Origin of the sequence: Croceicoccus gelatinilyticus (assembly GCF_018398395.1) — a bacterium.
GTDB lineage: Bacteria > Pseudomonadota > Alphaproteobacteria > Sphingomonadales > Sphingomonadaceae > Croceicoccus > Croceicoccus gelatinilyticus.
Window position 1 is genome coordinate 54,842 of sequence record NZ_JAHCBF010000006.1, and the last position, 54,634, is coordinate 109,475.

59 protein-coding genes and 1 tRNA gene (2 of these 60 cut by a window edge) are annotated in these 54,634 nt (G+C 62.8%); 31 read left to right on the plus strand and 29 right to left on the minus strand.

Annotated elements, in window-relative coordinates:
- The 4 genes in view from KIH45_RS13405 to KIH45_RS13420 are tightly spaced (at most 29 nt apart) and all read left to right on the plus strand, a layout consistent with a single transcriptional unit that may run on beyond the window.
- Positions 1-260, plus strand: partial view of a type II secretion system F family protein gene (locus tag KIH45_RS13405; RefSeq protein WP_213176548.1) — the final stretch only. The gene continues 742 nt to the left of window position 1, outside the view; 260 of the gene's 1,002 nt are visible here — the last part of the coding sequence; its start codon lies beyond the left edge, outside the window; its stop codon occupies positions 258-260.
- A 3-nt stretch (positions 261-263) separates the two neighbouring features.
- Positions 264-1,244 carry a type II secretion system F family protein gene (locus KIH45_RS13410; protein ID WP_213176549.1) on the plus strand — a complete coding sequence of 327 codons (981 nt, stop codon included), beginning with the start codon at positions 264-266 and terminating at the stop codon, positions 1,242-1,244.
- Positions 1,245-1,273: 29 nt separating this feature from the next.
- On the plus strand, positions 1,274-2,011 hold the full coding sequence (locus KIH45_RS13415; RefSeq protein WP_213176550.1) for a tetratricopeptide repeat protein: 738 nt from the start codon (positions 1,274-1,276) through the stop codon (positions 2,009-2,011).
- A 28-nt stretch (positions 2,012-2,039) separates the two neighbouring features.
- Complete coding sequence (locus KIH45_RS13420) at positions 2,040-2,516, plus strand: A24 family peptidase (RefSeq protein WP_213176551.1); 477 nt, start codon at positions 2,040-2,042, stop codon at positions 2,514-2,516.
- Positions 2,517-2,520: 4 nt separating this feature from the next.
- Here KIH45_RS13420 and KIH45_RS13425 read toward each other — a convergent pair whose 3' ends face one another.
- Positions 2,521-2,931: a response regulator transcription factor gene (locus tag KIH45_RS13425; protein ID WP_225899915.1), complete on the minus strand. Its 411-nt coding sequence runs from the start codon at positions 2,929-2,931 to the stop codon at positions 2,521-2,523.
- Positions 2,932-3,092: 161 nt separating this feature from the next.
- On the opposite strand from KIH45_RS13425, the gene KIH45_RS13430 reads away from it, so the two are divergent.
- The 6 genes from KIH45_RS13430 to KIH45_RS13455 all read left to right on the plus strand — a co-directional run bounded on the left by KIH45_RS13430 (position 3,093) and on the right by KIH45_RS13455 (position 9,919).
- Positions 3,093-3,782 (plus strand): TonB family protein, encoded by a 690-nt coding sequence (locus KIH45_RS13430; protein WP_213176553.1) that lies wholly within the window; start codon positions 3,093-3,095, stop codon positions 3,780-3,782.
- A gap of 188 nt (positions 3,783-3,970) precedes the next feature.
- A complete protein-coding gene (locus KIH45_RS13435) occupies positions 3,971-6,334 on the plus strand; it encodes a glycosyltransferase family 4 protein (RefSeq protein ID WP_213176554.1) in 2,364 nt (787 codons plus the stop codon).
- The gene (locus KIH45_RS13440; RefSeq protein ID WP_225899916.1) at positions 6,288-7,592 is read left to right on the plus strand and encodes a glycoside hydrolase family 130 protein; all 1,305 of its coding nucleotides are present in this window, start codon (positions 6,288-6,290) and stop codon (positions 7,590-7,592) included. The genes KIH45_RS13435 and KIH45_RS13440 overlap by 47 nt, the downstream gene beginning before the upstream one ends.
- Before the next feature lie 4 nt (positions 7,593-7,596).
- Positions 7,597-8,634 carry a mannose-1-phosphate guanylyltransferase gene (locus tag KIH45_RS13445; protein ID WP_213176556.1) on the plus strand — a complete coding sequence of 346 codons (1,038 nt, stop codon included), beginning with the start codon at positions 7,597-7,599 and terminating at the stop codon, positions 8,632-8,634.
- On the plus strand, positions 8,631-9,437 hold the full coding sequence (locus KIH45_RS13450; protein WP_213176557.1) for a class I mannose-6-phosphate isomerase: 807 nt from the start codon (positions 8,631-8,633) through the stop codon (positions 9,435-9,437). Before KIH45_RS13445 ends, KIH45_RS13450 begins: the two co-directional genes overlap by 4 nt.
- A 41-nt stretch (positions 9,438-9,478) precedes the next feature.
- Complete coding sequence (locus KIH45_RS13455) at positions 9,479-9,919, plus strand: DUF2721 domain-containing protein (protein WP_213176558.1); 441 nt, start codon at positions 9,479-9,481, stop codon at positions 9,917-9,919.
- Here the strand turns inward: KIH45_RS13455 and KIH45_RS13460 are convergent.
- From KIH45_RS13460 to KIH45_RS13475, 4 genes are all read right to left on the minus strand, one after another.
- On the minus strand, positions 9,916-10,212 hold the full coding sequence (locus tag KIH45_RS13460; RefSeq protein WP_213176559.1) for a polyhydroxyalkanoic acid system family protein: 297 nt from the start codon (positions 10,210-10,212) through the stop codon (positions 9,916-9,918). The two genes, KIH45_RS13455 and KIH45_RS13460, sit on opposite strands and share 4 nt — an antisense overlap.
- A gap of 1 nt (position 10,213) precedes the next feature.
- On the minus strand, positions 10,214-11,059 hold the full coding sequence (locus KIH45_RS13465) for a hypothetical protein (RefSeq protein ID WP_213176560.1): 846 nt from the start codon (positions 11,057-11,059) through the stop codon (positions 10,214-10,216).
- A gap of 11 nt (positions 11,060-11,070) precedes the next feature.
- A complete protein-coding gene (locus tag KIH45_RS13470) occupies positions 11,071-12,300 on the minus strand; it encodes a toxic anion resistance protein (protein ID WP_420481940.1) in 1,230 nt (409 codons plus the stop codon).
- A 72-nt stretch (positions 12,301-12,372) separates the two neighbouring features.
- Complete coding sequence (locus KIH45_RS13475; RefSeq protein WP_213176561.1) at positions 12,373-13,473, minus strand: transporter substrate-binding domain-containing protein; 1,101 nt, start codon at positions 13,471-13,473, stop codon at positions 12,373-12,375.
- 124 nt (positions 13,474-13,597) lie between these two features.
- Between KIH45_RS13475 and KIH45_RS13480 the strand changes: the two genes are divergently transcribed.
- A complete protein-coding gene (locus KIH45_RS13480; protein WP_213176562.1) occupies positions 13,598-13,729 on the plus strand; it encodes an Entericidin EcnA/B family protein in 132 nt (43 codons plus the stop codon).
- Positions 13,730-13,763: 34 nt separating this feature from the next.
- Here KIH45_RS13480 and KIH45_RS13485 read toward each other — a convergent pair whose 3' ends face one another.
- Together KIH45_RS13485 and KIH45_RS13490 are read right to left on the minus strand one after the other, a co-directional pair.
- A complete protein-coding gene (locus KIH45_RS13485) occupies positions 13,764-15,380 on the minus strand; it encodes a peptide ABC transporter substrate-binding protein (RefSeq protein WP_213176563.1) in 1,617 nt (538 codons plus the stop codon).
- Positions 15,381-15,425: 45 nt separating this feature from the next.
- A complete protein-coding gene (locus tag KIH45_RS13490) occupies positions 15,426-17,291 on the minus strand; it encodes a glycoside hydrolase family 15 protein (protein ID WP_213176564.1) in 1,866 nt (621 codons plus the stop codon).
- A 153-nt stretch (positions 17,292-17,444) separates the two neighbouring features.
- Here KIH45_RS13490 and KIH45_RS13495 point away from each other — a divergent pair, with 153 nt between their 5' ends.
- Positions 17,445-19,016, plus strand: a complete 1,572-nt coding sequence (locus tag KIH45_RS13495; RefSeq protein ID WP_225899917.1) for a DUF389 domain-containing protein — start codon at positions 17,445-17,447, stop codon at positions 19,014-19,016.
- Between the two features lie 16 nt (positions 19,017-19,032).
- The gene (locus tag KIH45_RS13500; RefSeq protein WP_213176566.1) at positions 19,033-19,428 is read left to right on the plus strand and encodes an MAPEG family protein; all 396 of its coding nucleotides are present in this window, start codon (positions 19,033-19,035) and stop codon (positions 19,426-19,428) included.
- A gap of 75 nt (positions 19,429-19,503) precedes the next feature.
- Here KIH45_RS13500 and KIH45_RS13505 read toward each other — a convergent pair whose 3' ends face one another.
- Positions 19,504-21,255 (minus strand): fatty acyl-AMP ligase, encoded by a 1,752-nt coding sequence (locus KIH45_RS13505; protein ID WP_213176567.1) that lies wholly within the window; start codon positions 21,253-21,255, stop codon positions 19,504-19,506.
- A 235-nt stretch (positions 21,256-21,490) separates the two neighbouring features.
- On the opposite strand from KIH45_RS13505, the gene KIH45_RS13510 reads away from it, so the two are divergent.
- From KIH45_RS13510 to KIH45_RS13525, 4 genes are all read left to right on the plus strand, one after another.
- Entirely contained in the window at positions 21,491-22,030 is a 540-nt protein-coding gene (locus KIH45_RS13510; RefSeq protein WP_225899918.1) for a regulatory protein RecX, read from the plus strand.
- Positions 22,030-22,545, plus strand: coding sequence for a DUF192 domain-containing protein (locus KIH45_RS13515; protein ID WP_213176568.1), 516 nt, complete (start codon positions 22,030-22,032; stop codon positions 22,543-22,545). Before KIH45_RS13510 ends, KIH45_RS13515 begins: the two co-directional genes overlap by 1 nt.
- A 96-nt stretch (positions 22,546-22,641) precedes the next feature.
- The gene (locus tag KIH45_RS13520) at positions 22,642-23,040 is read left to right on the plus strand and encodes an NADH:ubiquinone oxidoreductase subunit NDUFA12 (protein WP_213176569.1); all 399 of its coding nucleotides are present in this window, start codon (positions 22,642-22,644) and stop codon (positions 23,038-23,040) included.
- Positions 23,037-23,588: a DUF2155 domain-containing protein gene (locus KIH45_RS13525; protein WP_337925490.1), complete on the plus strand. Its 552-nt coding sequence runs from the start codon at positions 23,037-23,039 to the stop codon at positions 23,586-23,588. The genes KIH45_RS13520 and KIH45_RS13525 overlap by 4 nt, the downstream gene beginning before the upstream one ends.
- Here KIH45_RS13525 and aat read toward each other — a convergent pair.
- Entirely contained in the window at positions 23,519-24,244 is a 726-nt protein-coding gene (gene aat, locus KIH45_RS13530) for a leucyl/phenylalanyl-tRNA--protein transferase (RefSeq protein ID WP_213176570.1), read from the minus strand. The genes KIH45_RS13525 and aat overlap by 70 nt on opposite strands.
- 110 nt (positions 24,245-24,354) lie before the next feature.
- Between aat and KIH45_RS13535 the strand changes: the two genes are divergently transcribed.
- Positions 24,355-24,430: transfer RNA gene (locus KIH45_RS13535), tRNA-Trp, on the plus strand.
- 105 nt (positions 24,431-24,535) lie between these two features.
- Here KIH45_RS13535 and KIH45_RS13540 read toward each other — a convergent pair.
- Together KIH45_RS13540 and KIH45_RS13545 are read right to left on the minus strand one after the other, a co-directional pair.
- Positions 24,536-24,904, minus strand: a complete 369-nt coding sequence (locus KIH45_RS13540) for a hypothetical protein (RefSeq protein WP_213176571.1) — start codon at positions 24,902-24,904, stop codon at positions 24,536-24,538.
- 326 nt (positions 24,905-25,230) lie between these two features.
- On the minus strand, positions 25,231-26,763 hold the full coding sequence (locus KIH45_RS13545) for an alanine/glycine:cation symporter family protein (protein WP_213176572.1): 1,533 nt from the start codon (positions 26,761-26,763) through the stop codon (positions 25,231-25,233).
- A gap of 299 nt (positions 26,764-27,062) precedes the next feature.
- Between KIH45_RS13545 and secE the strand changes: the two genes are divergently transcribed.
- Entirely contained in the window at positions 27,063-27,257 is a 195-nt protein-coding gene (gene secE, locus KIH45_RS13550) for a preprotein translocase subunit SecE (RefSeq protein ID WP_213176573.1), read from the plus strand.
- 25 nt (positions 27,258-27,282) lie between these two features.
- The gene (gene nusG / locus KIH45_RS13555; protein WP_213176574.1) at positions 27,283-27,819 is read left to right on the plus strand and encodes a transcription termination/antitermination protein NusG; all 537 of its coding nucleotides are present in this window, start codon (positions 27,283-27,285) and stop codon (positions 27,817-27,819) included.
- 62 nt (positions 27,820-27,881) lie between these two features.
- On the opposite strand, the gene KIH45_RS13560 is transcribed toward nusG, so the two are convergent.
- On the minus strand, positions 27,882-28,052 hold the full coding sequence (locus KIH45_RS13560; protein WP_213176575.1) for a hypothetical protein: 171 nt from the start codon (positions 28,050-28,052) through the stop codon (positions 27,882-27,884).
- Between the two features lie 322 nt (positions 28,053-28,374).
- Here KIH45_RS13560 and KIH45_RS13565 point away from each other — a divergent pair, with 322 nt between their 5' ends.
- Both KIH45_RS13565 and KIH45_RS13570 read left to right on the plus strand, forming a co-directional pair.
- Entirely contained in the window at positions 28,375-30,015 is a 1,641-nt protein-coding gene (locus KIH45_RS13565; protein ID WP_213176576.1) for a hypothetical protein, read from the plus strand.
- Positions 30,016-31,053 (plus strand): glycosyltransferase family 2 protein, encoded by a 1,038-nt coding sequence (locus KIH45_RS13570; protein WP_213176577.1) that lies wholly within the window; start codon positions 30,016-30,018, stop codon positions 31,051-31,053.
- A 1-nt stretch (position 31,054) separates the two neighbouring features.
- Here the strand turns inward: KIH45_RS13570 and KIH45_RS13575 are convergent, their stop codons facing one another.
- From KIH45_RS13575 to KIH45_RS13585, 3 genes are all read right to left on the minus strand, one after another.
- The gene (locus tag KIH45_RS13575) at positions 31,055-31,990 is read right to left on the minus strand and encodes a lysylphosphatidylglycerol synthase domain-containing protein (protein ID WP_213176578.1); all 936 of its coding nucleotides are present in this window, start codon (positions 31,988-31,990) and stop codon (positions 31,055-31,057) included.
- 96 nt (positions 31,991-32,086) lie between these two features.
- Positions 32,087-32,599 carry a hypothetical protein gene (locus KIH45_RS13580; RefSeq protein WP_213176579.1) on the minus strand — a complete coding sequence of 171 codons (513 nt, stop codon included), beginning with the start codon at positions 32,597-32,599 and terminating at the stop codon, positions 32,087-32,089.
- Between the two features lie 147 nt (positions 32,600-32,746).
- A complete protein-coding gene (locus tag KIH45_RS13585; protein WP_213176580.1) occupies positions 32,747-33,433 on the minus strand; it encodes a class I SAM-dependent methyltransferase in 687 nt (228 codons plus the stop codon).
- Positions 33,434-33,918: 485 nt separating this feature from the next.
- Between KIH45_RS13585 and rplK the strand changes: the two genes are divergently transcribed.
- The gene (gene rplK, locus KIH45_RS13590; protein ID WP_213176581.1) at positions 33,919-34,350 is read left to right on the plus strand and encodes a 50S ribosomal protein L11; all 432 of its coding nucleotides are present in this window, start codon (positions 33,919-33,921) and stop codon (positions 34,348-34,350) included.
- 4 nt (positions 34,351-34,354) lie between these two features.
- The gene (rplA, locus tag KIH45_RS13595) at positions 34,355-35,053 is read left to right on the plus strand and encodes a 50S ribosomal protein L1 (protein WP_213176582.1); all 699 of its coding nucleotides are present in this window, start codon (positions 34,355-34,357) and stop codon (positions 35,051-35,053) included.
- Positions 35,054-35,325: 272 nt separating this feature from the next.
- On the opposite strand, the gene KIH45_RS13600 is transcribed toward rplA, so the two are convergent.
- Positions 35,326-36,087 carry a competence/damage-inducible protein A gene (locus tag KIH45_RS13600; RefSeq protein WP_213176583.1) on the minus strand — a complete coding sequence of 254 codons (762 nt, stop codon included), beginning with the start codon at positions 36,085-36,087 and terminating at the stop codon, positions 35,326-35,328.
- Positions 36,088-36,239: 152 nt separating this feature from the next.
- Between KIH45_RS13600 and KIH45_RS13605 the strand changes: the two genes are divergently transcribed.
- Positions 36,240-37,841, plus strand: a complete 1,602-nt coding sequence (locus tag KIH45_RS13605) for a M20/M25/M40 family metallo-hydrolase (RefSeq protein WP_213176584.1) — start codon at positions 36,240-36,242, stop codon at positions 37,839-37,841.
- A 40-nt stretch (positions 37,842-37,881) separates the two neighbouring features.
- Here the strand turns inward: KIH45_RS13605 and rimO are convergent, their stop codons facing one another.
- On the minus strand, positions 37,882-39,249 hold the full coding sequence (rimO, locus tag KIH45_RS13610; RefSeq protein WP_213176585.1) for a 30S ribosomal protein S12 methylthiotransferase RimO: 1,368 nt from the start codon (positions 39,247-39,249) through the stop codon (positions 37,882-37,884).
- Between the two features lie 157 nt (positions 39,250-39,406).
- Here rimO and KIH45_RS13615 point away from each other — a divergent pair, with 157 nt between their 5' ends.
- Positions 39,407-39,805 (plus strand): DUF1761 domain-containing protein, encoded by a 399-nt coding sequence (locus KIH45_RS13615; RefSeq protein WP_225899919.1) that lies wholly within the window; start codon positions 39,407-39,409, stop codon positions 39,803-39,805.
- A 6-nt stretch (positions 39,806-39,811) separates the two neighbouring features.
- Here KIH45_RS13615 and KIH45_RS13620 read toward each other — a convergent pair whose 3' ends face one another.
- Genes KIH45_RS13620 through bfr form a run of 3 tightly spaced genes read right to left on the minus strand, consistent with a single transcriptional unit; the run spans position 39,812 to position 41,167 of the window.
- The gene (locus tag KIH45_RS13620; protein ID WP_213176586.1) at positions 39,812-40,195 is read right to left on the minus strand and encodes a hypothetical protein; all 384 of its coding nucleotides are present in this window, start codon (positions 40,193-40,195) and stop codon (positions 39,812-39,814) included.
- Between the two features lie 48 nt (positions 40,196-40,243).
- Entirely contained in the window at positions 40,244-40,681 is a 438-nt protein-coding gene (locus KIH45_RS13625) for a cytidine deaminase (protein WP_213176587.1), read from the minus strand.
- A gap of 3 nt (positions 40,682-40,684) precedes the next feature.
- The gene (bfr, locus tag KIH45_RS13630; RefSeq protein ID WP_213176588.1) at positions 40,685-41,167 is read right to left on the minus strand and encodes a bacterioferritin; all 483 of its coding nucleotides are present in this window, start codon (positions 41,165-41,167) and stop codon (positions 40,685-40,687) included.
- 36 nt (positions 41,168-41,203) lie between these two features.
- On the opposite strand from bfr, the gene KIH45_RS19480 reads away from it, so the two are divergent.
- Positions 41,204-41,494: a hypothetical protein gene (locus KIH45_RS19480; RefSeq protein WP_213176589.1), complete on the plus strand. Its 291-nt coding sequence runs from the start codon at positions 41,204-41,206 to the stop codon at positions 41,492-41,494.
- A 31-nt stretch (positions 41,495-41,525) separates the two neighbouring features.
- Here KIH45_RS19480 and KIH45_RS13640 read toward each other — a convergent pair whose 3' ends face one another.
- Positions 41,526-42,782, minus strand: coding sequence for a DUF418 domain-containing protein (locus tag KIH45_RS13640; protein ID WP_213176590.1), 1,257 nt, complete (start codon positions 42,780-42,782; stop codon positions 41,526-41,528).
- Positions 42,783-42,891: 109 nt separating this feature from the next.
- Here KIH45_RS13640 and KIH45_RS13645 point away from each other — a divergent pair, with 109 nt between their 5' ends.
- From KIH45_RS13645 to KIH45_RS13655, 3 genes are read left to right on the plus strand one after another with little or no spacing between them, the layout of a single operon-like run.
- Complete coding sequence (locus tag KIH45_RS13645; RefSeq protein WP_213176591.1) at positions 42,892-43,611, plus strand: AAA family ATPase; 720 nt, start codon at positions 42,892-42,894, stop codon at positions 43,609-43,611.
- A 15-nt stretch (positions 43,612-43,626) separates the two neighbouring features.
- Positions 43,627-44,346: a hypothetical protein gene (locus tag KIH45_RS13650; protein WP_213176592.1), complete on the plus strand. Its 720-nt coding sequence runs from the start codon at positions 43,627-43,629 to the stop codon at positions 44,344-44,346.
- A 40-nt stretch (positions 44,347-44,386) separates the two neighbouring features.
- Positions 44,387-45,865, plus strand: a complete 1,479-nt coding sequence (locus tag KIH45_RS13655) for an SPOR domain-containing protein (protein WP_213176593.1) — start codon at positions 44,387-44,389, stop codon at positions 45,863-45,865.
- A gap of 89 nt (positions 45,866-45,954) precedes the next feature.
- Here the strand turns inward: KIH45_RS13655 and KIH45_RS13660 are convergent, their stop codons facing one another.
- The 8 genes from KIH45_RS13660 to KIH45_RS13695 all read right to left on the minus strand — a co-directional run bounded on the left by KIH45_RS13660 (position 45,955) and on the right by KIH45_RS13695 (position 54,020).
- Positions 45,955-46,857 (minus strand): acyl-CoA thioesterase, encoded by a 903-nt coding sequence (locus KIH45_RS13660; RefSeq protein ID WP_213176594.1) that lies wholly within the window; start codon positions 46,855-46,857, stop codon positions 45,955-45,957.
- Between the two features lie 101 nt (positions 46,858-46,958).
- Positions 46,959-49,124: a sodium-translocating pyrophosphatase gene (locus KIH45_RS13665; protein WP_213176595.1), complete on the minus strand. Its 2,166-nt coding sequence runs from the start codon at positions 49,122-49,124 to the stop codon at positions 46,959-46,961.
- Between the two features lie 111 nt (positions 49,125-49,235).
- Positions 49,236-50,138 (minus strand): thiamine-phosphate kinase, encoded by a 903-nt coding sequence (gene thiL / locus KIH45_RS13670; RefSeq protein WP_213176596.1) that lies wholly within the window; start codon positions 50,136-50,138, stop codon positions 49,236-49,238.
- Position 50,139: 1 nt separating this feature from the next.
- Entirely contained in the window at positions 50,140-50,583 is a 444-nt protein-coding gene (nusB, locus tag KIH45_RS13675) for a transcription antitermination factor NusB (protein ID WP_213176597.1), read from the minus strand.
- Complete coding sequence (locus KIH45_RS13680) at positions 50,580-51,107, minus strand: DUF1993 domain-containing protein (RefSeq protein ID WP_213176598.1); 528 nt, start codon at positions 51,105-51,107, stop codon at positions 50,580-50,582. The genes nusB and KIH45_RS13680 overlap by 4 nt, the downstream gene beginning before the upstream one ends.
- Before the next feature lie 4 nt (positions 51,108-51,111).
- Positions 51,112-52,416, minus strand: a complete 1,305-nt coding sequence (gene hisD, locus KIH45_RS13685) for a histidinol dehydrogenase (protein ID WP_213176599.1) — start codon at positions 52,414-52,416, stop codon at positions 51,112-51,114.
- Positions 52,416-53,078: an ATP phosphoribosyltransferase gene (gene hisG, locus KIH45_RS13690; protein ID WP_213176600.1), complete on the minus strand. Its 663-nt coding sequence runs from the start codon at positions 53,076-53,078 to the stop codon at positions 52,416-52,418. The genes hisD and hisG overlap by 1 nt, the downstream gene beginning before the upstream one ends.
- A gap of 36 nt (positions 53,079-53,114) precedes the next feature.
- Positions 53,115-54,020, minus strand: coding sequence for a pirin family protein (locus tag KIH45_RS13695; protein ID WP_225899921.1), 906 nt, complete (start codon positions 54,018-54,020; stop codon positions 53,115-53,117).
- 247 nt (positions 54,021-54,267) lie between these two features.
- Between KIH45_RS13695 and KIH45_RS13700 the strand changes: the two genes are divergently transcribed.
- Positions 54,268-54,634: the 5' portion of a sugar transferase gene (locus KIH45_RS13700; protein ID WP_213176601.1), read on the plus strand. The gene runs 1,019 nt beyond the window's last position; 367 of the gene's 1,386 nt are visible here — the first part of the coding sequence; its start codon is at positions 54,268-54,270; its stop codon lies beyond the right edge, outside the window.

Consider the following 54,634-nt stretch of genomic DNA (forward strand, 5'->3'; position numbering starts at 1 on the left):
TCGCCAACCTCTCCGACGTGATCCGTCAGCGCGCCAGCCTTTACATGAAAGTCCGCGCGCTTAGTTCGGAAGGCCGCATGACGGGCTGGATGCTTACCATCCTGCCGATCGTGGCGTTCATCGGGCTCTTCACCGTGAACCCCGAATTCTACCTCAGCGTCGCGGGTGAGGGGATGTTCATCATCGGCTTCATCTGCCTGATGGCGCTCTACGCGATTGGGTTCTTCTGGATCCGAAATCTGGTCAATCTGAAGGTCTGACGCATGCTTGATCTCGTCCTCCAGAACCAGGCGACCCGCATCGCAACGCTGATCGGTATCTTCATCATCGTGGTCGGCATCGCGCTGATCGTGATCAACGTGATGAACCGCCGCGCGCAAGTTCGGGCCGGTCTTCAGCAGATCGCGACGCCGACGAATGCGGGCGGCGAACTTTCCGGGGCGACGCTTAGACACCGTGAGAACCAGAATGCCTGGGCCCGGCTTGCCGACATGGTGGAGCGGACGGGTCTCGACCTCACCGATACCAAGAGCGAGCGTCTTCGCGACAAGCTGATCTCTGCAGGCTATACGCATCCCTCGGCTCCGCGCATTTTCACGATGGCGCGTATCGGGGCGATGGCGTTCTTCCCGCTGATGTACGTGATCCTGATGTACGGCTACTCGGAAGAGCCGCCGGGCTTCTTCACGATCTACATCGGCGCCTCGCTGCTTGGCCTTCTGGGTCTCTACTTCCCCAACCTGTTCATCCAGGCCAAGGCTGATCGCCGCAAGGAAGAGATCGTCAACGGCTTTCCCGATTGTCTCGATCTCCTGCTTGTCTGTGTCGAAGCTGGTCTGGGTATCGAGGCGGCAATGGACCGCGTTGGTCGCGAGATGGTTCATTCCCACCCGTTGGTGTCGCAGTTGCTTTCAATCGCCGTTCTTCGCCTGCGCGCAGGTGCCAGCCGTGAAGAGGCGTTCCGCCGCCTTGCCGACATGGCTCGCGTCGATGAAATCCGCTCGTTCACGACCCTGCTGATCCAGTCGGACAAGCTGGGGACGAGCATGTCTTCGACGCTGCGCGTCTATGCATCCGAAATGCGTGAAAAGCGCCGCATGCGGGCTGAGGAAAAGGCCCACCGTCTGCCGGTTCTCATTTCGATCCCACTTGTGGTATGCATGCTGCCGACAATGATCGGGGTCCTGATGCTCCCGGCATCTATCCGCGTCGTTCGGGACATCTTCCCGATGATGCAGCGCTGACAAGGTTCGTGGTTCCAAAGGGGGGAAACATGCGCAAGATTGCAAACGTCGCCGGCCTGGTTCTGGCTGTGGCCACTTTGGGGGGCTGCCAGTCGGTCTTCGGTTCAAACACTGCGTCGGTCGATCCGTCGACGGTGGATATGGGCGATTACTTCGAAAGCCGTCTCGCCATGGGCAAGGTGCACCTCGAAGCGAACCGGCCCACCAAGGCGATCACTGCTTTCCGCCAGGCTTCCTACCATCCGCGCTATGCCGGTGAGGCGTTCAACGGCATGGCGATCGCCTATGACCGTATCGGCCGCCCCGACCTTGCGCAGCGTTACTTTGCGCGCGCCGTCGCTGCCGCGCCGCAGGACGATCGCTTCTCGCGCAACCTTGCCCGCCTTGAAGGGCGCGGTCCTGTGATGGCGCCAGTCTATCCTGAGCTTGAGCCTATCGAACTTGCCGTTCGCGAAGCTTCGAAGCCGCAATTGCATGGTCCCGTAACGGTCGAAACCCGCCCGGTCGATGTCGCCGGCGCAGTTACTGTCGAAAGCCGCGCCAAGACCCGCGTTGCGCGGGTCACGCAAGGGCAGGTCGCCGTTGGCAAGCAGGCCGAACCCGTCGTGCGCATGGCGCTTTCGGACGTGGATTCGCCGGTTCGCGTCGAAACCAAGCGTTCTGCCTTGCGCGTCACCCAGACGGTCCGCCGCAGCAGAATGGCTCGCAAGGCATCCTATCCGATTCGCATCGTTTTGAACGAGGCGGGTTCGGACCGGCGGAACTGATCCCCCAACAATCCAGGAATAATACCGCGTGAATACGGCTGCTATCGCGCTCGCCGCGATCTTTACCATCTTCGCTCTTGTCGGGGCGGTTTCCGATATCCGTACGCGGCGCATTCCCAACTGGCTCAACGCGGCAATGCTGGTGGCAGGCCTCGTGCTCGTCACTGCACTGAACGGATGGCAACTGGGCCTGTCCTCGCTCGGCCACTTTGCCGGCGCGCTGGTTGTCGCGATGATCATCTTCGCGATGAAGCTGTGGGGCGGTGGGGACGCAAAATTCTATGCGGCGAGCGCGGCGTGGTTCCCGATTTCCGAGGCGCTGGGCCTGTTCGTGTCGATCGCTCTGGCGGGGCTTGTCGTCGCGATCGTCTGGCTGATCATCTTCAAGGTGACGAAGCGCAAGATTTCGAAGGGCGACAAGGTCATGCCCTATGGCGTCGCCATCGCGGCAGGCGGCATTATCATGCAGCTATCCAATCCTGCGGTGGGACTGCTGCCGTACTGACCTGTCAGTGGAGGCTCTGGCGCAATCCGCCATCGTCTGCGACGTAACGTTTCCGCTCCAGCAGGCCCTCGATCCGGAGTGCAAGATCCTCGGGAGAGAATGGCTTGGTCATGTAGTCGGAGGCCCCTGCGCGCAAGGCGGTGAGCACGTCGGCCTGGCTGCGACGCGAAGTCATCATGACCACGGGCACATGGCACCGCGTCGGGTGGCTCTTCAATTCGACTAGTGTGTCCATGCCCGAGCGCACCGGCATCATCCAGTCGAGCAGGATCGCGTCGGGCAGGCGTTTGCCCACGCACTGCAGCGCTTCTTCGCCATCTTCGACCACGACGACTTCGTGCCCCACGGTCGCCAGCCGGTGCCGCACCATTTCCGCCAGGATCTCGTCATCGTCTGCCACGAGGATATAGGCCATCAATCCCTCCGTCTTGCCTCATCCATGATAGGCAGTCGCAAGGCAAAGCGGTCGGCCCGCGGGAACGGGGCGGGGGAGGCGTTCGTTTGAGCCCCATGGATCAGGCCCCGCAAGGTACATTTTCCCGCCGCGAAACCATCGCCAGCCGGGCTCGCTCTCGTATGAGCGGGCGCAAGCTGGCGACATTGATCGTGGTTGCCCTCATCCATGTCGGCGCCGTTTTCGGCCTTTTGCGCGCGTTCGACATCGACTTCGTGCCCGAGGCGGTGAAGGACACCGTGACCTCGTTCTCGATACCCTTTCAGAGCGAGCCGGAAGAACCGCCGCAAAAGGTTGAAGAGATAGAGCCCGAAGGTGCGTCAGGCGCAGAAGCGGCCGAAGCGACGCCCAAGGAAATTAGCGCACCGCCTGCGCGCATTCCGAAAAAGGAAGATCCCGTCCCGCCGGTCTCCTCAACCGGCGACGAAACCCGATCCGGCGCGGCGGAGCAGGGTGCGGGCACAGGCGGTGGCGGTCCGGGTGTCGGCACGGGCAGCGGCGGGCAGGGGACCGGTTCTGGCGGCGTTCCCTTTGCACGCCATGCCGAGAAGATCGCCGGTGAGATCCGGGCCCGGGACTATCCGCGCAGCAGCGTGCAGGACCGCGACGGCGCCTATGTCATCGTGCATTTTACGGTAAATCCCGATGGCACGACCCGCGACTGCCGCGTCCGCCGGTCCAGCGGAAATGCCGAAGTCGACCGCATCACGTGCCAGCTGGTGATCGAGCGTTTCCGCTATCGCCCCGCGATCGACGGTAACGGCAACCCGACGAGCGAAAAAGTCGGCTGGAAACAATGGTGGTGGCAGTAAACGCCCCATTTATGCCGCAAATGCGAGATTCTTTCGCAAGCGCAAATTAACATTTCTTCAGTTGGGTTTGCTCGTGTTACGTTTCGGACGAATCGTCGTTACCGAACAGACATCTTTGCAATTGCGAAGGAACTGTCGGTGCGCTCGGGGGTTGCCTTCCGGTATGCCCCGATAACGCGAGGAAACCCATGTCGGATGATCGCAGCCCGCACGAAAACAATCCTGCCGACACTGGCGGGGCGGGTGCATCAGACGTCGTATCCCTATTCCCTGGACAGGCTGCGGAACACACGCTGGGCCGCGTTGCCGTCGTCGGCACTTATGTCCCGCGCAGATGCGGCATTGCGACCTTCACCTCCGACCTCGTCGAACAACTTGGCCGCTATCATGGCGAACTGGAAGTTGACGTCCATGCGCTGGTCGATGCGAACGACCCACTGGAATACGAAGGTGTCGCCCGCGAAATCGTGCAGGACGATGCCGAAGGCTATCGCCGCGCCGCGCAGGCCATCAACGACAGCAGGGCCGACGTCGTCTGGCTGCAGCACGAATACGGCATCTTCGGGGGCGAATGCGGAGAAATGGTCTGCGACTTCGTGGACCGCATTGCCGCCCCGATCATCCTGACGCTGCATACCGTGCTGGCCGAACCCGGTGACAAGCAGCGCGAAATTCTGGCCCACCTGCTGTCGCGCGCGGCGCAGGTCATGGTCATGTCCGAACACTCGGCAGACCTGCTCGCCCGCCTGTACGGCACGGGGCGGGAGCGTCTGACCGTCATCCCGCACGGCGCGCCCGATCGCCCCTTCGGACGGCAGGACCAGTTCAAGGCGCAACTTGGCCTGTCCGATCGCCCTGTCCTGATGACGTTCGGTCTGCTCGGCCCTGGCAAGGGTATCGAAACCGTGATCGAGGCGCTGCCTGCAATCGCCGATCACCATCCCGACGTGGTCTATCGCATCGTCGGCGCGACGCACCCGAACCTCGTTGCCGAACATGGCGAGAGCTACCGCGAAGGCCTGAAAGACCTTGCCGCGCAGCTTGGGGTTGCCGAGCGGATCGAATGGGTGGACCGCTTTCTCGACACGCCCGAACTGCTCGATCAGCTTGAGGCGTGCGACATTTACCTGACGCCCTATCCCAACCTCCAGCAGTCGACTTCGGGTACGCTCAGTTATGCCGTGGCACTGGGCAAGGCCGTGGTGTCGACGCCCTATATCCACGCCCGCGAACTCCTCTCCGGCGGCATGGGTCAGCTTTTCGAACCCGGCTCCTCTCGGGCGGTGGCCGAGGCCGTGAATGGCCTTCTCGACCGGCCCGAGGCGCTGGCTGCGATGCAACGCCGTGCTTATGAAAAGGGACGCGAGACGATCTGGCCCCGCTTTGCTGATGCCGCGGCCACTCTGGTTGAAAAGTGCCTCGGCGATCAGCGCCCTGTCGCCTCGCGCCTGTTCGCGGTGCCCGGCATGGGCGGCGTTACCGGCATGTGCGACGATGTCGGCATGATCCAGCATGCCATCGGCACCGTGCCCGATCGCAGCCACGGCTATTGCCTTGACGACAATGCCCGTGCGCTGATGCTGATGAACATGACCGGCCGGATGGAAGTGCGCGAGGCGGACAAGTACGCCGCGATGTTCGCGTCCTTCGTCCAGCACGCCTTCGATCCCGCGCAGGGCAAGTTCCGCAACTTCATGGCTTACGATCGGACGTGGTCCGAAGATTGCGGTTCCGACGATTCCAACGGTCGCGCTATCTGGGCATTGGGCCACACCGCTTCTCGTGGACGGACCGAGGACTTGCGCTGGTGGGCCCGCGGCCTGTTCGACGAGGCGCTGGCAGGCTTTGCCGACATCGATTCCCCGCGCGCCGTCGCCTTTGCCATGTTGGGCGCGGTCGGCAGGCTTGAGGGCGAAAGGGACCATGCAGGCGCCATTGCCCTGCTGCAGCGGGGCGGGACCATGCTCCATAGCCTGCTGGAAGAATCGCGCCGTCCCGACTGGGCCTGGTTCGAATGCGTGCTCGGCTATGACAATCCGCGCCTGTCGCAGGCCCTGATCGAAGCTGGCCGCGCACTTGACCGCCCTGAATGGCTGGCATCGGGCCTGTCCTCGCTGCGCTGGATTGCAGAGCAGCAGACTTCGGCGCAGGGCAACTTCCGCGCCGTGGGGTCGGAAAGCTTCCACCAACCGCACGAAGTGCTGCCTTTCGACCAGCAGCCGTTGGAGGCCCAGGCCGCCGTCGATGCTGCGACAACCGCCTTCCGCGCAACGCAGGACCGTTTCTGGTACGACCACGCAACCACCGCATACCGCTGGTTCTTTGGCGACAACGATCGCAACGTCGTTCTTGCCGACCTGGCCAGCGGACGTTGCCGCGACGGGATCACCCCGCGCGGGGCGAACCGCAATTGCGGTGCGGAATCCATTTTGGCATTTCAGCTTGCCCACTACGCCGTGGTAGCGCTGGCACATGTGCAGCGAGCCGAGTCGTCCGGAGAAGTCATTGAGAACCAGCGATTACCCCGACAGCCCGCTACGCATTTCAGATGAGCGGCTGTACGCAGACCCTTCGCGGGTCGTCCTTCGCCCCTTCCACCTGGGATGGCAGGCCCGAACGGCAGATGGGAACCGCGCGGCAAAGCTGATCGAGGACATCGCCGGGTTGAGCGAGGAACAGGCGGGTATCGAATACCGCCGCGTCCAGCACGATTTCGCCGAGCGCCACTGGCAGACAGAGAACATGTTTCTCGAACGTTATGCCGAGGTCGAGGAAGTGCTCGGCCTCGATGGCTCGCGCTTTTCCGACATGCGGCGCAAGTTGATCGGCAGCTATTTCTGCCACGAATATACTTACGCCGCCGCCGCGTTGATGAACCCGTCGATCGTGCCGCATCCCGACCAGTCGGGCATGTCAGGAGATTCCTGCCGCTTCGTCATGTCGCTGCGCGCGGTGGGTGAGGGGCACATCTCCTCGATCGCATTTCGCGAAGGCATCCTCGAACCCGGTGGCAATTTCGAGCTATGGCCGCAGTCCACATTCGCAACGGCTGCCGACAGCGCGGTGGCTGAAGTGGCCGGCGATAACGCCGTCACCGTCTATCGCCATGCCGATTCCAGCCTTTCCAACACCGTGATTTTTCCGGTGACCGAACAGCAGGCCGGCGGGCTGGAGGACCTGCGTCTTGTGCGCTTTGACCACGGCGACGGCGATTACGAATGGATCGGTACCTACACCGCCTATTCGGGCCGGTCGATCCGTTCCGAGCTGATGAGAACCTGTGATTTCAAGAGCTTCACGCTCGAGGCAATTCAGGGGAAGGCGGGGCGCAATAAGGGTATGGCGCTGTTTCCTCAGAAGATCGGCGGGCAGTACGTGATGGTCGGACGGCAGGACGGGAAGAACCTGTTCCTGCTGCGATCCGACGACTTGTCGTGCTGGGACGACGAGGGCGAACTGCTGATGGGGCCGAAGTATCCGTGGGAATTCATCCAGATCGGCAATTGCGGCAGCCCGATCCTGACCGATCATGGCTGGCTGCTGTTCACCCACGGTGTCGGCGCGATGCGCAAGTACGCGCTGGGCTGCGCTTTGCTGGACCGCGACGATCCTTCAAAGGTGCTGGCACGCAGCAAGGCGCCCGTACTGACCGCAGAGGACGACGACCGGTCGGGATATGTGCCCAACGTGGTCTATACCTGCGGCGCGCTGAAGATGGGTGAGGATATTCTCGTGCCCTATGGCATTTCCGATAGCGCGGTTGGCTTTGCGACCTGTACAGTCGATGAAATAATGCAGATCATGGAGTAGGATAGTGGCTTCGCATTTGGTCCCGGTTGTCCTGTGTGGCGGAAGCGGGACCCGTCTATGGCCCCGTTCGCGGGCATCGCGTCCCAAGCCTTTCATTCCGCTGGTCGATGAAGAGCCGTTGTTCATCTCGACGCTGAAGCGCTGTGCGGACCCCGATATGTTCGGGGCACCGGTCGTCGTGACCGGTAGCGCGCATCTCGAACATGTCGAAGCGCAGCTGGATGCCGCAGACGGGACCGTGATCGTCGAACCGATGGCTCGCAACACAGCGGCGGCCATCGCGCTGGCCGCGTGCCGGCTGGACGAAGACGATATCATGCTGGTCTGCCCGAGCGATCATCACATTGCCGATTGCGATGCGTTCAATGCGGCGGCTTCCCGTGCCCGCGAACTGGCGAGCGAGGGCTGGCTGGTGGCTTTCGGCATCACGCCCGACGCGCCTGAAACCGGGTTTGGCTACCTGAAGCAAGGGGACGAGATCGGCGGCGGCGCATGGGCCATCGAACGCTTTGTCGAAAAGCCCGATCGCGCGCGGGCAGAGGCTTTCCTGGACGAGGGTGGGTATAGCTGGAACGGCGGCCTCTTCGCCTTCCGCGCCGGCACGTTCATGGACGAACTTACCGCTCATCGCCCGCAGATCGCGCAAAAGGCGCGTGAAGCTGTGAGCGCAGGGCACGGCGAAGGACGTCGCTTCTATCCCGAGGCCAAGGCCTTTGCCGAGATCGAGAGCGAGAGCGTCGACTACGCGGTCATGGAAAACACCGGCAAGGCCGCGATGGTACCGGTCGCCATGGGCTGGTCCGACATCGGCAATTGGCAGGCGCTTCGCGAAGCGCGCGAATGCGACGGCGACGGGAATGTCGCGCGAGGCCGGGTCGAACTGGTCGACTGCCGCAATGTCATGGTCGACAGCGACGGACCGCGTGTCTCCGTCATCGGGCTGGAGGACGTGATCGTGGTCGTCGACGGGGACGACATCCTCGTAACCACGGCCGACGGTGCCCAGAAGGTCGGCAAGCTTGCGGGAGCATGCTCGCAATGAGCGCGGTCCTGCCCACGATCTCGGTCGAAAAGCCGTGGGGCAAGGATACCCTGCCGCCGCCGTTCTCCGCGCCTGAAGGCCAGCGGATCGGCGAGATCTGGTTCGAACCGCCTGAGGCGCTTCCCGACCTGCTCGTCAAATATATCTTCACCAGCGAAAAGCTGTCGGTGCAGGTCCACCCCGACGATGACCAGTCCGAAGCGGTGGGGCTTGGCCGGCAGGGCAAGTCGGAATGCTGGTACGTGATCGACGCCGAACCGGGCGCGACGCTGGGTGTCGGCTTTGCCAGCGATCTCGATGCAGACACGATGCGCGCTGCCTCGCTGGACGGCAGCATCGAGGACATGCTCGTCTGGCACGAGGTAAAAGCGGGCGACTTCTTTTACATCCCGGCCAACACCGTCCACGCCATCGGCGCAGGCGTCAGCCTGATCGAGGTTCAGCAGAACAGCGACATCACCTACCGCCTTTACGACTATGGCCGCCCGCGCGAACTGCACCTTGAAGAAGGCATGGCGGTGGCGAAGGGCGAACCTTACGACATGGGCCTGCACCAGATGGTGCCGGATGGCGGCACGATGCGGCTGGTCGAAGGGCCGTTCTTCCTGCTCGACAAGGTTGAGGGGCCGGTCGAACCCGCGATCGCCGGCGATTACCCCGGCGCACTGCTGGTCATCCCGCGCAGCGAAGGCGTCAGCGTTGCGGGCAAGGCAGTTGCCGTGGGCGAATGCGCCTTGGCCGACGACATCCAGTGCGTGGAGATAGCGGACGATGCGACCGCACTGTTGACGCGGGGCTGTTGAGCCCGCTTTCCCGAAGGCATCGGTGCGGTTAGAACGGGCGCATGATCGTTCAGACCATCCAGCTTGCACTCGCGCCGGTGTTCGTGCTCGTCGCCATCGGCAACATCCTCAACATGATGGCATCGCGGCTTTCGCGCGTGGTCGACCGTACGCGCGAAATGCAGGTCGCCTTCCGCGAGAGCGAGGGCGAGGAACACGATGCCAGCGTCCGCGAACTGCGCATGCTGGCGCGCCGCACGACGCTGATCGGGCGGGCGCAACTGATGATGGTGCTGTCCGCGATCACCATCGGGATCACGGTCGTGCTGATTTTTTCCAGCCAGTTCCTGCAGGCCGCCACCGAACCGGCAGTCGCAACTGCCTTTGCGCTGGCCATTGGCCTGCTTCTGGCAGGCCTTATCCTGTTCCTGATGGAAACGCGGGTGGCGTCGGAACAGCTGCGCGTTCCGCTCGCCTATCTGGAACTGGACCGCGACCTTTAACTCAGCAGTTTGCGGCCCTTCTGTTCGATCGCGCCGGAGATCATCGGTTCCACGAAGGACAGCGCAAACGGCAGGTCGATCGTGAAGACGACGGCCTCGTCCTCGATGTCGACGTTGCCGGTCATTTCCTGACCCATCGCGCGGATCGTCATGATCATGCGATCTTCGCTGGCCCAGCTGGTCTCGATTTCGGCCATTCCGCCGGGGACCAGGTTGGTCATCGAATCCTGTTTGTCGTCGAGGCGACGGCGCACCTCCGCCTTGGGGAGGGAGTGCGGCACGGCTACGCGCATGTCAGTTATCCTTGGGAGTGGGTTCAGATGTCAGGGGATCGGTCTCGCCCAGCGCCTTGGGCGCAGGAGAAACCGGAGGCAGCGCCGGATCGGGCGCGCCGGGAGAAGGCAGGGCGGGCGTTTCGTCCATCGCGCTGCCGTACTTGTAGTCGAGATAGCGGGTCCGCACCGCCAGCGCATCGAGATCGCCTTCGGCCAGTTGCCGCGTCACGGTATCGATCTCGCGGCTGATGCTCTTCAGGCTTTCGGTCACCTGGCTATCGGGCGTGCTGCCGGCGCTGTCCTGCGACCGCAAGTGGCGCGGGATCTTGGTGTAGCTCGACACGACTTCGGGCAGGTCGCGGGTGACGAGATTGCGCACCGAAACCGCGGCGGGCGTATTTTCGTCCAGTCCCTGAAGCTGCACGCCAAGTCCGTCGAGCTGCACGCCGATCTGGTCGACGAGCGTCACGGCAGGCGCGGGCAGGGCAGGGCGCTGGTGTTCGAGCCACAGTTCGGTCTTCGCAACGTTCTGCTGCAAGTCGCCGCGCGACAGGGTGGCCGCCTTGGGCACCTTGATCTTGGGATACCTGCTCAGCACCCAGACCGCGACGACCGCCAACAGGACCGTGATGAACAGTCCTTCAAAGCCCAGCGCGCTGACGAACAGGCCGAAGCCCATCGCGGCCACGACAATGGCGGCAATCGCGATGAAGATACGCTTCAGCTTGGTGGCTGCGTGCTCTTTCTTAAGGCGCGCCGAGCCTGCCCCGATGGACCCGCGGTGATAACCGCCGGTGCGGTTCACCGCGAGGCTGGTGCGGGCCCCATCCATGATGCGGGAGGTATCGTGAGTGCTGTCGGCCATCGCGCTCGTGCTCAGCTATCCAGGCTCAGCAGCGGGTTCGACTGCGCCTCAACCTGCGCCTTGGCCGCGCCCTCTGCACGGGCGATATAGCCGCGCGAACGCTCTACCTCGTCCGACAGGGTGTCGACTGTCTGCTTCATGGAATCGAGCGCCTTCAGCTTGAAAGTGTCGATGGTGTCCATCGTGTCGTAGATGTTCTGGAAGGCGCGCTGCAGCGTTTCCAGCGGGATCGTGCTGGACGCGGCCTGTTCGTGGATCTTGCCGGTCTGGTCGCGCAGCATCGTGCTGGTGGAATCGATGATGCCCGCCGTCGTGTCGTTCAACGCCGTGATCTGGCCGAGGACGAGCTTCTGGTTGGTCATTGCCTGCGCAACGGTGACCGCGGTGCGCAGGGCCGACACGGTCGTCGTGCTGGCGCGGTCGACGCCCTTCACCAGTTCGACGTTGTTCTTCTTCACAAGGTCCAGCGCGAGGTAACCCTGAACGCTGACCGCCATCTGCGTCAGCAGGTCCTGCGTGCGCTGGCGGGTGTAGAACAGTGCAGATTCGCGGATCGCCTTGGCCTTGGCCGGATCGGTCGCATCCAGGTCGTTCGCCGCTTCTTCAAGCTTGCTGTCGAGCGTCTTGGAGATGTGGATCATCTGTTCCAGTTTGCCCATCGCTTCCCACAGCTTCTGGCGTTCCACGTCGATGGCGGCATTGTCCATCAGCAGTTCGTCCTTGCCGCTGGCAAGGCGGCCAAGGATCGCCTGAATGTGGCCCTGCGCGCTGGTGTAGCTGTCGAAATAGCCCTTCAGCTTGTTGCCGAAGGGGATGATGCCGAACAGCTTGCGGCCCGTCAGCTTGCCCTTGCGGCCCGGATCGAGATCTTCGACCGTCTGGCGCAGTTCGGTAAGGTCCGCGCCGATGCCGCTGTCCGCGTCCATCGCGCGCACCGGACGGTCGAGGAAACGGTTCGACATCGACGATGCCGCCATGATCTCCTTGCGGCCCATGCTGGTCAGCTGGTCGACCTTCTTGCCGAATTCGGGCGAATTCGCATCCTGCGCGATCAGGTCCGACACGAAGATGTCGACTTTCGCTTCCAGCTTGGACTTCGTCTCTTCCTCGACCGGGACGAGGCCAGCGGCCTTTTCAGGCTTTACGTCCGGAACGGGGCTGGGTGCTTCCAGCGTGAGTTCGGTTGCGGTCGCAGTTGCGGTCGGCTGTTCTGCCATGGTCATCCCGTGTTTGAAGGGCATGTCCGCCCTTGTGGTTCATTGACTGTATTAGCTATGTAAGACACGTAATTCAAGGACTGCCGGACGTATACTTCAGTCGGCCTGCCCCAGTTGCTGTGTAATGTGGGCCAGCCACTTGTCGCTTTCGATATGGCGTAGCAGCGCGATGTTGACGTTTTCGCGAAGCGGGCTGCTTTCGGGAAGGGCGATGCCGTAGTCTTGCCGCCCGAACGATCCGGGCAAAACGCGCAAGTCGCCCTGATTTCCGCGGCCGACCGAATAGCGCAGCAGCGGATCGTCGTGCACGAAAGCATCGATCTCTCCGCTGGCCAATGCCTGCAACCCGCCGGACACTTCGGAAAAGCCGGTGGAGGCAATGCCGTCACGGGCCAGCCATTCCTCGCCCGCCGAATCCATGACGGAGCCAACGCGCACGCCGTCGAGGTCGCCCGGCCCCGTGACCGCGCCTTCCAGCCGGTCCGCCGTCAGCGACGATGCGATCATGCCGGTGATGGTCGAAATGATCAGCAGGGCCGTGAACATCCAGATCAGCGCGACGATCTTGCCAGCCGGAGTGCGCGGCGCCTTGTCTCCATAACCCACGGTGGTCATCGTGACGGCGGCGAACCAGAAACCCGATCCGATGCCCTTGGCGTCTTCGGCAAATTCGTCGGAATTACGCTTCCGCTCGGCCAGCCAGAACAGGACGCCCACCACGGTCAGCATGGCAACCAGAACGGCCAGGGTCTTCAGGAAATCCCACGAAAAGAACTTGCCGATCAGCGTGAAATAGGAGGTCGGTTCCTTGCGCACCGCTATGCCAAAGCCGGTGGCATAGAACGGGTGGCTGAAATCCACGTCCTGTTCGCGGGCCTGCGTAATGGTGAGCGCACCGACACTGGCGTCGTAATCGCCCGCAGCGACGCCGCCGATCATGTCGTTGAGGTCTGCTTCCTCGAAATTGTATTCATAGCCATTGGCGTCCGCGACTGCGCGCCATAGTTCGATGGCCAGCCCTTCCCAACGGCCATCATCGCCCTTCATCGCAAAAGGCGGAGCCTCTCGCGTGGCGATGCGCATCTGGTCGCCATCCTGCGCCGCTGCGACAGTGGGAGAGAGGAGGGCGAGAAAGGCCAGCAAGGCGGCAAGAATTGCGGGCAAGCTGCGGCCAGAGGGGCTCGTCGTGCGATCCATGCCGCGATCATGCCGCAAACAGAAGGGGTTGCAAGCCCGCCGGTTCATCTGCCCGCAATGAATGTTCCGTGAAATGGCGATCCGGCCTATAGTCGGCCACCATTTCACGAAGAGAACACGAACCATGATCCGCAAAATCGCAACCGGTGCCGCACTTGCTGCCGTCGTCCTCGGCCTTACGGCCTGCAACACCGTCAAGGGCCTCGGCGAAGACATCGGCTCGGTCGGCCGCGCCGGCGAAGAAGCCATCAACTGATCGGTTGTTATCAGGCCATCGTGGTTCGGGCCGGTCATTCCGGCTTGAACCACATGTCCTGATAGGAATGCATGTTCATCGGGCGCGCCACCACGCCCCCGCCCCTTTCCTGCACGAGATAGTTTCGCTGGCGCCAGTACATCGGGATAACCGGTACTTCGTCCGCGATCAGGTCCTCCGCCTGTTGGGACAGGGCCAGCTGCGCTTCGCGTGTGGGAGCGGTCTTGATCCTCGCGATCAGGCTGTCGAACTGCGGATTGCTCCACTGCATGGCGTTATAGGTGCTGCCCGTCACGAAACTGTCGATGAACGTGGTCGGATAGGCGTAGTTTGCGGCCCAGGCGGCATAGCTGATGTCGAAGTCGTGCGAATTCAGGCTGTCGAGGTAGACTTTCCATTCCTGGTTGTAGATCGCGACCTCGATGCCGAGGTTCTTCTTCCACATGAACTGGGTCACTTCGGCCAGCTTGCGGTGATCCTCGCTTGAAATGGTCAGAAGCTCGGTCGGCGGGAAACCTTGGCCGTCAGGGTATCCAGCCTCTGCCAGCAATTCGCGCGCGCGTTCGGGGTCGAAAAGCGGCGCCGTGCTGCGCGCATATCTCGGGATGCCCTGCGGCACGACACCACTTGCGGGTGCAGAACCGCTTTTCAGCACTTTTTCCGTCAGGGTTTCCCGGTCGATGGCAAGCGACAGTGCCTTGCGTACCCGCGGATCCTTCAGCGCGCCTTTCTGCGTGTTGATGGCAAGGTAGGTCGTGGCCAGAATCGGATGGCTGTGGACGAGGTCGGGGTATCTCTCTTTCAGCGCCGGAAACTTGCCCATCTGCATCGCGGCCGTCATGTGCAGCTGGTTGCCGAAGAACATCGTCGTTTCGGTCTGCGCGTTTTCGACCGGCAGAAAGCGGATGCCGTTCAGCGTGACGTTGTCGGCGTCCCAGTATTGCGGATTCTTTTCCAGTTCGACGTACTGGTTCGTGCGCCACTCCTTCAGCGTGAAGGCGCCGTTGCACACGAACTTGCCGGGCACGGCCCAGTCGTTGCGGCGATCGTCGATCGCGCCATTCGCCTCGATCGCGGCCCGCTGGACCGGGCTGTATCCGTAATTCCTGACGAGCTGGAGAAAGAAGGGGGTGGGGCCGACCAGTTCGACCTCCAGCGTGGAGGCATCTATGGCACGCACCCCCACCGTCGAGAAATCGTCCGTCTTACCTTTGTTGAAGGCTTCTGCCCCTTTGATGAAATAGAGAAGTTCCGGATAGGAGGCGCCGAGTGCGGGGGTCAGGGCCCGTTTCCAGCTGAATACGAAATCCTGTGCGGTGACTGGCGTTCCGTCGGACCATTTGCCTTCGGGCTGAAGCTTGAAGGTCCATGTAATCAGGTCGTCCGAGGACCATGATGCCGCCGCACCGGGCGCGACGTCCATGTCATCGGTAGGATGCGGGCGGACAAGCCCTTCGCATATCGAATTGCCGATACGCGATTCCGGCGTTGCCGCATCGGTATGCGGGTCCAGCGTCTTGGGTTCGGCCTGGTTGCCGACAAGCAGGATGCCCTGTTCAGCCGCGATGTCTGCCGTCGTCTTGCCCGATCCACATGCGCCCAGCGCAAAGCTTGCCACGGCCAGAAGGGCCGCGCCGGTCGATAGCTTCATTCCCCGATCCCCCCAGATCGAAGCGCGCGCCGCGCAAAGGCTGTGTTAGCGGTACTCGTTCCAGCTCTTCGTCAGCATGACCGCGCAGTTGATGATCCCCACAAGTGAATAGGTCTGCGGGTAGTTACCCCACAACTCAAGGCTCTTGGGATCGATGTCTTCGCTCAACATCCCTGCACCCGTTCGGCGGTCGAGCATCACCTCGAAAAGGCGGCGCGCTTCCTCGGCCTGTCCGGTCAGCGACAGCGCCTCGATCAGCCAGAAGGTCGCGACGTTGAACGCGGTGTGCGGCACGCCGAAATCGTCCTTGCTGTCATAACGCAGCATGTGATCGCCCCGACGCAGCGACTTTTCGACCACTTTCAGCGTCGAATGGATCTTGGGATCGTCCTTGGAGATGAACCTCAGGTCCAGAAGCTGGATGATCGAGGCATCGCGCATGTTGCCGCCGAAAGTGGAGGAGATAAGCCCTTCTTCCTCGTTCCAGCTCTTTTCCATGATCTCTGCCCGAAGCCGCGCGGCGTTTTCGCGCCAGTATTTCTCGCGGTCCTCGATGCCCAGTTCCTGCGCGGCATGGGCCAGCCGGTCGCAGGCGGCCCAGCACATCGCGGCCGAATAGGTGTGCACGTGGCTGGAATTGCGCAGTTCCCACAGCCCTGCGTCGGGCTGGTCCCAGACGGACAGCGCACGCTCGCCCACCTTTTCCAGTTGGCGGAAATCTTCCACCCCGCTCATGCGCAGGAGGCGGCGGTCGGCAAAGGCCTGAGCGCTGGACAGGACGATCTGGCCATAGGCGTCGTGCTGGATCTGGAACCATGCGGCATTGCCGATGCGAACCGGCCCCATGCCGCGATAACCGGCAAGATGCTCTGCCTCGCCCTCGGGCAGTTCGGGATTGCCGCGCACGTCGAACATCGGGTGGATGTGCCCGCCGTTCGCATTGTCGACGATGTTGCGCAAGAACCCCAGGTAGCTTTCCAGCACGTCCAGCGCACCGATACGGTTCAATGCCTGCACCGTGTAATAGGAATCGCGGATCCAGCAGTAGCGATAGTCCCAGTTCCGCCCGGAATCGGCATGTTCGGGGATCGAGGTCGTCAGTGCCGCGACGATCGCGCCGGTATCTTCATGCTGGCACAGTTTCAGGCCGATGGCGGCGCGGATGACGGCGTCCTGCCACTCGAACGGAATCGCAAGCCCTCGCACCCAGTGGCGCCATTCCTTGGCCGTGCGCGACAGCATGTCGCCGATACCGCTTTCCAGGCTGGTCGAGAAACTTTCATCCGGCCCGAAGAAGAAGTGGAGCTGACGCTCGACGCGGAATGCCGTTTCCTGCTGAACAAGGCCGATGGGCGCATCGGTCGTCAGCCGCATCGTCATGGCCGGAATCTTGAAGGTGATGTGGCTGGACCCGAAACTGCGTTCGGGAACTTGTGCGCCGTATTCCGCCGAAGGGCGCAGCGCCATGCGGATGCGCGGGCTGCCGCTGAGCGGGCGGACGACGCGCACGAAGGCGACGGGGCGATAGATGCGGCCCTTGTCGCGATAGCGCGGACAGAAATCGAGCACTTCCAGGGAATTGCCGTGATCGTCGGCGTAAGTCGTCTTCAGGATCGGCGTGTTGCGAATATATTCCTGCGCAACGACCCCGCCGCCTTCCATGTCGATCGACCAGAAGCCGATCGCGTCTTCCTTGCTGCGCCCGTTGTCGAGAAGCGAGCAGAACACCGGATCGCCATCGACGCGCGGGATGCAGGCCCAGGTGAACGTGCCGTGCCGGTCGACCAGCGCCGATGCCTGGCAATTGCCGATGGGCCAGAGTTCGAGATTGGCATAGTCGCCAAGGTGGGCGGGATGTTCTGGCGAGCGGCCCTGAGCCGGGCTCTGCGGGTCATGATTCGGCTGTGTCATCCGGTCTCAGTTTAGGAACAAGGGGGCCGCTGTGAAGGGCGGGCTGCGAAAATTTTGCATTGCACAACGGTGGGCCGTTCTCGACAGGCGGTCGGCATTCGTTAAAACGGCGACAGGACAAGCGCGGGCATGAACCCGCCGCATGGAAGGTCGATGGTAGAACAGGCAGATGCCGCGCGCCGCGCGAAGACAAGTTTCATGGGCGTCCTGCTGTCGCTGAGGCTATGGTGGCGACATTCGGTCATCAACACGGTCGACCAGAATACCGTGATCGAGAACCGCCGCGAGGAAGCGGTGATTTCTGCCCGTTACATGTTCATGCTGGCCATGTCGGCGGGCATCGCGGTGCTGGGCCTGCTGCTGTCGTCACCGGCCGTCGTCATCGGCGCGATGCTTCTGTCGCCGCTCATGGGCCCGATCATGGGGCTGGGTTTTGCGCTGGCCACGGGCGACTATGGCTGGATGCGAAAGTCCCTGCGCGCACTGGCCGTGGGGACGGTGCTGGCCGTGCTGTTCACTGCGCTGATCGTTGCGATCTCGCCCTTGCAGACGGTGACGCCCGAAATCGCGGCCCGCACGCGGCCCAACCTGTTCGACTTGTTCATCGCGTTCTTTTCCGCACTTGCCGGTGCCTATGCGATGATCCGCGGGCGCGAAGGCACGGTTGTCGGTGTTGCCATCGCAACCGCCTTGATGCCGCCGATCGCGGTTGTCGGTTTTGGTCTGGCGACGCTTAACTGGACGGTCTTTTCAGGCGCGCTGCTGCTGTATTTCACCAACCTCATCACCATTGCGCTTACCGCGATGATGATGGCGCGGCTCTACGGCTTTCACACCCAGCTTTCGGACAAGCAGACGCGTTTGCAGGACGTGCTCGTCATCATCGCCTTTGCTGGCCTCGCGGTGCCGCTCGGTCTGTCGCTGGTATCGATCGCGAAGGAATCGAACGCGCAGCGGCTTGCCAATACGGCCATTCTCGACAGCTTTCCGGGACGGGCCCGTATCTCGCAGATAGACATCGACTTTGACGCCGAACCCATCGCGGTGTCGGCCACGGTCCTGACGCCCGAACTGCGTTCCGGTGCAGAGGAAGCCGTGACCCGCCGTCTTGCCCGCATCATGGAGGCACCCGTCGCCCTGACACTCGACCAGTTCGAGGTCGGGACCAGCGCAACAGCGGCCGAACAGGCCGAACTGAACGCGGCCCGTGCGCGCGAGCAGGCGGCCAACGACCGCGAGGTGCGCGATCTTGTCGGGCGACTGGCGCTGATTTCGGGCGTGCGGGAATCCGACGTCTTCGTCGACCGCGAGGCGCGCCGCGCGCAAGTTACTGCCGTACCGTTGCCGGGGGCGAAGCTGGCGACTTACGCCGCGCTTGAGGCGCGCATCGCGCAAAGCGTGCCGCGCTGGCAGGTCACGCTCCTGCCACCCGCAGGCCCGCTGCCCGACGTTCGGACCGAGGCTCCGGCAGCGGGTGAGGACGGCGTTGTGCCCGAAGGCCGCGTCCTGACGACAGAGGGGCAAGTCGCCGTCGACCTGATCGCGTGGTCGGCGCAGCGCATCAACGCGCCTGTGCGCATTGTCGGCGGGGCAGGGGACATCGCGCCGGTCCGCGCGGCGCTGGAAGAAAAGCAGGTGCCTGTCGTTATCGAGGAACAGGGACGCGACAGCGGACTTGTAAGGACAGCGTGGGCAACCCCCGACACCCTCACGCCCGAAGAGTGATGGCAGGAGAATAGTGATGGCGATCGAGATCCGGATACTCGTCTATGCGGCGATCCTGCTGCTGGTGCATATTTTCACGGCGGTACACTTCAAGACGAAACAGTACGGGACGAAGTGGAACACCGGCGCGCGGGACGAGGATCTGCCGCCAGCGAACCCTATCGTCGGCCGGCTGGAACGCGCGCGCGACAATTATCAGGAAACGCTGCCCATCGCGATCATCGGCCTGCTGGGCGTGGTGGTCGCTGGCAAGACGAGCGATTTGACCGCGCTGGGCGGCTGGATCTGGCTGGGCGCGCGGATCGTCTACCTGCCGCTTTACTGGGCAGGCATTCCGGTTGTGCGGACGCTGGTATTTCTCGTCAGCATGATCGGCCTGATCATGGTGATCTGGCCGCTTCTCTGGGGCTGATCCGGGGGCGGGATACCGGCCGGAGAGATCGAGGCGGCCCTACGTGGGGCCGCCCCTCCTCTCCAACCGATAATTTCAGGCGGCGAGCTGGTAGGGCTCGATCTCGCCGGACAGGTAAAGCTTCTTGGCCTTCGCGCGGCTCAGCTTGCCCGAAGACGTGCGGGGCAGCGTGCGCGGCGGGACCAGTTCGACGACACAGTTCATGCCGGTTATCGAACGGACCTTGTCGCGGATCTGGTCGTGCAGCTTCACACGCTCGACCGGATCGGAAACGCGGCAGTGGACGAGGACGGCGGGCACTTCCTCGCCGTTTTCGGCCTGCACTGCGAATGCCGCGATGTCGCCCTGGTGGAAGCCCGGCAGCTGTTCCACGGCCCACTCGATATCCTGGGGCCAGTGGTTCTTGCCGTTGATGATGATCATGTCCTTGGCGCGGCCGACGATGAACAGATACCCGTCCACCATGTAACCCATGTCGCCGGTATCCAGCCATCCGTCGACAAGGCACGCCTCGGTCGCTTCGGGATCGCGGAAATAGGAATGCATGACGCTGGGGCCCTGGCACCAGACCTTGCCGATGTGGTGATCGGGAAGTTCGTGCCCGTCTTCGCCCCGGATCACGACTTCCATGTCCTTCACGGCCTTGCCGCAATTGACGATGGCGCGATAACGGGCGGGACGCGACAGGTCGCGCGGGGTGCCGGAAAGACGCTCTTCCTCGACCAGTTCGACGCGGATACCTTCACCCGGCGGCATGATCGTGACGGCCAGCGTCGCTTCGGCAAGGCCGTAGCTGGGCGTGAAGGCGTTGGCCTTGAAACCCGCCTCGGCAAAGGCGTCGACGAAGCCCTGCATGACGTCGGGGCGGATCATGTCGGCCCCGTTGCCCGCCAGCCGCCAGCGCGACAGGTCGAAGCGTTCGGCAACGTTCGACTGGCTGGAGATGCGGCGTGCGCAGATGTCGTAGCCGAAAGTCGGCGAGTACGAGATCGAATCGCCCTCGTTCCGGCTGATGAGGTCCAGCCATGCGAGCGGGCGGCGGGCGAAATCCTCAGTCTTGAGGTAATCGCCCGAAACCTGGTTCGCGATCAGCGACAGGAAGCAGCCAACAAGGCCCATGTCGTGATACCAGGGCAGCCACGAGATGCAGCGGTCGTTTTCGGCAAGGCACATGCCGTGCGAGTGGCTGGCAAGGTTCGACAGCAGCGCGCGGTGCGTGACGGCAACGCCGTGCGGGAAGCGGGTCGAACCGGAAGAATATTGCAGATAGCAGATGTCGTCGGGCGACAGCTGGGGCAGCTCGACCTCTGGGGCCTCACGCTCTCCGAACGAGTTCCAGTCGATGCTCTGACAGCCCTGACGCTGGGCCGCAGCCTCGGTCATGGCGGCGATTTCTGCCGGGTAGAACAGGACCGTCGGATCGCTCGACTGCAGCTGGACGGCCAGCTGGTCGATATAGCTTTCCTTCCCGCCGAAGCTGGTCGGCAGGGGCAGGGGAACGGGCCACGCGCCGGCATAGACCGTGCCGCAGAACAGCGCCGCGAAATCGGTGCCGGTTTCCGCGATCAGTGCCACGCGGTCGCCGGGCTTGATGCCTGCGGCCACCAGCCTGCGGGCCATCGCCAGCGAATCCTCGCGCAGTTCGGCGTAAGTGTAGACCCGGGTCAGCTTGCCGCGCGGGTCGTGGAAGTTCAGGCCGCGATTGCCCTTGGCCGCGTAATCGATCGCGTCGGCAAAGGTGTCGAAGTCGGCCAGCCGGCGCGGAAGGGTATCCGCGTTCGGCGTGGGAACGAGGGTCGTGTCAGCCGTGGGGGCGGTCTGAGTCATGAAAACTAAGCTTTCCCGTCCAATTGCAAATCCGGCCGCTCTAGCCTGTCGCTTGATGAATACGGCATGAAATTCGCTCCCCCCGGTGCAGTCGCCGTTTTTACCGTTACATCCACCACTTGCGACCCGTGAGGCCGTTTCCATTGTTACGAGAGTGTGGCACGAATATGGCGCGATGGATGGAAGCGAGGGCGAATATCCCCGGAAAAGGCGGGCTGCAAGGGTAAGAAAGCCTTTGACCCCGACGATGCTGGAAGAGCTTGCCGTCGCCTATGTCGCGCGATTTGCCACATCGGCGAAGGCGCTGGAGCGGTATTGCAGGCGAAAACTGCGCGAACGCGGCTGGGAAGGGCAGGAGGAAGGCACCCCTGCGCCCGATGTCGTCGCGCTCGTATCCCGCTTTGTCGAAAAGCGTTACGTCGACGACGAGGAATTCGCACGCGTGCGCACCGGAAGCCTGCTGCGCCGCGGATATGGCGCAAGGCGGGTGGGCGCCGCGCTCGATCAGGCGGGCATTGCTGGCGAAGACCGGCACGAGATCTCGCAATCCGACAGGCGCCACGCCGCGCTGCGCATGGCCGAAAAACGCCGGTTCGGGCCATTTGGCGCAGACGGGACACCGGCCGACGACAGGGCGGTACGCGAAAAACAGGTCGCGGCGATGATCCGCGCAGGACATTCGCTGGACGCGGCGCGCGAATTGGTCGATGCGCCCGATCAGGATACGGCCCGCGACTGGGCCCATGCTCTCGACGCAGACGAAGAGGAATATTGATGAAATCGATCCTGGCCCCGGTGCTGCTGGGCCTAATGGCTTCGGCAGGCTGCACGCCTTCGGCTGAGCAGCCCAAGGCCGCCGCCAGCGAGACGACGGCTGCGCGCCATCCCGTATCGGGCCTAGCCATCATACCTGTCACGCTGACGATCGACGGCAAGACCCACGAGATCGCTGCCGAATATGCCGGTAGCCCTCAGGAACGCGCGCGCGGTCTCATGTTCCGCACCGAACTGGGCGCGGACGAGGGGATGATCTTCGATTTCACAACCACCGATTCGCAGCCGAGCCGTCAGGGCTTCTGGATGAAGAACACGGTCATCCCGCTCGACATCATCTTCGTGAAGGTCGACGGCACGATCGATTCGATCGGCGCCAATGCAGAGCCCTATTCGCTGGAATCGGTACGTTCGACAGGGCCGGTCATGTACGTGCTGGAACTGGCCGGCGGGCGCGCGGCGGAGCTGGGGCTTGAGCCGGGCGACAGCGTCTCTTTCACTGCTCCCGCGGGATAACGGCACCGCTCCGACGGGATAAGCGCGCAGATTGCCGTAAAGGGGTGCGTCTTGCAGTTGCACGGTCGCGCGCTTGCGGCTAATCGCACACGCACCATGAGCATCCTCGGCAAGATCTTCACGTGGTGGAACGGCGCCACCTTCACGACCATGATGAACACGAGCCGCCACGGCGAGCACGTGGGCACCGACGCGCAGGGCAACAAGTACTACCGTGCGAAGAAGCCCAACGCGCAAGGGCGTGAACGTCGCTGGGTCATCTACGAAGGTGCCAACGATGCCAGCCGCGTTCCGTCCGAATGGCACGGATGGCTGCACGGGGCCTTCGATTCGGTTCCGGAATCGAACCTGCCCCCGCCGCGCATCTTCGAGGTCGACTACACCCCCAACGCCACCGGCACTGCAGGCGCCTATCGCCCTGCCGGTGCGCTGGAAAAGGGCGGCGTGCGTGCGCGTGCGACCGGCGATTACGAAGCCTGGTCGCCCGACCAGTGAGCCGACCCGTCCTGAAGGCCGCAACGCTCGCGCTTGGCGCGGCACTGCTGCTGGCAGGTTGTAGTGAAGAACCGGCGGAAGAAGGCGGCACCCCCGCCGTCCAGACCGACGAATCCATCGCCGCGCCCGTCGCGAACGAAACCGTCGCCGCGACCGAGGAACAGGCGCCTGACGGCACTTTGCCCGAAGGCACGCCGCTGGAAGAGCGTGTCGCGACGCTGGGCCTTCTGAACAAGCGTAACAACCTGACGCAGGATGTCGTCCTGAAGCCGGGCGAGGAGCAGCGCATCGACGACGTGCTGATCCGCCTGAAAACGTGCGAACGCCGCCCGCCGTGGGACAACGAGCCCGAGGAAGGCGCTTTCGTGCAGGTATTCACGACCGACGACCGCGAAGATGACGATCCGGACTGGACGCGTGTCTTCTCGGGCTGGCTGTTCCTCAACAGCCCGTCACTCAATGTCGTCGAGCATCCGATCTATGACGTGTGGATCAAGGACTGCGCGATGACCTTCCCCGGTGAGGAAGAGGCCGCGCCCAGCGCCTGAAACGCTTCGGGCAGCGGCAGATAAGGCGCAAACTCTGCCGGACGGCAGGCCTGCTCCACCTTTTCCAGATAGGCCGACTGCGGCATCGCCACCGCGCCCATCGAGGCAAGGTGCGCGGTCATGAATTGGCAGTCGAGCAGCTCCATCCGCGCCTCGCGCATTGCCGCCACCAGCCAGCACAGGGCGATCTTGGAAGCGTTGGACACGCGGCTGAACATCGATTCTCCGCAGAACACCCGGTCGAACGAGACACCGTAAAGCCCGCCGACCAGTTTCTCGCCATCCCAGACTTCGACCGAGTGGGCATGGCCCAGCCGGTGCAGCAGCGTGTAGCTCGCCACGATGCGGTCGCTGATCCAGCTTTCGCCTTCCTCCCCGTCCTCGTCGGGCCGCGGTGCGGCGCATTCGGCCATGACCTGCCCGAAGGCGCGGTTGCAGGTGATGGTGAAGCGGTCGCGCTTCAGCTCCTTGGCCAGCGAGCGCGAGACCTGCAGCCCGTCAAGCGGAATGATCGCGCGTTCGCGCGGTTCGATCCACATGATCTCGGGATCGTCGCGGCTTTCGGCCATGGGGAAGATGCCGCTGCGATAGGCGAGCAGCAGCAGGTCGGGCGCGATGACCGCGTGTGACTTGTCGGGAGGCGCGCCGGTCGACATCGGGGGCGAATATGCCCCGCGTTCGGGGGCTTGTCACGGTGCCTCGCCAATTTCCTTGCAAGAGGCGCTTGTCAGCCGGTGCGAAGGGCGATAGAGGCCGCTCCACCCGCAGGAGTGTAGCTCAGTTGGTAGAGCATCGGTCTCCAAAACCGAGGGCCGCGGGTTCGAATCCTGCCACTCCTGCCACTTTCCCAAAACATCGCGACGCCGACGCCCCTGCCTGAACGCAGAAGGGCGCACAGGCCTGTGCCCGCGCGCCCTTCCCCAGGGACCTGATTGTAAAGCCGCGGCTTACTTGCCCGCGACGTCTGCCTTGGCGTTGGCGGCCGCTTCGGGCTTTTCGACCTTGGCGTGCATCCCGGCCTCTTGGCCGACCTTTGCGCCAGCCATTGCGGCATGGTCATGCGCGGTGTGTGCGGTCGATGCGGGCACTTCGGTCGTGACCGAGCCTTCGGCCTTGGCAGCGTCGGCCTTGGCCATGCCGTTGTCCTTGGCAACGACGGAGAGGTCACTTGCCGATGCCGAGATGTCGGTGCCTGGCGCTTCGGCCTTGGCCTCGACCGATGCGCCTGCGGCAACGGTCGGTTCTGTCTCCTGAGCCTGAGCCGCGAACGGAAGGAGGGCGGCCGCGGCAAGCGCGGATGCTGCGATGATCTTCATGGATGATGTCCTTTCCCGAATTTCCCCTTTGAGAGGTGCTGGTGCCGCGGGACGCAAGGGAGGGGGGGAGGGAACGCCCCGCGACACTCGATCCGGACATCGTGATTTTTGCCGTGAATTGCAGATGAACCGGCGGCGAAATCCGGGACGGGTGGAGCAGCCTGTTCGGCCACCGGAGCAAATTTTCGCCATATTTGGATCTTGCCCGCAAATCGGCGATTTCGGCCCGTCCATGCCAGCGCTCGGCCCGTCGCGCGGCCAAATGAAAAGGGCGGCGCGAACCGATTCGCGCCGCCCTTCATCGTGTCAGCCTATGGCCGGTAGGGTCAGTATTCCTCCGGCTCTTCCGGCGTTGCGCGGATGTGGTCGGGGCCAGCCTTGCGCTGTCCCTTGGCCAGTTTGAACACCACGCCCGACAGCAGCGCGAGCGCCAGCAGGTTGGGCAGCGCCATCGCCGCGTTGGAGATGTCGCCAAGGCGCCAGACCAGCGTCAGGTCCTGCGAAGCGCCGAAGAAGATCACCACGCACCACAGCACGCGCCAGATCAGGTGCAGCACTTTCTCGCCGCCGCGGGTGGAGCCGGGGACGCGATCATAAAGGAAAGTGATCGCGCGTTCGCCGTAATAGCTCCACGTCAAAAGCGTCGTGAACACGAACAGGATCAGCGCCAGCGACGCGATCAGCGTGCCAAGCGGCACGTTCACGATTTCGAACGGGAATGCGGCGGCAAAGGCGCCGCTGGTCATGGCAAAGCCCTGGAGGTCCGAATTCCACGCATGGCGCACGGTCTCGCCCCCGGCAGTGAAGTTGCCTTCAACCGTCAGCATGACCAGCGCGGTCATCGTGCAGATGACGATGGTGTCGATGAAAGTGCCCATCATCGCCATGCGGCCCTGCTGCTGCGGATCGTCGGTCTGTGCGACGGCGTGGGCGATCGGGGTCGAGCCCTGTCCGGCCTCGTTCGAGAACAGGCCGCGCGCGACACCGGCACGAATGGCCAGCATGATGGCCGCGCCCACGAAACCACCGGTCGCCGCCTGCGGATTGAATGCGCCATAGAAGATCAGGCCGAAGGTCTCGGGCAGATCCGCAAAGTTCAGGATCAGCGCCGTCACCGCCATGATGATGTAGGCACCGGCCATGAAAGGAATGATCTTTTCAGCCACGTTGCCGATCGACTTGATGCCGCCAAGGATGACGATCAGCACGATGATCGCGGTGATCAGGCCGCCCAGCCATTCCTCGATCCCGAACAGTTCGTTCATCCCGTCGGCCATCGCGTTCGACTGGATCATGTTGCCAGTCACCATGGCCGAGGCCAGCGTGCCGATACAGAAGATGATCGCCAGCCATGTGAATTTCGGGCCAAGGCCGATCATGATGTAGCTCATCGGGCCGCCGCGATAGGAACCGTCACTGGTCTTTTCGCGGTAGCGAATGGCAAGCGACCCTTCGGCAAAGGCCAGCGCCATGCCGATCAGCGCCGTGATCCACATCCAGAAGATCGCACCCGGCCCGCCCAGCGCGATGGCCGTGGCGACACCGGCAAGGTTACCCGTGCCGACCTGACCCGACAGCGCGGTGGAAAGCGCGGCAAAGGGGCTGATCTCGCCCGCGCCGGCGCCCTTGCGGCTTTTGAACAGGCCCGCAAAAGCGCTGCCCAGTTTCAGGATCGGATAGAAACGCAGCCCCACCATGATCCACAGGCCGATGCCCAGCAGGATGATCGTCATCGGCGGGAGAGGCTGTCCTCCGATGGCAAGGACGGGATCCCCGTTCCACGTACCGCCCCATATGAAATCCGATACGTTCGTTACGTGGTCGATGAGGCTTGGTCCCGCCTGAGGTGCTACTGTCATGCAGTTGTCCCGTGATCCCGATTGCAGAATGGTTTCAATTGCTATCGGTCTGTCACACGCTTGGAAAGCGCCAATCGCACCCTTTGCACGGTCCATCGGTGCGGATCGGGCCGACATTCGTGCCATCGGGGCCACGCAAGGGCGCGTCACCCCTTGCACCAAGGCGCGTGCGCTACTATTGGCAAATGCGCAATTCCGACATCGGAACTTTACAAGCCGTCTCCCAGCCTCGCTCGGAGCGGCGATGGACCGATGCCGAAAGACATCAACGCCGCAATGGCAGGATTGAGAGACGAGACATGGCCAAGACCAGCCCCGGTGAATTCATTAACCAGGTGAAGGCTGAAGGTTCGAAGGTCGTCTGGCCGACCCGCAAGGAGACGACCAGCACGGCGATCTTCGTCGGCATCATGATGGTCATTCTCTCGATCTTCTTCCTCGGCATCGACTCGCTGTTCGGCGCGGTGATGCAGTGGCTGCTGTCGCTGGTCTGATCGACAGGATATTCAGGAAAACAACATGGCTCGCTGGTACATCATCCACGCCTACTCCGGCTTCGAAAACAAGGTGAAGGAAGCAATCCTCGCCGAAGCGGAGCGCACCGGTCTCGAAGCGCTTGTCGAAGCGGTCGAGGTTCCGTCCGAAACCGTCACCGAGGTCAAGCGCGGCAAGAAGGTCCAGACCGAACGCAAGACGATGCCGGGCTACGTCCTCGCCAAGCTGGCGATGAACGACGACATCTACCACCTCGTGAAGAACACGCCGAAGGTCACCGGCTTCCTCGGCAACAACAACAAGCCGCAGGCGATTTCCGAACGCGAAGCCGCCCGCTACTTCGGCCAGCGCGAGGAAATGGCATCGCAGCCCAAGCGCGAGATTAGCGTCGATTACGAAATCGGCGATTCGGTCAAGGTGCTCGACGGCCCGTTCGCCAGCTTCAACGGCGTGGTGGAAGAGCTCGACTTCGACAAGAACAAGGTCAAGGTCAGCGTCTCGATCTTCGGCCGCGCAACGCCGGTCGAACTGGACTTCGAGCAGGTCGAACTCTCGAAGTAAGACCTCGCAGCGATGCGAAAATGCGACAGGGGCGGCTTCGGCTGCCCCTTTTCGTATCTGCGTCAGATCGCTCTTTCGCGGATCGTCTCGAACAGGTCCGTCGCGGACTTCAGCAGCTCCTCGTCGCACCCGCTGGCCTCGCGCCGCCGGGGCAGGGGCCGCAGCAGTCCGCCCGCATGGTCCAGCGCCTCCGCACTGGGGGCAAGAGCCAGCTTTTCGAACACGGTCTCCACCGGCGTGTTGCCGCCCGTCAGCGTTGCCGTGTGATGGGTCTGCAGACTGCTGCAAAACGGGTGAGAATAGCACTAAAATCACTGTCGAATTTGCCTTCGATATCAGTGTCGCGCATCTGCTCCGAACACTAAGCTCGCATGACAACGAAACAACATTTTTTGGTCGATAACGATTATCGCCTGTCGGCGCGGACTTGATGCAAGACTAACGCTGCAAATTTCAAAGTCGGAAACCCCTTATCTCGCCATTTGGCGAGCGTGCCGCGTGGGTTTTAAGTAGTCAGGATCCAAGCCATGAGCAGTCAGGCGACAGGGTAAAACAATGCTCTTGCAAGAGCTACGATTTGCAAGGGCGGCGGGCTTCTGCTTTAGAAAACCTCAGGGGCAATTGGCGCCCACCATAGGACTGGGGAAGCAGACCAAGATGTTCCGGGGGGGGGATTCTGAAAATCAAGCAGCGGATCGGCTGGGTTGGCTGGTTTTACTGCCAACCTTGGCGGTCATGATCAGCGTTGCCCTGTTGAGCCGAACATTTCTCAATCACGATGTAGTTTGGGTCCTCTATGGTTCCGGCGTTCTACTGGACGGTGGTTGGTTCGGCAGGGACGTCGTGGAATCCAACCCACCACTCATATTCTGGATGTCCCACTTTCCAAATATAGTTGCACGCATTCTGGGCATCCCCGTTGAACATGCGTTTCGCATATTCATTACGGTCATCGCGGCCCTATCGCTTATCAGTTCAGATCGACTTTTGCGTTTGGCCGGTCATGACCGCGTCTGGCGCGTAATTTTTATGCTGGTTTGCGCCACCTTATTCACTCTTGGTGCTTACCGAGATTTTGGGCAGCGTGAACATATCACGGTGATGCTGTCGCTGCCCTATATCCTTGCGGCGGGCATTAGGTTCGACGGGTTGAATCTCGACAGGCGCACCGCTGTTCTAATTGGATTGTCGGCAGGACTTGGCATTGCTCTGAAACCCTATTTTGTTTTGGTTCCTCTGCTCGTCGAAGCCGCGCTCATTCTTCATCAGCGCCGGTTGGCCTTATTGTGGCGAGGCGAAGCCGTGGGCGCAGCAATCGCCATTGTAGCATATTCCCTAGCAATCCTCATTTGGGCTCGCGCCTGGTTGTTCGAGGCGGTGCCCGCAATATCCAAGGCATACTGGGCATTCGAGCAGCCCTCGCTGGCTTATATGCAAAAGATTGCCGTGCTTTTCTTTTTCCCGCTCTTAATGGGTGTGGTGGCTTTGGTGATTTCACGAAAAAGGCCCACGGGGATGCCGCTGCAGATCCTCTTGGCTAGTGTGGGCTTCCTGATCGCAGCCGTGATCCAAGCCAAATACTATTCCTATCATTTGTATCCGGCTTACACATTGGTCATAATCGCCAATGCTTTGCTGCTACGCGGTCTGGACTACCCGATCCGCATCGGTCACGCATTCCTGTTGGTTCTAGTCGGTGTAGCGTCTCTCACAACGCCAGTACTGTGGCTGATGGCCAGTCAGCCGGGTCAGCCACTGTATGCGCGTACGGCGAAAGTAGTCGACTTTGTCCAAGAGAAGGTCCCACCCGGTGAGCCATACCTAGCGATCTCGACCCACCCTTATCCAGGGTTTCCAATCACCATCTACGCGGACCGATATTGGAGCTCGACGAGCAACAGTCGTATTTTTCTACCCGCAGTGATCAAGTTGCGTGAAAGCGGGTTGAACGCCCCCAAACTGCTGGCCTTCGTTGAGCGAGCGGAGCGCGCAGCAATGGCGCGGGATATCGCGAAAAAGCCGGCGCTGGTACTGGTTGATGTGGCCAAGGTCCGACATGCTATCGGCGCGCGCAACTTCGACCATCTCGAATTCTATCGTGAAAACGAAGCTTTTAACAAAGCTTGGAGGAACTACGAGCAAGTACCATCACCTGTGCCAAATCTCGATGCCTATGTACGACGAGAGGGGCGGTAATTGAACGATCATCGCAAAGAAATCGAGGGCACCGGCAAAATCGCAGTTGTCGTCCCATGCTACAAATGCAGCGCGACGATCGGCGATGTCGTGAGTTCGGTGCCTCCGGAAGTGTCGATAATCGTTCTGGTCGACGATCGGAGCGACGATGGGCAGTCCGAGGTGATGGCCAAGCTGTCCGAAAGTGACAATCGCATATCTCTTGTAAGAAATGCTCAAAATCTCGGTGTCGGTGGAGCTACGGTGGCGGGTTACAGGCGGGCGGTCGAGCTTGGAGCGACAGCTATAGTGAAGGTCGATAGCGACGGTCAGATGGACCCGGCTTTTGCGCCTCTACTGGCTCGACCGGTCCTCGAAGGACGAGCGGATTACGTCAAAGGAAATCGCTTTTTCGATATCGAAAGCGTGCGCTCGATGCCGCTCTTACGCCTTATGGGAAATGCTGGCCTCACGTTCTTTTCGCGCCTCTCGTCCGGCTATTGGAATATCTCCGATCCAACCAACGGCTTCACCGCCATCAGCGCCGATGCAGTGCGCATCCTGCCGCTCAACAAAGTAAACGAGAGATACTTCTTCGAATCCGACCTTCTTTTCCGGCTGAATACTTTTGGCGCGCTGGTGATAGACCAGCCGATGGAAGCGATCTACGGCGATGAGAAAAGCAACCTCAGCATTACCCACTCGATGCTTACCTTCCCGTTGCTCCACCTCCGCAACTTCACCAAACGTGTCGTCTACAATTATATTCTGCGCAATTTCGATGTCGCTTCGCTAAGCTTGCTGGGTGGGCTTTTACTGCTGACCTTCGGGCTGGTTTTCGGCATTTTCGAATGGGTAGAGAGTTCGCGTACCGGAATGCCTGCTACTGCGGGTACGGTCATGCTGAGCGTGACGCCCGTGCTAGTCGGTTTCCAACTGCTGCTTTCCTTCCTGCATTACGATATCTCGAAGAATCCCAACCAGACGATGAATTCTAGGGCGAGCAGTCTGACCGTCCTGTTGAAGCGCGACTTGAAAAGGCCGCCAAAAGAAACCTGAATTACCGCCGATGTAGCAGTTTTGCACCTGTCAAGATGAGGTCAATCAACACGCTTGCAGAAAGCATCGATACAAGAAGCAGGGGTCTTGTCAGCAGCGACAGAGCGGAGGCGTTTTTCACTGACCGATCCGCGAGTACCAGAGCCGCCGCTCCGCCAGTTTCCGATATGCCCAAGCCGCCGATTGAAATGGCCAGTGCACCGAAGAAATTGATCCCGGCGAGAAACAGCATTGCCACCCCTACCGACACTGGCTGGCCGATGGCGTCGAAAGCAGCAACGACGCTGCACGTTACAAAAATCCAATCCAAAATGCTTGCGAGCGTCAATTTCAGGCGAGCGAAAGGCTTAGGCGGGTCGGATAAAGCGACGGCCTCAAGGAAATCGGCCAGTTTTCCGTGGGGCAGGGGCCTGCGAACGATACGCAAGGACAATCGAAAAACCTTGTCCGAATAGAAAAGAACAGCGAGCGCAGGAATCCCAAAGGCTGCCGCGACCCACTTGTTTCCTGCGATAATCAGGCCCCCCCCCAAGGCAAGAGTAATCAACATGACCAAGTCTCTGGAGCGGACCTGTGCGATGACTGAAAAGGCATTTGCAGTCGTGCGACCCACCAGTCTCTTGGCGAGAGCCGGAAACAGCAAGTCGCCAAGCCCTGTCGGCAGGACCGTGAAGATGAACTGATGCCGGGCTGCGAGATGAACCCAAGCTATCGTCCCGGCAAACCCTTCGTTTTGCTTGTGCGACAACTGGCTCATCAGCCAGCCGCGCATTAGGAGGGCCAAAATATGAAGGCCGACGACGAGGGAAAATCCGTGGAAGCCAATTCTCGAGTAATCGCGCCAATCCAGATCAGCCAGTTTGATGAGGATTGAAAGAGTCGCACCGCTGACTACGAGCGCGGCAAGGCTTCTGAATGCTATACGCCTAGTAGCCATATTTTGATGCCAATTCGCAGTCGATCCCAATCATTCTGTATTGCCCCGATTGCCAATTTTTACTCCGCGCCGGACTTATTCGCTGCGAATGAAGAGTCAATTTCCGACCGCAGCAGCTCCTATAAATTTAGTGTCCGGGATAAAAAGATCGATCGTTTCGCTGGCCGACTCCAAGTCGGTCGAGAACACATCTTCATAGCGAACGAGAGAGTAGGCTTCGCAATGAGGTTTCAGATCTTCGATCCGGCTGTTGCACCAATGCCATCGCCACAGCGCACGCTCAATCTCGGGACGGTTTCCCCACCCCGGGGGGCGTGGAGAAGGGTAGGGCTTTGCGAAAGGGACATGATTTATCACGTCACGAAAGCGCGCGGACGCCTTGAAGTCCGAAATGGATATTGCCCAGTCGCCTGGTTCGCGGACCATGTGGACAACTCGCAATGTCTTGCCGCTTTCAGGCAGCAGGTCAGTCATGGGGCAGAGAAAAGGATTGATCTCGACGTATTCCTCGCCGCGTTCTGCCAGCCTGCGATTACGCGAACGGTGGAAGAACGCCCGCAGCAGGTCGTTGCCCGCCCCCAAGTCGTTACGCATGTTGGCGAGCATCATCTGCCACCTCGTAATCGACGGCTCATGCTGGGCAGTTTGGTTCCCGAATTGCCGATTGATCAGCCTTTCGAGAAACACCGTGCCGGTACGTCCGGCTGAAAGGATATAACGGAGTTGGATGTCGCTTCTTCCCGGCGCTGACCGACGTCAGATGTAGCAATTGACCCCGTATATCAGATTGAGATCGGGTGAGGCGATACCGAGTGGCCACCATTTCTCGGACCGTTTCGGGAAATGGAACCCGACCACATGGCGCAGATTGTGGATCGGATTGCGATGCTCGATTGCCATGTAATAGTCATAGGGAAGTCCTGCCCTGAGGCCATGTTTTCGAGGTCCCAATGCACGGCCAAGCCGCCATAAGATGCCCGGATCACAGGGGAGGATTAGCGAAAGCACGCCACCGGGTTTAATGACGCGTGCCCATTCACGTAAAGCCTCGACCGGATCGTTTACATGTTCGAGAACGTGGGTCGCAATGACACGATCAATGCTGTCGTCCTCGAAGGGCAGGGTTCCGCCTTCAATCTGAAGCACTTCCACGCGGGGATCCCACTCACGCTTTTTAAGCCATTCGACGACGTCAGGGTTGCCATCCGAGGCAAGATAGCGGTCGAAGTTGTGTTTCACCGAGCCGAAATGCGCCATCGTGCCCGCACCGATTTCGAGCACAGACGAATAACTAGACTTGAGTCGCTCGTCTTTCTCGATAAGCGAGTGGGTGCTGCCGAGCACCAGCGCGCTCAGGCTGCTGCCGTAATTGGCATCGTCGTAATTCGATAACCACATGTCATCGAAGTCCGACCAGCAAGGCGGGGCAACATAATTCTTCATTAGAGATTTGGCCCTTTATACTCCCGCTGACGTGTCATCTGTTTGATTAAAATGAGCAGCTTTCTAATCTCCGTCGAGCCAAAAAGACTTGGGCGACCGGCGAAACGGCATCCTTCTAATATCTACAGGTGATTGCAGACGCGTGTCTTGCGGTCCTCACAACGCCCAAACTCCTCAATCTCATTCTGTCTGCCCCTCAGAGTTCCGCCCAAGTCTGTCGGCCCCTCAGAGTTCCGCCCAAGTTTATCGGAACATCACCCCGTTTGTCACAGCCTGACTGAATGAACTTGGTTAAAATCCCGCTAAACGGGCCGGGAGACGGGGGGAATCGCTTGCATTCACCCGCAAAACCGCTAAGTGCGCGCCTTCGCTTGCCTTCGGGCGGGTGATTCCGTGCGGGAGGCGTCCAGCGGGCGCTGTATGTACCGCTTATCAGGAGGATCGCTTTCGAAAGGGGCGGTCCGACAGTGTGAAAGGAGGCCATCATGGCCAAGAAGATCGAGGGCTATATCAAGCTCCAGGTGCCCGCCGGCACCGCCAACCCGTCCCCGCCGATCGGCCCTGCGCTGGGTCAGCGCGGCGTGAACATCATGGAATTCTGCAAGGCGTTCAACGCTGCCACGCAGGACCTTGAAAAGGGCATGCCGATCCCGACGACCATCACGGTCTACGCCGATCGCAGCTTCACGTTCACGACCAAGTCGCCGCCGGCTTCGTTCCTGATCAAGAAGGCCGCCAAGCTGAAGTCGGGCTCGAAGGAGCCGGGCAAGGTTTCGGCCGGAACCATCAAGCGTTCGGTCCTCGCAGAGATCGCCGAACAGAAGATGGCCGACCTCAACGCGAACGACATCGAACAGGCTACCAAGATCATCGAAGGCAGCGCGCGTTCGATGGGCCTCGAAGTGGTGGAGGGCTGATCACATGGCAAAGCTGACCAAGAAGCAGAAGTCGCTGGCCGAAAAGCTGGACAACGAAAAGCTCTACGGCGTTGAAGAAGCGCTGAAGACCCTGCGCGACCTGAAGAGCGCGAAGTTCGACGAAACCGTCGAAGTCGCGATGAACCTCGGTGTCGACCCGCGTCACGCCGACCAGATGGTCCGCGGCATGGTCTCGCTCCCCTCGGGTACCGGCAAGGACGTCAAGGTCGCCGTGTTCGCTCGCGGTGACAATGCCGAGAAGGCTCTGGCCGCCGGTGCCGACAAGGTCGGCGCCGAAGACCTCATGGAAGACATGCAGAACGGCAACCTCGATTATGACCGCGTCATCGCGACGCCGGACATGATGGGCGTCGTCGGCCGCCTCGGTAAGGTTTTGGGCCCCAAGGGCCTGATGCCGAACCCGAAGCTGGGCACCGTCACTCCGAACGTCGAACAAGCCATCAAGGACGCCAAGGGCGGCCAGGTCGAGTTCCGCGTCGAGAAGCTGGGCATCATTCACTCGGGCATCGGCAAGCTGTCGTTCTCGGACGACGCGCTGAAGGCGAACTTCGACGCATTCGTCGACGCGATCGTCAAGGCCAAGCCCTCGGGCGCCAAGGGCAAGTACGTCAAGAAGGTCACCGTGACTTCCTCGATGGGCCCGGGCCTGAAGATCGACCTCGCCGAAGTCGAAGGCGCCTGATCGCCGCGACCTTCTCGAAGGTTCATGAAAAAAAGGGCCGGGGGGCATGTCCTCCCGGCCCTTTTTCTTTGTCTGCAAACTGCGGCTGATACTGTCCTACAGGCCGACAGGCGGGCTAGCGTCGACGTCGCTCTGTGAAATCGTCGAAATTCCTCGCCAACCTGTCAACCGAACGGTGACGGGCGAAACCTACGCAATCCTGCGGCTCTCAGTCCGATGATGCAGGGTGACAGGGTGTAACCTTTGTCACCCGAGGCAATTCGCGTCGGCGTTCAGATACCGCCCGGCGTGAAGTCGTAGCCCATTTCGCCAAGCCCTTCGCAAAGGCTGTCGATCACGCTCTTGATCGTGTCCTCGCTGGTCGAGCGGACGACGAAGTTCGCGCCGACCCGGCCTTCGCGGAAGAAGGGATAGCTGCCGATCTGTGACCCTTCGTGGGCGCGTTCGAGTTCGAGCAGCAGTCCTGCGATCTCGCTTTCGGGCACCCATGCGCCGACGGTCTCGCTCATCAGTGGTTCGCCGCCTTCCAGCGATCCGGTCAGCGCGTCGAGCATGCCCGCCGTGATGTGCGGCACGCCTGCCATGACGTAGATATTCTCGACATGGATTCCCGGTGCGCCCGAATAGCGGTTGGGGATCAGCGAAGCGCCCGCAGGCGTGCGCGCCATGCGCAACCGACCTTCGTTCACGCCGCCCTTGTCGGTGTAGTAATCTTCAAGGATCGCGCGCGCATCGGGGTGGATGATCACCTCCACGCCCAGCGCGGCGGAGACCGCGTCGACCGTAATGTCGTCATGCGTCGGGCCGATGCCGCCGGTGGTGAACAGGTAGTCGTTGCGCGCGCGCAAGATGTTCACCGCCTCCACAATGGCGTCCATGTCGTCGGACACGACGCGCACTTCGCGCAGGCGGATGCCCTGGATGCCAAGCCAGGTGGCGATCTGCGAGATGTTCTTGTCCTGGGTGCGGCCCGACAGGATCTCGTCACCGATGACGATGATGGCTGCGGTCCAGATGCGGCTTGGCTGGGTCATTGCGCCTCTCCTGCCTTGTGGCGGCTTGCCGGTCAAATCCGATGTGGACGATGTCCGCATGACGTGGATTTTCACTTTACCTTCGCCACCGCAGCATTAGTTTCATCCTCAACCAATGCCTGACGAATAATCCCACACTAACGGAGACTTAGATGACAAAGCGCCTTGCCGCTGCCTGCCTGTTCCTGTGCGCCAGCCATCCCGCGATCGCCGCCGCTGACGAGAAGGACGACATCGCCTTCATCATCGAGGAAGGGACCCAGCAGTCCGAAGCGATGGTGACGGCGTCCGAGCTGATGGACGGCATCGGCCCGCGTCTCACCAATTCGGCCAACATGGACCGTGCGCAGGACTGGGCCATCGCCAAGTTCGCGGACATGGGCCTCACCAACATCCACCGCGAGGAATTCGAGTTCGGTTACGGCTGGGACCTCGTTGACTGGTCGGCCACGATGGTCTCGCCCCGTCCGCTGCGCATGACCGCGCTGCCCCGTGCATGGTCGCCGCCGACGAACGGCGTGATCACCGGCGAAGTCGTCGTCGCGCCGATGAGCAAGGTCGAGCATTTTGCCGAATGGCGCGGCAAGCTTGCCGGCAAGATGGTGCTGATCTCGATGCCCGGCGAAACGAGCGAATCGGATGGTCCCGTCTTCAAGCGCTATACCGGCGAAGACATTTCCAAGAAGGATGCCTTCAAGGAGGAAACCTACGATCCGCACGCGTGGGAAGAGCGCCTCGACAGCGCCGAGTTCAAGCAGAAGCTGGGCGAATTTCTGAAGGCGGAAGGCGCGCAGGCGATGGTGGCCATGTCCTACCGCGACGGGATGCTGGTCCACGGCACGGGATATGATTTCCGGGCAGGTGAAATTCTCGCGGTTCCGGCGATGGAACTGGCGCAGGAAGACTATCGCCGCCTCGTCCGCCTTGCGCAGACCGGCAAGGCGCCGACGATCTCGCTGTCGATCGATGCCTCGTTCGATACCGAGGACACGAAGGCCGCGAACGTCATCGCCGACATCAAGGGGCGCGATGCCAAGGCGGGCTATGTCATGGCCGGAGCACACTTCGACAGCTGGTTTGCAGGCGACGGCGCGGCGGACAACGGCGCGGGCACGATCGTGGTGATGGAAGCGGCGCGTATCCTTGCGCAGCTGCCGAAACCCAAGCGCACGATCCGCTTCGCGCTGTGGTCGGGCGAAGAGCAGGGCCTGCTCGGCTCGCGCGCCTATATCGAGCAGCATCTTGCGACGCGTCCGGTCGACACCAGCCTTGCCCCGATGGCGCAGTTCCGTTCGTGGGGCAGCGCGTGGCCGGTCACGAAGAAGCCGGGTTATGACGACATGAAGGCCTATTTCAACATGGACAACGGCGGCGGGCGTTTCCGCGGCATCCATGCCGAAAGCGACTTTGGCGTGACCCCGCTGCTGTCGAAGTGGCTGGCGCCTTTCGCCTCGATGGACGCGGATCGCGTGGTGGCGGGCAAGACCGGCGGCACCGACCACGTCTATCTGCAGCGTATCGGGCTTCCGGCCTATCAGTTCATCCAGGACCCGCTGGACTACTTCAGCCGCGTGCACCACTCGAACCTCGACACGCTCGACCACTTGCGGGCCGAAGACTTGCGTCAGGCGTCGGTCGTGATGGCGGGGATGCTGTGGCAGGCGGCCAACAGCGACGAGGAACTGCCCCGCGCCGGTATCCCGACAGAGCCCAAGATCACCGACCCGTTCAAGGTCGCCGATCCGAACAAATGATGCGGGAAGGGCGGGGCCGGCTGGCTCCGCCCTTTCAGGTTCAGGGGACGATAACGCCGAACAGGTCGTGGGCGTCGGCGTCCTCGACCGTCACGTTGACGATGTCGCCCTGTCGGGCCGTTTCGGGCACGTCACGCAGGAAGACATTGCCGTCGATCTCGGGCGCGTCGGCCTGGCTGCGGCCCGTGGCGCCGATGTCGCCGTCCTTGTCCGGTTCGCCGACTTCGTCGAGGATGACGGGGATCGTGCGGCCGACCTTGGCGGAAAGCTTGGCCGCGCTGATCCGCTCGGTCACTTCCATCAGGCGGGCGTAACGCTCTTCCTTGACCTCTTCGGGCACCGGATTGGGCAGGGCATTGGCCTGCGCGCCTTCGACAGGTTCGAAGCGGAAGCCGCCGACACGGTCGAGCTGCGCTTCTTCCAGCCATTCGAGCAGGTATTTGAAGTCGTCCTCGGTCTCTCCGGGGAAGCCGACCACGAAGCTCGACCGCACCGCGATGTCGGGGCAGATCTCGCGCCAGGACTTCAACCGGTCGAGCACCTTGGCCTCGTTCGCCGGGCGTTTCATCGAGCGCAGGACCGACGGGCTGGCGTGCTGGAACGGAATGTCGAGATAGGGCGTCAGCAGCCCTTCGGCCATCAGCGGGATGACCGCGTCGACGTGCGGATAGGGATAGACGTAGTGCAGCCGCACCCACGGAACTTCGTTCTGCGGGGTGCGCAGCTTGCCCAGTTCGCGGGCAAGGTCGGTCATGTGCGTGCGGACGGGGTGGCCCTTCCACATCCGCTCTTCATGGCGAACATCGACGCCATAGGCCGAAGTGTCCTGCGAGATGACCAGCAGTTCCTTGGTGCCCGCCGCGACCAGCTTTTCCGCTTCGCGCAGGACGGCATCGATCCGGCGGCTGGCCAGCTTTCCGCGCAGGTCCGGGATGATGCAGAACGCGCAGGAGTGATTGCAGCCTTCGGAAATCTTCAGATAGCTGTAGTGGCGCGGCGTCAGCTTGATGTCGGGCTGCGGGATCAGGTCCACGAAGGGCCCGCGCGCGGCGGGCGCAGCCTCGTGTACGGCATCGACCACCTGTTCATACTGGTGCGCGCCGGTGACGGCGAGGACGTCGGGATACTTCGCGCGGATCAGCTCCGCCTCGTTGCCCATGCAGCCGGTCACGATGACACGACCGTTTTCGGCAATCGCCTCGCCGATCGCGTCGAGGCTTTCCTCTTTCGCGGAATCGAGGAAGCCGCAGGTATTGACCAGCACGACGTCGGCGCCTTCGTAATCGGCGCTCATGGAATAACCGTCGGCGCGCAGCTTCGTGAGGATGCGTTCGGAATCGACGAGCGCCTTGGGACAGCCGAGGCTGACCATGCCGACTTTGGGGGAGGGAGCGATTTCTTGAGCCATTTGCCGCGCCGATACACGCGACGGGCCGTGCGCGCCAGCGGTTCGTTGTCCGCAAGGCGCCGGTGCTGCCCTTAAAGTTTGCGCATTTTACGTGTAGGGCCGGTTGCAGGGGTAACCTTTCCCGCCCGGACAGCGGGATCAGCGAAACGGAGTTCGGATGGGTCCTGTCGACTGGATTGGCGTGTTTCTCGCCGCGGTGGCGGCCATGGTGGTCGCGGGGATCTGGTACAAGCTCTTCGCGCGCCCGCTGGCGGTAATGGCAGGGCCAGGCGGTCTAGAAGTGCGGCGCAGGCCGTTCACGACCATCTTCTTCACTTTTCTGCTGGTGCTGGTTTCCGCCGCGATGCTGGGGCACATGTTCGCGCGCCTGTCCGATCCGTCGAAGTGGTGGCTCTACCCGATGATGAGCGGGGGCGTGGCGCTGTTCTTCGTGATCCCCGCGCTCTGGACCAATTACCTGCACCAGCGGAACCCGCGCGCGATTGCATTGATCGATGCGGGCTTCTGGCTTTGCGCCTATCTGGCGATGGGCTTTACGTTTTTCGCGCGCAGCTAGGCGCGGTCATTCGCTGATGGGCGTGACGCGATAGGACTGGCTGCCGTCGTCGCGGGTCGACAGGAAACTGCCGTCGGCATCGGGCGGGCCGTTGGTCCAGCACCGTTCCTGCCGGTCCTCTCCGTCGCCTTCGGGATCGAAGCACATCTTCGCTCCGTCCACGCGCCAAGTACCGCCGTCGACGGGACCGCTGTCGTCCATGTCGACGTAAGTGCCATCCTCGGCAAGGCGGGTCTTGACGTAAATCGTGGTCTCGTCACCCACGCCGTACGTACCGGGCACGGCCTCGAACCCCGCGACTTCGGGGGAGGGGACGGCTTGGCTCTCTCCAGGTGCCTGGGAGCAAGCGGCGAGGCCGATTGCGGCGATGCAGGTGATAAGGCGCTTCATGTGTCCCCCTCGCTTCCGTGGCGCGTGGAGTAACACGAGACGCGAAGGTCAGGCCAGCGCGTCGGGTCCGAAGGCGCTGGGCAGCAGGGCCGAGATAGTGCGGACCTCGACAGAATCGCCGCTCGCACTGGCCGAGACAATCTCGACGTCATGGCCCGAAAGCGCCGCCGCCTCGTAAATCGCCTGACGGCAACCGCCGCAAGGCGTCACGACATCGCTTCCCGCAATCGCGCCGTCCTGCAACGGGCCGCCGGCGACCGCAATGCGGACCACGTTCTTCAGCCCGAAAGCGTGCTGCGCCGCCGTCAGCGCCGACTGCTCGGCACAGATGCCAAGGCGGTAGCAGGCGTTTTCCATGTTCGCGCCGGTGACGACCGTGCCGTCGGCGGCCTCGACCGCCGCGCCCACGTGAAAGCCGGAATAGGGCGCATGGGCCTTGGCCGCAGCCTCGCGGGCGCGGGCGATCAGGGTGTCGTGACCGGACATGAATTACTCGTCGTGGACGGACTTCGAGTTGAGCTGGACGTAGTTTTCGATACCCATCCGCTCGATCATGTCGAACTGCTTTTCGAGGTGATCCACGTGATCTTCCTCACTGTCGAGGATCGACGTGAACAGGTCGCGGCTGACGTAGTCGCGCACTTCCTCGCAATGCGCGATGGCGTCGCGCAGCAGGGGAATAGCCTCGTTCTCAAGCGCGAGGTCGGCCTTGAGGATTTCCTCGACGTTCTCGCCGATCTTCAGCTTTCCGATCGCCTGGAAGTTGGGCAGCCCGTCAAGGAACAGGATACGGTCGGCCAGCTGGTCGGCGTGCTTCATCTCGTCGATTGATTCGTGCCGCTCGAACTCGGCCAGCTTCGCCACGCCCCAGTTGTCGAGCATGCGGTAGTGCAGCCAGTACTGGTTGACCGCGGTAAGTTCGTTGGTGAGCGCCTTGTTCAGGTACTCGATGACTTTCGCGTCACCCTTCATCGGACCGGACTCCTGCTTTCAGATCAGGGAGCCTTGATGGTCGCTTGGTACCGCAGGCGCAAGGGTAAACGCCTGTTGAGAATGCCTCTTATCCGCGGTTCAGGCGGCGCAGGCGCAGCCCATTTCGCACAGGATGTCGTTCGCGTCGTCAAGGCACTGGCGGCACTGCGGCTCGTGGCCGAGCTCACGATAGATTTCCTCCGCGTCGCCGCCGCACAGGGGGGCGAGAGTGCGGAAGTCTTTTTCCCGGATTGCGTTGCAGATGCAAAGGTACATCGTCGAATCGGCCTCTCCGTTGCCTCTGCGAATCTTGTTAATGAGAATTGATTGCAAAATCAAATGGTGATTGTGCGTTGGCTCAGGTGGCTATCTTTGCCTTGCGGATTCCGACGCCTGCCAGCATGCGCCACAGCCCTTCGAGCGGCCCGATTCCAAAGCGCGATAGCCACGGTTTCGACCAGCCGAGGATCAGCACCCAGCCCAGCAGCACAAAGGCCATCAGCGCCGTGTGGCCGTATTCGCGGGCACCGAGGTTCAGGCCCCAGCCGTGGAACAGGAACGTCATTACCACGGTCGAGCCCAAGTAGTTGCTGAAGGCCATACGCCCCGCCGCGACGATCCGCTGGCCCAGCCACCCGTGAGCGATCACCGCACCAAACAGCGCGATCAGCGCGAGGTAGCTTGCGGTCGTGAAAAACCTTCCGAACATGCCGATGCGATAGGGCAGCAGGTTGGCGGCCACGATGTCGAAGCCTTGCGAGGCGAGATAGGTCAGCATCCCTCCATACCAACCCAGCCCGACTGCCGCGCCGACGATGGCGATCACCACCAGCCACTTGCGCGGCCATCGGCCCGTGAAGAAGCCGCTGCGCGCCAGCCCCATCCCGCACAGCATCAAGGGCAGCGCCTCGAACACCGCCTCCGCCGCCAGCGTGAAAGGGTAGGTCGGCATCACCGTCATCCGGTATCGCAGCGCTTCGAAGAAGGGCAGGGCATATTCCGCCATCTTCATGCCCGACCGCTCGGCAAAGAAGGCCACGTTCTGCGCGACGAACTGGGCCTCCATCGACGTGGCCGTTCCCGCGTGAACCGCGTGGGATGCGGCCAGCGTCGACCAGACCTGACCGGCAGCGGCGAAGCTTACGAACAGGTAACCCCCAATTCCCATGATGAAGAGCCGCGATGGCGGCAGGTCCTTGAAGAACAGCGCGACCATCCCCGCGATCGCGTAAGTGAACAGGATGTCGCCCCACCAGAATAGCGCAAAGTGCAGGTAGCCGAAGATCGCCAGCCACAAGAGGCGCCGGACCTGTTCGACGATGCGCGTCCCTTCGTCCCCGCGAGACAGGAACAGCGCAAGGCTGACCCCGAACAGAGTTGCGAACAGGGCGCGCATCTTTCCTTCGAAAAACAGCCACGTGATCGTGAAGGTTGCCCAGTCCTGCCCTTGCGCATGGCCGTGCCAGTCGGGCGTGCCGGCCGCGAGTCCCGGGCCAGCCATCGTCGTCACGTTGATCACCAGGATGCCAAGGATCGCAAAACCGCGGGCAAGGTCGATGACGGGGATTCTTCGGTGTTCTGCAACCACTTGCGGCTGCGAATTGTCGTCCGTCATGTCCGGCGTCGGCCTTTTTATCGCGCTATCCGGTCAGTCTTAACGCAAAATTAGGGTTACACCGCAAGAGTGGCAGCCAGCATATCAGTGTCACTGAAGGGGATCATCGGTGCGCGTACTCGCATTGGCTTCACAGAAGGGTGGATCGGGCAAGACGACCTTGTCGGGTCACCTGGCCGTTCAGGCCCAGCGCGCCGGGGCAGGCCCGGTCGTTCTTATCGACATCGACCCGCAGGGCTCGCTCGCCGACTGGTGGAACGAGCGCGAGGACGAATTCCCCGCATTCGCACAGACCGCCGTGGCCCGCCTTGCGCAGGACCTTGCGACGCTGCGCGACCAGGGTTTCAAGCTGGCCGTCATCGACACGCCGCCCGCGATCACCATGGCGATCCAGTCTGTGATCTCGGTCGCAGAGCTGGTCGTCGTTCCGACTCGCCCCTCTCCGCATGACCTTCGCGCCGTGGGCGCCACTGTCGACATCTGCGCCCGCGCCAACAAGCCGCTGGTCTTCGTCGTCAACTCGGCCCTGTCGAAGGCCCGCATCACTTCCGAAGCCGCCGCAGCGCTTGCCCAGTACGGCAATGTCGCGCCCGTCGTGCTTCACCACCGCACCGACTTTGCCGCCTCGATGATCGACGGCCGCACGGTCATGGAAATCGATCCCTACGGCCGTTCGGCTCAAGAGATCGAACAGCTCTGGGCGTACCTCGCAGAGCGTCTCGAAAAGAACTTCCGTCGCACCGTTTTCGCCGGCCAGAAGCCGGGCACGAGTGCTTCGGCTGGCGGTCGTCCGCAAGGTGGCTTCGGCCGCCGCGTGGCCGGGTCGTAAGGAGGCGACGACGTGATGGCAGGTACGATGCAACCAGGTGCAGGAGGACTGCTGGCCAAGAAAGGCACAGCACGTCCGGCCATGCGCCGACAGTCGCAAGTTCAGCAGGCGGGCTTCGGCTCGGCCAATGCAGGCGGCCTTTCGGGCTGGCTGACGGGCGCCGAGGACGACTGCGGCTGGAACGACATGGGTGACGGCGCAGCCTCCACCCCCAACTTCGGACAGCGCAGCGCGATTGGCCTTACCGCCATGAGCAATTCGGCCGATTCGCTTTACGTGAACGGCGGGTCGAGCGATCCCGACTGGGACGAGGCCGACAGCTACGACGACGAATCGAGCGAATGGAACGCCTCGGCTCCGGCATGGACGCCGACGCCTGCGGCCAACCCCGTCGGCGAGATGCAGGAACGTCTGCAGGCCGCGGCCGCGCAGCCGGTGGCAGCCGCTCCGGTCGCAGCCGAGCCAGTTTACGCAGAGCCGGTGGCCGAGGAAATCCCGGTCGGCCTGTTCGGACAGATCCGTGCCGCGTGGGCGCACTTCATGGCGCTCATCTTCGGCCGCGGACCCATCACCGTTCTTCACCTGAACCCGGCCCTTCGCGAACAGCTTCGCGCCGCCGCCGGCCGCCAGGGCATGCACGAGGCAGACTTTGCCGAGCATGCGATCGAGGAATATCTTGGAAAGCAGGCCGGTAAGGGTGTTACAACGCCTCCCGCCGGCACTTCGTGGAACTGATCCCGCCGCACCGGGAATACGAGAGCAAGGACCGAAACCGATGAGCAAGAGCATCCGCTTCGAAACCGCGAAACGCGTCCGCCGCCTTGGCCTCGGCGCAGTTGCCGCGCCGCTGCTTGCCGGCACGATGCTGGCAGGCGCTATGGTCGCACAGCCCGCGATTGCAGGGGACCGTTCGGTCGCCAAGGCAAGCGAGGCGCTGGCCGAGAACGAAACCGGCAAGGCCGTTCGCTATGCCGAGGAAGCCGTTCAGGCCGATCCGCGCGACGCATCGCGCCGCACGCTTCTGGGCAAGGCCTATCTTCGCGATGGTCGTCTTGCCTCGGCCCGCCAGGCTTTGGCCGAAGCAGTCTCGCTTGGCGACGGCAGCCCGCGCACCGCACTGATGCTGGCCCTTGCCGAAATCGGCAGCGGCAGCGCCCGCACTGCGGTTGGCACGCTGGCCCAGCACGGCAATGCCATTCCGGCAGCCGATCGCGGCCTCGCCTTTGCACTGGCCGGTGAAACCGCCCGCGGCGTCGAAATCATCGCGTCCGACATCCGCGCCGGTAACGACAATCCCAAGAGCCGTCAGAACCTTGCCTATGCCTTCGCCCTTGACGGTCGCTGGCGCGAGGCCCGCATGATGGCGGCCCAGGACGTGCCTGCCGACGTGATCGACAAGCGCATGACCGAATGGGCCATGACGGCCCGTCCCGACCAGGTCGGCGTTCGCGTCGCCCGTTTGGTTGGCGCGGAATACAAGGACGATGCCGGCATGCCCGCGCAGCTCGCCCTTGCGAACTTCCCGGCTGCAAAGCCCGCACCGGCCCCGGTGATGGCGGAAAGCAAGCCTGCACCGGCACCTGCCCCGGTCAAGGCCGCTCCGGCGCCTGCACCGGTAAAGGCCGCTCCGGTCAAGGTTGCCGAAGCCAAGGTAGAGCCCAAGCCGGCGGTTAAGCCCGCTGCTGCTCCTGCGCCGAAGAAGGCCGACCCGGTCGTCGTCGCCCGCCTTGCCGAACCGGCCAAGGAAGCTGCGCCCACCAAGGAAGCCGCCAAGACTTCAAGCGTCCAGACTGCATCGGTCCCGGCTTCGAAGCCCGCCATGATGCAGATGGCCGTGATCCAGCCGACGCCGAAGAAGGCCGACCCGGTCGAGGCGAAGCCGGTCAAGGTCGCCGCCGTCACGCCGGCCAAGGCCGCGCCGAAGGCGTCTGCCAAGCCTGCCGCGCCCAAGCTGCCGACCCCGTCGGCCAGCGGCACGCACATCGCGCAGCTCGGCTCCTACACCAGCGAGGCGAATGCCCGTGCAGGCTGGAAGGTCTTCCAGTCGCGCTATTCGAACCTCAAGGGCCAGCAGCCGGTGATCACCAAGGCCAGCGTCGATGGCACCGACTATTTCCGCGTCGCTGCCGGTGGCTTCGATGCCAAGTCCGCCGCTGCCATGTGCAAGGCTGTGAAGAGCAGCGGCCACGGCTGCCTGCCGATCGCCAAGGCCAATGCCAAGGCGGACAAGGTCCGCGTGGCCAAGGCCGACTGACACGATTTGACGCTCCGCCGCAGCGGAGGGGGATGAAGGGCGGCACCTGTCTCAGGGCAGGTGCCGCCCCTTTCATTTGCGGTGGAAGGTTATTCGTTGTCGTCGGTGTTGAAGCGCATCAGCCCTTCTTGCGCGGTCGACGCGACAAGACGGCCATCGCGTGTATAGAAGCTGCCGCGGTTGAACCCGCGCGAACTTCCCGTCCACGGCGATTCGAATGCGTAGAGCAGCCAGTCGTCCGCCCGTGCATCGCTGTGATACCAGATCGCGTGATCGAGGCTTGCCGCCTTGCGCACTTCGGACCAGCGGGAGCCGCCGTGCCGCAGCTTTGATGCCGACAGCAGGCCATAGTCGCTGAGATAGGCGAGCACGAGGCGATGCAACTGCGCATCGTCAGGCAGCGGGGCCAGCGTACGGAACCACATGTAGGGCCGTTCGACATTGGCGCGGCTTTCCAGCGCCATTTCATCGGGCATGCGCACTTCGTAGGCGCGGTTGCGGCGCATATGCTTGAAGAACTTGCTTTCCTTGCTGGACCCGGCGGTCAGTTCCGCCTCGCTGCGCAAGTCTTCGGGCGGAAGCACGCCGGGCATCGGAACCGCGTGGCCGGGCCCGTCCTCTCCCTTGTGGAACGATGCCGCCAGATTGAGGATCGGACGGCCCTTCTGACTGGCCACGACGCGGCGGTTGGAAAAGCTGCCGCCGTCGAACTGGCGGTCGACCTCGAACTCGATGGGAAAGTCTTCGTCCCCGCCGCGCAGGAAATAGGCGTGGAGCGAGTGAGGCTTGCGCTCTTCATCAACTGTACGGAACGCGGCGGCCAGTGCCTGTGCGACGACCTGTCCGCCGAAAATACGGCCCACGCCGCCGATCTTGCGCCGCCCGACGAACCGGTTTTCGCCGTCATTGTCGAGCGTCAGCAGGGTGACGAGCGCGTCGACACGTTCTTGCGGGGAAAGCTGCGGGATTTCGGCTTCGGCGTTATCGGTCATGGGTGATTCTTTGGTCTGCCTCTCGGTGAAGGTCAATCGCCACGAAAAAGCCCCGCCCGGACGGACCGGGCGGGGCTGCACCCCAACCATGGGGCTAGGTCTTAGCCGGCAGCAAGCGCCGCCAGCAGAAGCAGGGCCACGATGTTCGTGATCTTGATCATCGGGTTCACGGCGGGACCCGCGGTATCCTTGTAGGGATCGCCCACGGTATCGCCGGTCACCGCGGCGTGGTGGGCGTCAGAGCCCTTGCCGCCGTGGTTGCCGTCTTCGATGTACTTCTTGGCGTTGTCCCACGCGCCGCCGCCCGCGGTCATCGACAGGGCGACGAAAAGTCCGCCCACGATAACGCCGAGGAGGAGGGCACCCAACGCCGCAAAGCCGTTCTGCGGGCCCGCGATGAGGGTGATCACGAAATAGACCACGATCGGCGCCAGCACCGGCAGCAGCGAGGGGACGATCATTTCCTTGATCGCCGCCTTGGTGACGAGGTCGACCGTGCGGGCATAGTCCGGCTTGCTGGTCCCGGCCATGATGCCGGAATCGGCCGCAAATTGCTCGCGCACGTCCTTCACCACGTCGCCCGCCGCGCGGCCCACTGCCGTCATGCCCATCGAACCGAACAGGTACGGGAGCAATGCACCGAGCAGAAGCCCGACGATGACGTAGGGGTTCTCGAGGCTGAAATCGACGTCGAGATCGGGGAAGAAGTGGGCAAGGTCGGTCGTGTAGGCAGCGAAGAGGACGAGAGCCGCAAGGCCCGCCGATCCGATCGCGTAACCCTTGGTCACGGCCTTGGTGGTGTTACCCACGGCGTCGAGAGCATCGGTCTTTTCACGAACCGATGCGTCCATGTCGGCCATTTCCGCGATACCGCCCGCATTGTCCGTCACCGGACCATAAGCGTCGAGCGCCACGACCATGCCGGCAAGCGCCAGCATCGCGGTCGCGCCGTAGGCAATGCCGATAAGGCCTGCCAGCTGGTACGCGATGATGATGCCCGCCACGATCACCAACGTGGGAAGCGCGGTCGCCTCCATGGAGATCGCAAGGCCCTGGATCACGTTGGTGCCGTGGCCGGTTTCCGACGACTTGGCGATGGACTTCACCGGACGGAAGTTCGTGCCGGTGTAGTACTCGGTAATCCAGATGATGAGGCCGGTAATGACAAGGCCCAGCATCGAGCACCAGAACAGGTCCATGCCGGTAAAGCCGCCGACCTGGCTGGCCGTGCCTTCTTCCGACAGGGGCATGCCCGGATCGACATTGGCGACAAGGCCCGGATCGCCTGCCTGGATCGGCGCGTTCATGTCGCCCAGCGCAAGCTGCGTGACGAAGTAGATCGCGGGGATCGACAGGATCGCGGTGACAAGGAAGCCCTTGTACATCGCGCCCATGATCGACTGCTTGGAACCCAGCTTCACGAAGTAGGTGCCGAGGATCGAAGTCAGGATGCAAGCACCGCCGATCAGCAGCGGCAGCGCCATGAGCCCGGCAAGCTGCGGAACGCCCGAAAGCAGCAGTGCGGTCAACACCATAGTGGCGCCGACTGTCACGACATAAGTCTCGAACAGGTCGGCTGCCATGCCGGCGCAGTCGCCGACGTTGTCGCCCACGTTGTCCGCGATGACGGCGGGGTTGCGCGGATCGTCTTCGGGGATGCCTGCTTCCACCTTGCCGACAAGGTCGGCGCCGACGTCTGCGGCCTTGGTGAAGATACCACCGCCAAGACGCGCAAAGATCGAGATCAGCGAGGCACCGAAGGCCAGCGCCACCAGCGCATCGACGACCGTGCGGTCATCGCCGCCGACCGTGTATCCGGCCAGCATCGTGAGGTATCCGTAAAAACCCGCGATCGCGAGCAGGGCAAGGCCTGCCACCAGCATGCCGGTGATCGCGCCGGCGCGGAACGCAAGGGTCAGGCCCTCCTGCAGGCCCGTCTGCGCAGCTGCTGCCGTACGCACGTTTGCGCGGACCGAGATGTTCATCCCGATGAAGCCCGCAACGCCCGAAAGGATCGCGCCGATCACGAAGCCGACGGCGCTGATCAGTCCGAGGAAGACGGCGACCAGCACCGCGACGATCACGCCGACGATGGCGATGGTGGTGTATTGCCGCTTGAGGTAGGCCTGAGCCCCTTCCTGCACAGCGGCGGCGATTTCCTGCATTCTCTCGCTGCCGGCGGCAGCGCCCAGAACCTGGCGGCTGGTGACGAAGCCGTACAACACGGCAAGCAGTCCCAGCACGATGGCGATCGTAACTAGATCCACGTTGGAATCCCCTCCTATTTTGTCCCGCGCCCCTTTTTGCGGGGCGTCGGCAGGGGAAGCTACACGGTATCGGGCGCGGCGCAAGCGCGCTTTGCACAGGCCATTTCGCGGTCAGCCGTGGCGGTATCCGAGGCGGGTTTGCGCCGCCGGCGGCTCTCCATCGAGCAGGAGCGGATGGGGCCCTTGCGGCAGGACCGTGCCGATACGCGTGGCATTGAAGGGCGGTTCGGTCCCTTCGGGCAGCGTGAAGAGAAGCTCGTAATCGTCGCCCCACGTCATGGCCTCCATGCGGCGACCGGCAAGCGCCGTGCATACTGGCACGGCGGCGCTGTCGATGGCGATGGTCGTGCCGCTGGCGTCGGCCATGCGCGCGGCGTCGAGCAGAAGGCCGTCGGAAACGTCCATCGTCGCGCCCGCAAGCGGTGCGATGGCGAGGCCTTCGTCGATCCGCGGGGCAGGGCGGCGGAATGGGCGGGTGAGCGCCTCGTTGGTCGAGCCGGCCTGAACTGCCTCGAACCCCGCGAGAGCACCGCCCAGTTCGCCCGTGACCCAGAGTGCCTGTCCGGGACGTGCATCGGTGCGCGAGGGGGCAGGGACGACGGCGGGACGTCCGATCGCGGTCAGCCCGATGCTGCGCGCGCTTCCCGATGGGGTGGAGACGGTATCGCCGCCCAGCAGCGGCACGCCGAAAGCCTCGACCGCATCGGCCAGACCTTCGGCAAACCGCGCGTCCCAATCGGCGTCGCCCAGCATGTAGCCCAGGATCAGCGCCTCGCCCGCCGCGCCCTTGGCGGCAAGGTCGGACAGGTTCACCGCGACGAGTTTATAGGCAACGTCGGCTGCGTCCTGTCCGGGCAGCCAGTGGACGCCTTCGACCATCATGTCGTGGGTGACGACAAGCGTGGTGTTGGTGAGCCTGAGTTCGGCGGCATCGTCGGCAAGGCCGCGCGCGCCCGGCGTCGTCGCGATGGCGCGCAGGGCGGCGATGAAACGTTCCTCGCCGCTTTCGCTCACGTCAGCGGACGTCCTTGCCGATGGCGTCGAGCAAGCCGTTCACGAACTTCGCCTCACGCTCTTCGAAGAAGGCATGGGCGACGTCGACATATTCGGTGATGACCGCGGCCTTGGGCACGTCGCTGCGGGCCAGCAGTTCATATGCGCCGCAGCGCAGGATCTGGATCATCGTGCGGTCGAGCCGCTTCAAGGACCAGCCCTCTGCCAGCTTGCCCGAAACCAGTTCGTCGATCTCGTCGCGGCGCGCGTCGACGCCCTTCACGACATCGTCGAAGAACGCGACTTCGGCGTCGGCGTACTGCTCGTCCTCGATCTCACGGCCGAGGCGGTGCTGGTGAAATTCGTCGAGAAGCCGCGCCAGGGGGGTCTTCTCCATGTCCATCTGGTACAGGGCCTGGACCGCCGCGAGACGCGCGGCGGAGCGGGACTGGGATCGTGCGTTCATTGGTCCGTCTTCATTCGCATGGCGCCAAGGTAATCGCGCTTGCCGACCTCTATGCCAAGGTGGCGCAGCAGCGCATACGTCGTGGTCGCGTGAAACTGGAAATTGGGGAGCGAGAAGCTCAGCAGGAAATTCTCGGCCGTGAAGGGGATGCGGAAGTCACGGAAAGCGAACTGCGCGTCCTTGCCGATCAGGGCTTCCATCTCCTCCACCGTCACCGCGTTCATTGCGGCGGTGGCATCTGCGATCAGGGCCTTCAGCCCTTCGAAAGTCGTCGGCGCGTCTTCCATGTTCGGGCTGAACGTTCCCGCCTTCGCGCCTTCGATGGCGAGGGCCGAATGGGTGTAGCAAGACTTCACCTGGTAGGCGAAATCGAACATGTCGGGCGCCAGCTTTGCCTGGATGACCTTTTCAGGCTCCCACCCGTTCGCCGCGCAATGCGCCTCTGCCTTGTCGAGCAGGCCCGAAACCGCACCAAGCTGCTGCAGGCAGGTCGGCACGAAAGCGTCGTAGAGCGTAATCGGCATCGTCTTAGTCTCCCCTGCGGCGGTCCAGCCGGATCGAGACCGAGCGGGCGTGAGCGGGCAGCCCTTCCGCCTCGGCCAAGGCGACGGCAGCCGGGCCGATCGCGGCCAGTGCATCGTCGTCAAGCTGGATGAAGCTGGTGCGCTTCATGAAGTCGAGCACCGACAGCCCGCTGGCAAACCGCGCGCGGCGGCCCGTGGGCAGGACGTGGTTCGGCCCGGCGACATAGTCCCCGATGGCTTCCGGCGTCGAACGGCCCATGAAGATCGAGCCTGCGTGCCGGATCGATTCCAGCAGCGGTTCGGGATCGGCAACGGCCAGTTCGACATGCTCTGCCGCCAGCGCATTGGCGAGCGCGGGGGCTTCGTCCATCGAGCCGATCTCGATAATGACGCCGTGGTCCTTCCACGACTGTTCGGCCACCTTGCGGGTCGCAAGCTGGGCGAGTTCCACGCCCACGCGGTCTGCCACACGGTCGGCGAATTCGGCATCGTCGGTGATCAGGATCGACTGCGCAACGGGGTCATGCTCTGCCTGCGAAAGCAGGTCGGCGGCGATGAAGCCGGGGTCGTTGTCCTTGTCCGCGATGACGAGGATTTCGCTGGGCCCTGCGACCATGTCGATGCCGACAGTGCCGTAGAGCTGGCGCTTGGCCTCTGCCACCCAGGCATTGCCGGGGCCGGTGATGACGTCGACCGGCGCGATGCGGTCGGTGCCGTATGCCAGCGCGCCCACGGCCTGCGCGCCGCCGATGCGCCAGATCTCGTCCACGCCCGCGATGTGCGCGGCGGCAAGGACCAGCGGATTGACGTGCCCGCGCGGCGTCGGCGTGACGACGGCAAGGCGTTCAACGCCCGCGACCTTGGCGGGCACGGCGTTCATGATCAGCGACGACGGATAGGCCGCGCGGCCACCGGGCACGTAGAGCCCTGCGGCATCGACCGGCCGCCAGATCGCGCCAAGCCGCACGCCCGCTTCGTCGCGGTAGTCGCGGCGCTGCGGCATCTGCGCTTCGTGATAGGCGCGCACCCGCTCCGCCGCCGTTTCAAGCGCCTCGCGCAGCACGCCGTCGAGTGCGTGGTAGGCCGCGGCGCAGGCTTCTGCCCCGATGCGCCAGTCGTCGTCGCTGGCAAGGTCCCAGTGGTCGAAGCGCTTGGTATAGTCGACCAGCGCCTCGTCACCCTCTGCGCGGACGCGTTCGAGGATGCGGGTCACGTCGCGCCCGACATCGTCGTCCGCCTCGCGCCGGTCGGCGACAAGGCGCTTGAACGCCTTCTCGAAGCCGGGATCGGAAGAGACGAGCCGCTTCATCAGGCGGCCTTGGGCTCTGCCGAGAGAGCGCGGAAACTGTCGATCAGCGCGCCGAGGCGTTCGGGATGAGTCTTCAGCGCGGCGCGGTTGACGATGAGGCGCGCAGAAACGGGCAGCAGCTCCGCCGTCTCGACAAGGCCGTTCTCGCGCAGCGTCGTGCCGGTCGAAACGAGGTCGACGATCCGCGTCGCAAGGCCCAGCGAGGGAGCAAGCTCCATCGCGCCGTTCAGCTTCACGCATTCGGCCTGAATGCCCTTGGCCTCGAACCAGCGGCGGGTGAGATTGGGATACTTGGTCGCAACGCGCATGTGGCTGGCATTGTCCGCTTCGCCGACAGTGCCATCCTTCGGCTCTGCGATCGACAGGCGGCAGTAGCCGATGCCGAGGTCCACCGGCGCGTAGAGATCGGGATAGTCGAATTCCTCGATCACGTCCGAACCCACGATACCGGCGTGGGCCGCGCCATGGGCCACGAATGTCGCCACGTCGAAAGCGCGCACGCGTATGATGCGCATCGACGGGTCTTCACAGGCAAACGACAAAGAGCGGTTCTTCTTGTCGTGGAAGCCTGATTCGGGAACGATACCGGCGCGCGCCATCAGCGGAAGCGCCTCTTCCAGAATGCGCCCCTTGGGCACGGCGAATGTGAGCGTTGCGGTCATGACAGGCGCGCAGATAGGCCGCATGGCCCGCTTAGGCTAGGGGTAACTGACGGTCTTGGGCTTTTCGGGAATGGGGATGAACTCCTTTTCGTCGCCCGGAACCTTGGGAAAACGCCCCTCGCGCCAGTCTTCCTTGGCCTGTTCGATACGTTCGGACCGGCTGGAGACGAAGTTCCACCACACCGTGCGGCGGCCCATCGTTTCCCCGCCCAGCAGCATGACCCGAGCGCCCGAACCGCTGGTGAGCGTCATCGCCATTCCCGGGCGCAGGACGTGCAGGGCATAGAGCGTAAGCGGTTCGCCATCGACGCTCGCCTCGCCGCCGATCAGCATGACACCGCGTTCGTCCGCCTCTGCCTCGATCGGGACCGATGCGCCTGCGTCCAGCGCGATGTCGGCATAGATCGTCTCGGCATGGCAGGTCGTGGGCGCGGCCTCGCCCCAGAGCTTGCCCATGATGACCCGCGCGCTGACGCCGGTGTCGGTGACAATCGGCAGGTCGCCTGCCGCGATGCTTTCGAAAGTGGGGTCGATTTCCTCAAGAGCTTCGGGAAGCGCCAGCCACGTCTGCATGCCGTAGAGCGGAAAGCCGGTCTCGCGCTCTTTCTGGGGCGTGCGTTCGGAATGGACGATGCCACTGCCCGCCGTCATCAGGTTTACCGCGCCGGGCCGGATCGTCGCGAACGAACCGAGAGAATCGCGGTGATCGATCGCGCCTTCGATCAGGTAGGTCACGGTCGACAGGTTGATATGCGGGTGCGGGCGCACGTCCATCGCGTCGCCGGGATTGAGCTGCGCCGGACCGAATTCGTCCACGAACACGAAAGGCCCGACCATCCGGCATCGCGGAGACGGGACCGCGCGGCGGACCGTGAAGCCACCAAGATCGTGGCTGACGGGTTCTACCGTCATGGTGAAGGGTGTGGTGTCGTCCATGCTCATGCGCCGGTCCTTCGATTTTGCGGAGGGACTGTGCCTTCAGAACGTAGCGAAGTCACGTTCGCTCCCAAGTGCCCGCAGATTGATCCGATCTGGGGATAAAACAGGCTCTAACTGCGTGATTTTGCTTAGTAACGGACTTTGTTCAAATTCACCGCGTTGACTCCAGACCCTAGGTTCATTTCGTATCGCAACAGGGTCAAAAGGGGGTGGCCGGACCGGATTTCCTGCCGGGTGGCCATGGTCGCACATGAACGCAATCTCGACGATTTACGGCGCTCAAAGTGCCGTCCGCAATCGGCCGACCGGGCTGGGGCAGGGGCAGCGCCTTGCCGTGCAGGGCATGGTGGCGACTTGCGACGGGGCGGCGGTCTATCTCGCGGTGTTCGTCTCGTGCCTTCTTCACGATGTCGCCTTCACGCATGGCACGATGGACTTTGCCGCCTTGCTGCCGCCGCTGACGGTCGGGATCGCGATCGTCTCCGGTGCCTATCAGGGCCGTGTCCTGCTTGCCCCGCTGGCCTCTGCGGCGCGCGGGGTACGGGCCATGCTCTATGCAGCGGCGGCGGTGATGTTCGTGTTCTTCGCGATCAAGGCGACGCAGGACTTGTCGCGCA

What these genes read in the sequence shown, in the direction of transcription:
- KIH45_RS13540 (WP_213176571.1), bottom strand. Translation starts at nt 24,904, where the DNA reads ATGAAGATCATCGCAGCATCCGCGCTTGCCGCGGCCGCCCTCCTTCCG.
- KIH45_RS13605 (WP_213176584.1), top strand. Translation starts at nt 36,240, where the DNA reads ATGACAAAGCGCCTTGCCGCTGCCTGCCTGTTCCTGTGCGCCAGCCAT.
- KIH45_RS13585 (WP_213176580.1), bottom strand. Translation starts at nt 33,433, where the DNA reads ATGAAGAATTATGTTGCCCCGCCTTGCTGGTCGGACTTCGATGACATG.
- KIH45_RS13435 (WP_213176554.1), top strand. Translation starts at nt 3,971, where the DNA reads ATGTCGGATGATCGCAGCCCGCACGAAAACAATCCTGCCGACACTGGC.
- KIH45_RS13650 (WP_213176592.1), top strand. Translation starts at nt 43,627, where the DNA reads ATGGCAGGTACGATGCAACCAGGTGCAGGAGGACTGCTGGCCAAGAAA.
- KIH45_RS13450 (WP_213176557.1), top strand. Translation starts at nt 8,631, where the DNA reads ATGAGCGCGGTCCTGCCCACGATCTCGGTCGAAAAGCCGTGGGGCAAG.
- KIH45_RS13495 (WP_225899917.1), top strand. Translation starts at nt 17,445, where the DNA reads ATGGTAGAACAGGCAGATGCCGCGCGCCGCGCGAAGACAAGTTTCATG.
- KIH45_RS13410 (WP_213176549.1), top strand. Translation starts at nt 264, where the DNA reads ATGCTTGATCTCGTCCTCCAGAACCAGGCGACCCGCATCGCAACGCTG.
- KIH45_RS13580 (WP_213176579.1), bottom strand. Translation starts at nt 32,599, where the DNA reads ATGATGCTCGCCAACATGCGTAACGACTTGGGGGCGGGCAACGACCTG.
- KIH45_RS13480 (WP_213176562.1), top strand. Translation starts at nt 13,598, where the DNA reads ATGATCCGCAAAATCGCAACCGGTGCCGCACTTGCTGCCGTCGTCCTC.
- KIH45_RS13520 (WP_213176569.1), top strand. Translation starts at nt 22,642, where the DNA reads ATGAGCATCCTCGGCAAGATCTTCACGTGGTGGAACGGCGCCACCTTC.
- KIH45_RS13415 (WP_213176550.1), top strand. Translation starts at nt 1,274, where the DNA reads ATGCGCAAGATTGCAAACGTCGCCGGCCTGGTTCTGGCTGTGGCCACT.
- KIH45_RS13660 (WP_213176594.1), bottom strand. Translation starts at nt 46,857, where the DNA reads ATGACCGATAACGCCGAAGCCGAAATCCCGCAGCTTTCCCCGCAAGAA.
- KIH45_RS13455 (WP_213176558.1), top strand. Translation starts at nt 9,479, where the DNA reads ATGATCGTTCAGACCATCCAGCTTGCACTCGCGCCGGTGTTCGTGCTC.
- hisD (WP_213176599.1), bottom strand. Translation starts at nt 52,416, where the DNA reads ATGAAGCGGCTCGTCTCTTCCGATCCCGGCTTCGAGAAGGCGTTCAAG.
- rplK (WP_213176581.1), top strand. Translation starts at nt 33,919, where the DNA reads ATGGCCAAGAAGATCGAGGGCTATATCAAGCTCCAGGTGCCCGCCGGC.
- nusG (WP_213176574.1), top strand. Translation starts at nt 27,283, where the DNA reads ATGGCTCGCTGGTACATCATCCACGCCTACTCCGGCTTCGAAAACAAG.
- KIH45_RS13425 (WP_225899915.1), bottom strand. Translation starts at nt 2,931, where the DNA reads ATGGCCTATATCCTCGTGGCAGACGATGACGAGATCCTGGCGGAAATG.
- rimO (WP_213176585.1), bottom strand. Translation starts at nt 39,249, where the DNA reads ATGGCTCAAGAAATCGCTCCCTCCCCCAAAGTCGGCATGGTCAGCCTC.
- hisG (WP_213176600.1), bottom strand. Translation starts at nt 53,078, where the DNA reads ATGACCGCAACGCTCACATTCGCCGTGCCCAAGGGGCGCATTCTGGAA.
- KIH45_RS13515 (WP_213176568.1), top strand. Translation starts at nt 22,030, where the DNA reads ATGAAATCGATCCTGGCCCCGGTGCTGCTGGGCCTAATGGCTTCGGCA.
- KIH45_RS13565 (WP_213176576.1), top strand. Translation starts at nt 28,375, where the DNA reads ATGCTCTTGCAAGAGCTACGATTTGCAAGGGCGGCGGGCTTCTGCTTT.
- KIH45_RS13470 (WP_420481940.1), bottom strand. Translation starts at nt 12,300, where the DNA reads ATGCCCTTCAAACACGGGATGACCATGGCAGAACAGCCGACCGCAACT.
- KIH45_RS13655 (WP_213176593.1), top strand. Translation starts at nt 44,387, where the DNA reads ATGAGCAAGAGCATCCGCTTCGAAACCGCGAAACGCGTCCGCCGCCTT.
- aat (WP_213176570.1), bottom strand. Translation starts at nt 24,244, where the DNA reads ATGTCGACCGGCGCGCCTCCCGACAAGTCACACGCGGTCATCGCGCCC.
- KIH45_RS13460 (WP_213176559.1), bottom strand. Translation starts at nt 10,212, where the DNA reads ATGCGCGTAGCCGTGCCGCACTCCCTCCCCAAGGCGGAGGTGCGCCGT.
- rplA (WP_213176582.1), top strand. Translation starts at nt 34,355, where the DNA reads ATGGCAAAGCTGACCAAGAAGCAGAAGTCGCTGGCCGAAAAGCTGGAC.
- KIH45_RS13500 (WP_213176566.1), top strand. Translation starts at nt 19,033, where the DNA reads ATGGCGATCGAGATCCGGATACTCGTCTATGCGGCGATCCTGCTGCTG.
- secE (WP_213176573.1), top strand. Translation starts at nt 27,063, where the DNA reads ATGGCCAAGACCAGCCCCGGTGAATTCATTAACCAGGTGAAGGCTGAA.
- KIH45_RS19480 (WP_213176589.1), top strand. Translation starts at nt 41,204, where the DNA reads ATGGTCGCTTGGTACCGCAGGCGCAAGGGTAAACGCCTGTTGAGAATG.
- KIH45_RS13485 (WP_213176563.1), bottom strand. Translation starts at nt 15,380, where the DNA reads ATGAAGCTATCGACCGGCGCGGCCCTTCTGGCCGTGGCAAGCTTTGCG.
- KIH45_RS13575 (WP_213176578.1), bottom strand. Translation starts at nt 31,990, where the DNA reads ATGGCTACTAGGCGTATAGCATTCAGAAGCCTTGCCGCGCTCGTAGTC.
- nusB (WP_213176597.1), bottom strand. Translation starts at nt 50,583, where the DNA reads ATGAACGCACGATCCCAGTCCCGCTCCGCCGCGCGTCTCGCGGCGGTC.
- KIH45_RS13680 (WP_213176598.1), bottom strand. Translation starts at nt 51,107, where the DNA reads ATGCCGATTACGCTCTACGACGCTTTCGTGCCGACCTGCCTGCAGCAG.
- KIH45_RS13600 (WP_213176583.1), bottom strand. Translation starts at nt 36,087, where the DNA reads ATGACCCAGCCAAGCCGCATCTGGACCGCAGCCATCATCGTCATCGGT.
- KIH45_RS13615 (WP_225899919.1), top strand. Translation starts at nt 39,407, where the DNA reads ATGGGTCCTGTCGACTGGATTGGCGTGTTTCTCGCCGCGGTGGCGGCC.
- KIH45_RS13640 (WP_213176590.1), bottom strand. Translation starts at nt 42,782, where the DNA reads ATGACGGACGACAATTCGCAGCCGCAAGTGGTTGCAGAACACCGAAGA.
- KIH45_RS13490 (WP_213176564.1), bottom strand. Translation starts at nt 17,291, where the DNA reads ATGACACAGCCGAATCATGACCCGCAGAGCCCGGCTCAGGGCCGCTCG.
- bfr (WP_213176588.1), bottom strand. Translation starts at nt 41,167, where the DNA reads ATGAAGGGTGACGCGAAAGTCATCGAGTACCTGAACAAGGCGCTCACC.
- KIH45_RS13430 (WP_213176553.1), top strand. Translation starts at nt 3,093, where the DNA reads ATGAGCGGGCGCAAGCTGGCGACATTGATCGTGGTTGCCCTCATCCAT.
- KIH45_RS13625 (WP_213176587.1), bottom strand. Translation starts at nt 40,681, where the DNA reads ATGTCCGGTCACGACACCCTGATCGCCCGCGCCCGCGAGGCTGCGGCC.
- KIH45_RS13620 (WP_213176586.1), bottom strand. Translation starts at nt 40,195, where the DNA reads ATGAAGCGCCTTATCACCTGCATCGCCGCAATCGGCCTCGCCGCTTGC.
- KIH45_RS13505 (WP_213176567.1), bottom strand. Translation starts at nt 21,255, where the DNA reads ATGACTCAGACCGCCCCCACGGCTGACACGACCCTCGTTCCCACGCCG.
- KIH45_RS13475 (WP_213176561.1), bottom strand. Translation starts at nt 13,473, where the DNA reads ATGGATCGCACGACGAGCCCCTCTGGCCGCAGCTTGCCCGCAATTCTT.
- KIH45_RS13465 (WP_213176560.1), bottom strand. Translation starts at nt 11,059, where the DNA reads ATGGCCGACAGCACTCACGATACCTCCCGCATCATGGATGGGGCCCGC.
- KIH45_RS13545 (WP_213176572.1), bottom strand. Translation starts at nt 26,763, where the DNA reads ATGACAGTAGCACCTCAGGCGGGACCAAGCCTCATCGACCACGTAACG.
- KIH45_RS13695 (WP_225899921.1), bottom strand. Translation starts at nt 54,020, where the DNA reads ATGAGCATGGACGACACCACACCCTTCACCATGACGGTAGAACCCGTC.